52 protein-coding genes and 1 pseudogene (1 of these 53 running past the window's edge) are annotated in these 56,033 nt (G+C 65.8%); 19 read left to right on the forward strand and 34 right to left on the reverse strand.

The annotated features are described in order from the left end of the window. Positions 1-519: 519 nt before the first annotated feature. Together KVS69_RS09330 and KVS69_RS09335 are read left to right on the forward strand one after the other, a co-directional pair. On the forward strand, positions 520-921 hold the full coding sequence (locus tag KVS69_RS09330; RefSeq protein ID WP_217537858.1) for a GFA family protein: 402 nt from the start codon (positions 520-522) through the stop codon (positions 919-921). Between the two features lie 75 nt (positions 922-996). Further along, the gene (locus tag KVS69_RS09335; protein WP_217537859.1) at positions 997-4,425 is read left to right on the forward strand and encodes a response regulator; all 3,429 of its coding nucleotides are present in this window, start codon (positions 997-999) and stop codon (positions 4,423-4,425) included. A 40-nt stretch (positions 4,426-4,465) separates the two neighbouring features. Here KVS69_RS09335 and KVS69_RS09340 read toward each other — a convergent pair whose 3' ends face one another. From KVS69_RS09340 to KVS69_RS09350, 3 genes are all read right to left on the reverse strand, one after another. Continuing rightward, complete coding sequence (locus tag KVS69_RS09340; RefSeq protein ID WP_217537860.1) at positions 4,466-4,840, reverse strand: DUF6404 family protein; 375 nt, start codon at positions 4,838-4,840, stop codon at positions 4,466-4,468. A 72-nt stretch (positions 4,841-4,912) separates the two neighbouring features. Beyond that, a complete protein-coding gene (locus tag KVS69_RS09345; RefSeq protein ID WP_217537861.1) occupies positions 4,913-5,218 on the reverse strand; it encodes a hypothetical protein in 306 nt (101 codons plus the stop codon). A gap of 70 nt (positions 5,219-5,288) precedes the next feature. Further along, a complete protein-coding gene (locus KVS69_RS09350; protein ID WP_217537862.1) occupies positions 5,289-5,693 on the reverse strand; it encodes a hypothetical protein in 405 nt (134 codons plus the stop codon). A 126-nt stretch (positions 5,694-5,819) separates the two neighbouring features. Here KVS69_RS09350 and KVS69_RS09355 point away from each other — a divergent pair, with 126 nt between their 5' ends. Beyond that, positions 5,820-6,800 carry a polysaccharide deacetylase family protein gene (locus KVS69_RS09355; RefSeq protein ID WP_254622112.1) on the forward strand — a complete coding sequence of 327 codons (981 nt, stop codon included), beginning with the start codon at positions 5,820-5,822 and terminating at the stop codon, positions 6,798-6,800. A gap of 18 nt (positions 6,801-6,818) precedes the next feature. Here KVS69_RS09355 and KVS69_RS09360 read toward each other — a convergent pair whose 3' ends face one another. Continuing rightward, complete coding sequence (locus KVS69_RS09360; RefSeq protein ID WP_217537864.1) at positions 6,819-7,310, reverse strand: hypothetical protein; 492 nt, start codon at positions 7,308-7,310, stop codon at positions 6,819-6,821. Between the two features lie 204 nt (positions 7,311-7,514). Beyond that, positions 7,515-8,570, reverse strand: a complete 1,056-nt coding sequence (locus tag KVS69_RS09365; RefSeq protein WP_217537865.1) for a hypothetical protein — start codon at positions 8,568-8,570, stop codon at positions 7,515-7,517. A 197-nt stretch (positions 8,571-8,767) separates the two neighbouring features. Here KVS69_RS09365 and KVS69_RS09370 point away from each other — a divergent pair, with 197 nt between their 5' ends. Continuing rightward, positions 8,768-9,325, forward strand: a complete 558-nt coding sequence (locus tag KVS69_RS09370) for a transglycosylase domain-containing protein (protein WP_217537866.1) — start codon at positions 8,768-8,770, stop codon at positions 9,323-9,325. On the opposite strand, the gene KVS69_RS09375 is transcribed toward KVS69_RS09370, so the two are convergent. From KVS69_RS09375 to cls, 5 genes are all read right to left on the reverse strand, one after another. Further along, positions 9,312-9,638, reverse strand: a complete 327-nt coding sequence (locus KVS69_RS09375; RefSeq protein ID WP_068854471.1) for a hypothetical protein — start codon at positions 9,636-9,638, stop codon at positions 9,312-9,314. The genes KVS69_RS09370 and KVS69_RS09375 overlap by 14 nt on opposite strands. A 697-nt stretch (positions 9,639-10,335) precedes the next feature. Next, positions 10,336-11,427, reverse strand: coding sequence for a PA0069 family radical SAM protein (locus KVS69_RS09380; RefSeq protein ID WP_217537867.1), 1,092 nt, complete (start codon positions 11,425-11,427; stop codon positions 10,336-10,338). A 257-nt stretch (positions 11,428-11,684) separates the two neighbouring features. After that, entirely contained in the window at positions 11,685-12,428 is a 744-nt protein-coding gene (locus KVS69_RS09385) for a pyridoxine 5'-phosphate synthase (RefSeq protein ID WP_217537868.1), read from the reverse strand. Beyond that, a complete protein-coding gene (locus KVS69_RS09390) occupies positions 12,425-12,709 on the reverse strand; it encodes a hypothetical protein (protein ID WP_184126359.1) in 285 nt (94 codons plus the stop codon). The genes KVS69_RS09385 and KVS69_RS09390 overlap by 4 nt, the downstream gene beginning before the upstream one ends. Before the next feature lie 63 nt (positions 12,710-12,772). Further along, a complete protein-coding gene (cls, locus tag KVS69_RS09395) occupies positions 12,773-14,242 on the reverse strand; it encodes a cardiolipin synthase (protein ID WP_095362392.1) in 1,470 nt (489 codons plus the stop codon). 116 nt (positions 14,243-14,358) lie between these two features. Between cls and KVS69_RS09400 the strand changes: the two genes are divergently transcribed. Continuing rightward, positions 14,359-15,078 carry a hypothetical protein gene (locus KVS69_RS09400; protein WP_217537869.1) on the forward strand — a complete coding sequence of 240 codons (720 nt, stop codon included), beginning with the start codon at positions 14,359-14,361 and terminating at the stop codon, positions 15,076-15,078. A 109-nt stretch (positions 15,079-15,187) separates the two neighbouring features. Here KVS69_RS09400 and KVS69_RS09405 read toward each other — a convergent pair whose 3' ends face one another. The 11 genes from KVS69_RS09405 to dnaA form a co-directional block, all read right to left on the reverse strand. Further along, positions 15,188-15,604, reverse strand: a complete 417-nt coding sequence (locus KVS69_RS09405) for a biopolymer transporter ExbD (protein WP_068848037.1) — start codon at positions 15,602-15,604, stop codon at positions 15,188-15,190. A gap of 3 nt (positions 15,605-15,607) precedes the next feature. Further along, complete coding sequence (locus KVS69_RS09410) at positions 15,608-16,033, reverse strand: biopolymer transporter ExbD (protein ID WP_068848035.1); 426 nt, start codon at positions 16,031-16,033, stop codon at positions 15,608-15,610. A 57-nt stretch (positions 16,034-16,090) separates the two neighbouring features. Then, positions 16,091-16,852, reverse strand: coding sequence for a TonB-system energizer ExbB (exbB, locus tag KVS69_RS09415; protein WP_068848033.1), 762 nt, complete (start codon positions 16,850-16,852; stop codon positions 16,091-16,093). Between the two features lie 84 nt (positions 16,853-16,936). After that, positions 16,937-17,494, reverse strand: coding sequence for an energy transducer TonB (locus KVS69_RS09420; RefSeq protein ID WP_184126410.1), 558 nt, complete (start codon positions 17,492-17,494; stop codon positions 16,937-16,939). A gap of 256 nt (positions 17,495-17,750) precedes the next feature. Next, a complete protein-coding gene (locus KVS69_RS09425) occupies positions 17,751-18,956 on the reverse strand; it encodes a tetratricopeptide repeat protein (RefSeq protein ID WP_095362389.1) in 1,206 nt (401 codons plus the stop codon). 132 nt (positions 18,957-19,088) lie between these two features. Continuing rightward, positions 19,089-19,895, reverse strand: coding sequence for a M48 family metallopeptidase (locus KVS69_RS09430; protein ID WP_093535447.1), 807 nt, complete (start codon positions 19,893-19,895; stop codon positions 19,089-19,091). A 68-nt stretch (positions 19,896-19,963) separates the two neighbouring features. Beyond that, the gene (locus tag KVS69_RS09435) at positions 19,964-20,803 is read right to left on the reverse strand and encodes a CPBP family intramembrane glutamic endopeptidase (protein ID WP_093535449.1); all 840 of its coding nucleotides are present in this window, start codon (positions 20,801-20,803) and stop codon (positions 19,964-19,966) included. Positions 20,804-20,876: 73 nt separating this feature from the next. Continuing rightward, positions 20,877-23,336 carry a DNA topoisomerase (ATP-hydrolyzing) subunit B gene (gene gyrB, locus KVS69_RS09440; RefSeq protein ID WP_093535451.1) on the reverse strand — a complete coding sequence of 820 codons (2,460 nt, stop codon included), beginning with the start codon at positions 23,334-23,336 and terminating at the stop codon, positions 20,877-20,879. A 110-nt stretch (positions 23,337-23,446) separates the two neighbouring features. Continuing rightward, entirely contained in the window at positions 23,447-24,544 is a 1,098-nt protein-coding gene (recF, locus tag KVS69_RS09445; protein WP_217537870.1) for a DNA replication/repair protein RecF, read from the reverse strand. Between the two features lie 797 nt (positions 24,545-25,341). Continuing rightward, positions 25,342-26,442 carry a DNA polymerase III subunit beta gene (dnaN, locus tag KVS69_RS09450; protein ID WP_068848019.1) on the reverse strand — a complete coding sequence of 367 codons (1,101 nt, stop codon included), beginning with the start codon at positions 26,440-26,442 and terminating at the stop codon, positions 25,342-25,344. A 276-nt stretch (positions 26,443-26,718) separates the two neighbouring features. Next, complete coding sequence (gene dnaA / locus KVS69_RS09455) at positions 26,719-28,053, reverse strand: chromosomal replication initiator protein DnaA (protein ID WP_068848017.1); 1,335 nt, start codon at positions 28,051-28,053, stop codon at positions 26,719-26,721. A 253-nt stretch (positions 28,054-28,306) separates the two neighbouring features. Between dnaA and rpmH the strand changes: the two genes are divergently transcribed. From rpmH to KVS69_RS09485, 6 genes are all read left to right on the forward strand, one after another. After that, positions 28,307-28,447, forward strand: coding sequence for a 50S ribosomal protein L34 (rpmH, locus tag KVS69_RS09460; protein WP_006404565.1), 141 nt, complete (start codon positions 28,307-28,309; stop codon positions 28,445-28,447). 5 nt (positions 28,448-28,452) lie between these two features. Then, a complete protein-coding gene (gene rnpA, locus KVS69_RS09465) occupies positions 28,453-28,941 on the forward strand; it encodes a ribonuclease P protein component (RefSeq protein WP_083214014.1) in 489 nt (162 codons plus the stop codon). Beyond that, positions 28,941-30,632: a membrane protein insertase YidC gene (yidC, locus tag KVS69_RS09470; RefSeq protein WP_217537871.1), complete on the forward strand. Its 1,692-nt coding sequence runs from the start codon at positions 28,941-28,943 to the stop codon at positions 30,630-30,632. The genes rnpA and yidC overlap by 1 nt, the downstream gene beginning before the upstream one ends. Before the next feature lie 125 nt (positions 30,633-30,757). Beyond that, on the forward strand, positions 30,758-33,436 hold the full coding sequence (locus tag KVS69_RS09475; RefSeq protein ID WP_217537872.1) for a polysaccharide deacetylase family protein: 2,679 nt from the start codon (positions 30,758-30,760) through the stop codon (positions 33,434-33,436). A gap of 3 nt (positions 33,437-33,439) precedes the next feature. Then, positions 33,440-34,783 carry a tRNA uridine-5-carboxymethylaminomethyl(34) synthesis GTPase MnmE gene (gene mnmE / locus KVS69_RS09480; RefSeq protein WP_217537873.1) on the forward strand — a complete coding sequence of 448 codons (1,344 nt, stop codon included), beginning with the start codon at positions 33,440-33,442 and terminating at the stop codon, positions 34,781-34,783. 298 nt (positions 34,784-35,081) lie between these two features. Further along, positions 35,082-36,119: a glycerophosphodiester phosphodiesterase gene (locus tag KVS69_RS09485; protein ID WP_254622111.1), complete on the forward strand. Its 1,038-nt coding sequence runs from the start codon at positions 35,082-35,084 to the stop codon at positions 36,117-36,119. A 152-nt stretch (positions 36,120-36,271) separates the two neighbouring features. On the opposite strand, the gene KVS69_RS09490 is transcribed toward KVS69_RS09485, so the two are convergent. Continuing rightward, complete coding sequence (locus KVS69_RS09490; RefSeq protein WP_217537875.1) at positions 36,272-37,051, reverse strand: rhomboid family intramembrane serine protease; 780 nt, start codon at positions 37,049-37,051, stop codon at positions 36,272-36,274. Between the two features lie 99 nt (positions 37,052-37,150). Beyond that, on the reverse strand, positions 37,151-38,107 hold the full coding sequence (locus tag KVS69_RS09495) for a TerC family protein (protein WP_184126365.1): 957 nt from the start codon (positions 38,105-38,107) through the stop codon (positions 37,151-37,153). Positions 38,108-38,384: 277 nt separating this feature from the next. On the opposite strand from KVS69_RS09495, the gene KVS69_RS09500 reads away from it, so the two are divergent. Both KVS69_RS09500 and KVS69_RS09505 read left to right on the forward strand, forming a co-directional pair. Continuing rightward, positions 38,385-39,557 carry a class I SAM-dependent rRNA methyltransferase gene (locus KVS69_RS09500; protein WP_210132876.1) on the forward strand — a complete coding sequence of 391 codons (1,173 nt, stop codon included), beginning with the start codon at positions 38,385-38,387 and terminating at the stop codon, positions 39,555-39,557. Between the two features lie 114 nt (positions 39,558-39,671). Continuing rightward, the gene (locus KVS69_RS09505) at positions 39,672-40,907 is read left to right on the forward strand and encodes a membrane dipeptidase (protein ID WP_217537876.1); all 1,236 of its coding nucleotides are present in this window, start codon (positions 39,672-39,674) and stop codon (positions 40,905-40,907) included. Positions 40,908-40,952: 45 nt separating this feature from the next. On the opposite strand, the gene KVS69_RS09510 is transcribed toward KVS69_RS09505, so the two are convergent. The 4 genes and pseudogenes from KVS69_RS09510 to KVS69_RS09525 form a co-directional block, all read right to left on the reverse strand. Next, entirely contained in the window at positions 40,953-42,383 is a 1,431-nt protein-coding gene (locus KVS69_RS09510) for an amino acid permease (protein WP_217537877.1), read from the reverse strand. Between the two features lie 100 nt (positions 42,384-42,483). Next, positions 42,484-42,855, reverse strand: a complete 372-nt coding sequence (locus KVS69_RS09515) for a hypothetical protein (RefSeq protein ID WP_217537878.1) — start codon at positions 42,853-42,855, stop codon at positions 42,484-42,486. Between the two features lie 177 nt (positions 42,856-43,032). Continuing rightward, on the reverse strand, positions 43,033-43,659 hold the full coding sequence (gene leuE, locus KVS69_RS09520; RefSeq protein WP_217537879.1) for a leucine efflux protein LeuE: 627 nt from the start codon (positions 43,657-43,659) through the stop codon (positions 43,033-43,035). A 16-nt stretch (positions 43,660-43,675) separates the two neighbouring features. Then, positions 43,676-44,643, reverse strand: a pseudogene (locus tag KVS69_RS09525) (LysR family transcriptional regulator); the annotation flags it as partial. An 87-nt stretch (positions 44,644-44,730) separates the two neighbouring features. On the opposite strand from KVS69_RS09525, the gene KVS69_RS09530 reads away from it, so the two are divergent. Then, positions 44,731-45,738 (forward strand): zinc-binding alcohol dehydrogenase family protein, encoded by a 1,008-nt coding sequence (locus KVS69_RS09530; RefSeq protein WP_217537881.1) that lies wholly within the window; start codon positions 44,731-44,733, stop codon positions 45,736-45,738. Positions 45,739-45,741: 3 nt separating this feature from the next. Here the strand turns inward: KVS69_RS09530 and KVS69_RS09535 are convergent, their stop codons facing one another. Continuing rightward, a complete protein-coding gene (locus KVS69_RS09535; protein ID WP_068847989.1) occupies positions 45,742-46,362 on the reverse strand; it encodes a glutathione S-transferase N-terminal domain-containing protein in 621 nt (206 codons plus the stop codon). A 49-nt stretch (positions 46,363-46,411) separates the two neighbouring features. On the opposite strand from KVS69_RS09535, the gene rmuC reads away from it, so the two are divergent. From rmuC to KVS69_RS09560, 4 genes are all read left to right on the forward strand, one after another. Then, entirely contained in the window at positions 46,412-47,875 is a 1,464-nt protein-coding gene (gene rmuC, locus KVS69_RS09540) for a DNA recombination protein RmuC (RefSeq protein WP_095362376.1), read from the forward strand. A gap of 58 nt (positions 47,876-47,933) precedes the next feature. Then, positions 47,934-48,311, forward strand: coding sequence for a hypothetical protein (locus tag KVS69_RS09545; RefSeq protein ID WP_217537882.1), 378 nt, complete (start codon positions 47,934-47,936; stop codon positions 48,309-48,311). A gap of 57 nt (positions 48,312-48,368) precedes the next feature. Further along, on the forward strand, positions 48,369-48,929 hold the full coding sequence (locus KVS69_RS09550; RefSeq protein ID WP_217537883.1) for a glutathione peroxidase: 561 nt from the start codon (positions 48,369-48,371) through the stop codon (positions 48,927-48,929). 180 nt (positions 48,930-49,109) lie between these two features. Then, a complete protein-coding gene (locus KVS69_RS09560; protein WP_095362372.1) occupies positions 49,110-49,442 on the forward strand; it encodes a helix-turn-helix domain-containing protein in 333 nt (110 codons plus the stop codon). Positions 49,443-49,484: 42 nt separating this feature from the next. Here KVS69_RS09560 and KVS69_RS09565 read toward each other — a convergent pair whose 3' ends face one another. The 6 genes from KVS69_RS09565 to KVS69_RS09590 are packed head-to-tail and all read right to left on the reverse strand — an operon-like array spanning position 49,485 to position 53,562. Further along, positions 49,485-50,501 carry a VacJ family lipoprotein gene (locus KVS69_RS09565; protein WP_217537885.1) on the reverse strand — a complete coding sequence of 339 codons (1,017 nt, stop codon included), beginning with the start codon at positions 50,499-50,501 and terminating at the stop codon, positions 49,485-49,487. Position 50,502: 1 nt separating this feature from the next. Further along, positions 50,503-50,814, reverse strand: coding sequence for an STAS domain-containing protein (locus KVS69_RS09570; RefSeq protein WP_217537886.1), 312 nt, complete (start codon positions 50,812-50,814; stop codon positions 50,503-50,505). Beyond that, on the reverse strand, positions 50,804-51,466 hold the full coding sequence (locus KVS69_RS09575; protein ID WP_217537887.1) for an ABC transporter substrate-binding protein: 663 nt from the start codon (positions 51,464-51,466) through the stop codon (positions 50,804-50,806). The genes KVS69_RS09570 and KVS69_RS09575 overlap by 11 nt, the downstream gene beginning before the upstream one ends. Further along, complete coding sequence (gene mlaD / locus KVS69_RS09580; RefSeq protein ID WP_068854468.1) at positions 51,463-51,987, reverse strand: outer membrane lipid asymmetry maintenance protein MlaD; 525 nt, start codon at positions 51,985-51,987, stop codon at positions 51,463-51,465. The genes KVS69_RS09575 and mlaD overlap by 4 nt, the downstream gene beginning before the upstream one ends. Positions 51,988-52,024: 37 nt before the next feature. Then, positions 52,025-52,774, reverse strand: a complete 750-nt coding sequence (locus tag KVS69_RS09585) for an MlaE family lipid ABC transporter permease subunit (protein ID WP_068847974.1) — start codon at positions 52,772-52,774, stop codon at positions 52,025-52,027. Then, positions 52,774-53,562 carry an ATP-binding cassette domain-containing protein gene (locus tag KVS69_RS09590; RefSeq protein WP_217537888.1) on the reverse strand — a complete coding sequence of 263 codons (789 nt, stop codon included), beginning with the start codon at positions 53,560-53,562 and terminating at the stop codon, positions 52,774-52,776. Before KVS69_RS09590 ends, KVS69_RS09585 begins: the two co-directional genes overlap by 1 nt. 234 nt (positions 53,563-53,796) lie before the next feature. Between KVS69_RS09590 and recC the strand changes: the two genes are divergently transcribed. Further along, a protein-coding gene (gene recC, locus KVS69_RS09595) for an exodeoxyribonuclease V subunit gamma (protein ID WP_217537889.1) crosses the window boundary here: on the forward strand, positions 53,797-56,033 show its 5' portion. It continues 1,108 nt past the right edge of the window; the window shows 2,237 of its 3,345 coding nt (coding positions 1-2,237); it begins with the start codon at positions 53,797-53,799; its stop codon lies beyond the right edge, outside the window.

Below are 56,033 nucleotides of genomic sequence, written 5' to 3' on the forward strand. Positions count from 1 at the left end.
GGCCGCACCTGATGCACTACGCGATGGGCTCTTGCGCATTGGGCTGCAGTTGCCAACGCGGTACTTCGCCCCGCATGCGCGCGATTTTCCGTGGAGCCGGTACAGGCTCCAACCGACGCTATGACCTCTTACCGAGTCGCTGCGGCACTTGGTTCGGTTGAAAACCACATCGTCTGATCATCGGGTGCTGCCGATGGCGTGGCCCTTTGACGGTGCTAACCTTCGCCGGGTAGGCAATCCGGTCTGAACCTGAGGAGTAGGGCAGTGGGAAGAACCTGCGATTCAACCTTGCACCGCGAGAAGTTGCTCGCAAGCGATGTGGCGGCCTGCTACTACTGCTTCTCGGAATTTCCGCCCAGCGCCATCGAAGAATGGTGCGATGGCGATGATCAGGATCAGACCGCGCTATGCCCGCGTTGCGGAGTGGATGCCGTGGTGGGGTTCAATGGCCCAGTGGATACTACGTGGATTCGGTCCGCGCACCAGATTGGATTTGGTTAGAGCCAAGGTGAACTGAACATGCTGAAGGAAGTTGGCGGCGTCCCCATCCAACCCAAGCACCGCGCCATGTGCCACTGCGGCGCCGTGGAGCTGGAGCTTGATCTTCCCAACGGTATCGAGAGCCCACGCCGGTGTGACTGCTCGATCTGCCGGCGCAAAGGCGCGGTAGTGGCTTCGGTGCCTCTCTCCGGACTTCGTGTCGTGAAGGGGGCAGAGCACCTCAAGCGCTACGAGTTCAACACCCACACGGCCAAGCACTACTTCTGCGGCATCTGCGGGATCTATACCCACCACCAGCGCCGCTCGAACCCTCATCAGTACGGGTTCAACGTCGGGTGCCTGGAAGGCATCAACCCCTTCGCCATACCCAACGTTCCCGTGGAGGATGGAGTTCACCATCCAGCAGACGGCACAGGCTGACAAGCGATCCGGCAAGGGTTCCGCAGCCTGCGCGCGTGATAATCTGATGGGTTGCACCCACCCACCTGCCAACCCATGCCCACCACGCCCAAACCCCGCGTTGCCACCCAGGCCGGAACCGGCTTCCGCACGCTTTGGCCCCTGCTGGCGGTCATGCTGTTCTTCCTCGGCAGCGGGTTCCTGGCCGGCAAGAACATCCACACCATCCGCGAGGGCAACGCTCTGGTCATTCGCTCCCAGGAGACGATGACCGCGCTGGGCGATGTGCTGTCGGCGGTGCAGGACGCCGAGACCGGCCAGCGCGGCTATCTGCTCACTGGCGATGACAGCTACCTGGAGCCCTATCGCACCGCCCTGGGGGTAGCCAGCACCCGGCTGGAGACAGTGGAAAAGTCCTTGGCCGATGACCCGGCCCAGGTCGACCGGCTCAAGCTGCTGGCACGGCGGGTCCAGGACAAGCTGGACGAACTGCATGAAACCATCGAGGTGCGGCGCACCCAAGGCTTGGAGCCCACCCTGGAGGTGGTCGGTTCCAACCGCGGCAAGGCAGCCATGGACGACATCCGTGCGCGCCTGGCCTCGATGGGGGCCATCGAACTGGACAAGCGCGCCAAGCGCCTTGAAGAGATGGAATCGGCCTACAACGCGGCGCTGAGCTCCGGCGCGGCCAGCGCGGTGCTGGGCATCCTGCTGACGATCTTCATCGCCATCCTGCTGCGCCGCCATACCCGCGCCCGCGAGCGCGATGCGTGGCTGCAGCGGGGTCGGCTGGAGCTCACCACCGCCACCGGTGGCGACCTGGACAGCGGTTCGCTGGCGCGGGCCAGCCTGGGCTTCCTGGCCGGCTTCACCGGCGCACAGGCCGGCATGTTGTTCGTGCCGGAGGACAACGGCTTCCGGCAGATCGGTGCGGTGGGCACCGCCTCCGCTCCGGACGGCACCGACCAGCTGCGCGACAGCGGCAGCCTGCTCGGCCGCGCGGTGGACGAGAAGCGCGTGCTGGTGGTGTCGGACGTGCCGCAGGGCTACTTCACGGTCGGCTCCGGGTTGGGGCAGGCACAGCCGCGCCACCTGGTCATCGCTCCCAGCATCCACGAGGGCGAAGTGAGCGGGGTGATCGAGCTGGGCTTCTTCAGCGCGGTACCAAGCGAAGTGGTGGAGCTTCTCCAGTTGGCATCCGGCGACATGGCGGTAGCGCTGCGGTCGGCGGCCTACCGCGCCAAGCTTTCCGAGCTGTTGGCACAGACCCAGCGGCAGACCGAAGCGCTGCAGGTGCAGAGTGAGGAACTGCGGGTTTCCAACGAGGAACTGGAGGAGCAGAGCCGGGCGCTGCGCGGCTCCCAGCACGAGCTGGAAGAGCAGCAGGCCGAACTGGAGCAGACCAACAACCAGCTGTTCGACCAGTCGCAGCAGTTGGAGAACGAGCGCGACAAGCTGGCGCGGGCCAACGCGGCCATCGTGGCCGAGGCGGACAAGGTACAGCGCGCGAGCCAGTACAAGTCCGAGTTCCTGGCCAACATGTCGCACGAGTTGCGCACGCCGCTGAACTCCGCGCTCATTCTGTCCAAGCTGCTGGGCGACAACCGCGACGGCAACCTGAGCGAGGAGCAGGTGAAGTTCGCGCGCACCATTCATTCGTCCGGCACCGACCTGCTCAACCTCATCAACGAGATCCTGGACCTGTCCAAGATCGAGGCCGGGCACATTGAAGTGCACGCCGAACGCTTCGGCGTGGAAAAGCTGCTGACCGACATCTCGGCGCTGCTGGGTCCGGTGGCCAGCGAGAAGGGCCTGACGCTGGACGTGTCGATGACGGCCGATTGCCCGGTGGTGATCGAATCCGATCGCCAGCGCATCGAGCAGATCCTGAAGAACCTGCTGTCGAACGCACTGAAGTTCACCGAAACCGGCGGGGTGACGGTGTCGGTTTCGTCGGCCGGGAACGGCAAGGTGGCGTTCGCAGTGACCGACAGCGGCATCGGCATTGCGCCGGAGCAGCAGGCGCGCATTTTCGATGCCTTCCAGCAGGCCGATGGTTCGATCAGCCGGCGCTATGGCGGCACGGGCCTGGGGCTGTCCATTTCCCAGGAGCTTGCACGCCTGCTGGGCGGCGACATCACGGTGGAAAGCGAGCCCGGCAAAGGCAGCTGCTTCCGGCTGGTGGTGGCCACACGGCTGGCAACCACCGAGCGCCCTGCTGCGCCTGAAGCGCTGCCGGCGCCGATGCCTGCACGCGCGCCGTTCGCATCGGGTGGTGTGGCCATGGCGCTGGATGCGCGCCCCGTGGCCGCCCCAGGCAGCAAGGCCAGCAGCAACGGCCGCGGCCTGATCCTGATCATCGAGGATGACCCTGCCTTCGGCCAGATCGTCAGCGACCTGGCGGTGGAGATGGGCTTCCGTGCACAGGTGGCGCAGACGGCGGCAGAGGCCCTGGCCGCCGCGCGCACGGAGCTTCCGCACGCCATCGTGCTGGACATCGGCCTGCCCGACCAATCCGGCCTGTCGGTGCTGGACGTGCTCAAGCACGACATCCGCACGCGGCACATTCCCATCCATGTGGTGTCGGCAACGGACCATTCGCGTAAGGCGCTGGCGCTGGGTGCGGTGGGCTATCTCGGCAAGCCCGCCACCCGCGAGGAGCTGGGCAACGTGCTGCTCTCGCTGGAGCGCAGGCTGTCTCAGCGGCCGCGCCTGGTGCTGGTGGTGGAAGATGACGATGTGCAGCTGGACGCAGTGCGCCAGCTGCTGGCGCTGGCCGATGTGGAAACCATCGGCGCGCGCTCGGCCTCGGAGTGCCTGCAGGCGCTGGCCCAGCATACATTCGACTGCATGGTGCTGGACCTGAGCCTGCCCGATGCCTCCGGCTTCGAGCTGCTCGAGCTGCTCAGCGAGCAGAGCCCGCATGCGCTGCCGCCGATCATCGTCTACACCGGCCGGGTGCTGTCGCCCGCCGAAGAGGTACGGCTGGGACGGTACTCGAGTTCGATCATCATCAAGGGCGCGCGCTCGCCCGAACGCCTGCTCGATGAGGTCACGCTGTTCCTGCACAAGGTAGTGAGCGACCTGCCCGAATCACAGCAGGGCATGATCCGTTCTGCGCAGCACCGCGACACCGCGCTGGAAGGCCGCCGCGTGCTGGTGGTCGAGGATGATGTGCGCAACATCTATGCGCTGATGAACGTGCTGGAGCCCCACGGATGCAAGGTCACCATCGCGCGCAACGGCCAGGAAGCCATTGACGTGCTGACGGCGGCCATCGGCGGCCCGTCGCCCATCGAACTGGTACTGATGGACATCATGATGCCGGTCAAGGATGGCCTTACCGCCACCCGTGAGATCCGCCAGGACGGGCGCTTCGGCAAGCTGCCGATCATCGCCCTCACCGCCAAGGCGATGCCCGATGACCAGCAGCAATGCATCCAGGCCGGTGCGAACGACTACGTGGCCAAGCCGCTGGACGTCGACAAGCTGGTGTCGCTGATCCGGGTATGGCTGATGGCGTGAGCGGCAGAAGTGCTCACCGCCAAGTGCAGCCCATTTCGGATCAGTATCTGCGCCAGGGTGGAAGTTGCAGTCGTTTGCGGTGAACATCCGCCACGCCGGCCGTCACCACCGAGAAGATCAATCCGCCGAAGAATGCCGATCCAACGGCCGCTACGCCATCGGGCATTGGAAGGAACCGAAGGTACATCCAGGCGATCAGCCACACCACGGCCCATACGCTGCCGAACGCCAGGGCGTTCACCCAGAAGCTCCGGAACAACGGCGGTGTCCATTTCAAGCCCAACCGCCATGCGATTCTCCAAAGCGGTGGAGCGGCCAAGCTCAGGCTCAGGCTACCGCCTCTGGCAGCCAGGTCCTTCCGCATGCGGGCGATCTTGCTGTTGAAGTCCTCAACGGAAGCTTCTTCGTTCGTCATCGTTGGTTCCTTCAACGTGTAAGACCCGGCGCGTCGCGACCTGGGCAAGAATGCAGAAGGCTACCTGCTTCCTCAGGTTCGTTGTATCAGAAACCTCTGAGTTCCCACCCTATTCTGTATCTCCAACCGAAGCCGCGCCTGCTCCCGCTGCACCCATAGCTCGGCGCCGGTTTTGCCATTGGCAAAGGCGGTGCAGCGCCGATGCCGCCGGCCTTCCGGCTCGCGATGCGCATCAAGCATGGCCACCCATTCCCTGCCTCGCTCGGGTTGATAGATGTGGACCACCCACGTGTCGCCATGGGCGATCACCGTTTCGTCGTAGGCGGTGGCGGCGGGTTTGATCCATCGGAAGTCGGGCGGGAGCATGGGCGAGAGCATTACCGTTCCGGCTCTCAGAAACTGCGACGGGGAGGGCGGCCTGCGAAGTCCTGCTGGTCTGACCGTTGCTTCAGAGTTTGCCAGCTGCCTTGTATCGCGAGACGCCCTGTTCGATCAGCTGCTGGAGCTCCTGCAGCAGGGTGGGATCGATGACGTCGAAGTTGAAGCATGATTTCCCCTGCATGCGCTTCTTCAAGCCAGGGCTGAGGCTCTGCAGCAGCTCGGGAAAGTCGTAGACCGGCATGAAGTGGAAGGCGTGCTTTCTGGCAGAGACTTTCACCGCCCCGAAGAACTGCGCCTTGCCCTTGCTGTCAGCGTGTTTGCAGTTGGCGTAGAAGTGGGTGTCGGTATCGTGCACGACCGCCAGCGCCTCCTTGTGGGCCAGCAGCAGATCGCGCAATGCGACAAACAACGCCGAGGGCGTTCCCAATTCCGAATTGTGCGTCTGGGAGGCTGGTTTGCCGGGAGTCTTCATGGGTACCTCCGGAAGTTCTCGCAACCATACCTCCGGCGAGGGCACGACAGGTAGCGGCATGCCTGGGCCAACCGTTTGAGGGTGATCGGCGACGGCGCTATGCTGGACCGGCTATCAGGATGGGAGCTGCGGGTGCGAAAGGGATGGGCTTGCTGTGTCGTTCTGGCGCTCGCGTGCATTTCGGGTATCGCCCAGGCAGCCGAGCCGGATCGGCGCATCACGCTGACCATCGACGATCTGCCCTGGCAGCGGCTGGGCGAACGTACCGAGCCGGAGCTCGCCGCCCAACACGCCAGGTTGCTTGCCGCGCTGAAGCACGCCAACGTCCCGGTGGTGGGCTTCGTCAACGAGGCCAAGCTAGAGGTCGGCGGCCAGGTGCAACCTGCGCGCGTGCAGATGCTTCGCGACTGGCGTGATGCCGGGTTCGAGCTGGGCAACCACACCTTCGGGCACGTCGACCTGCATGCGATGCCGCTGCAGGCTTACGAGCAGGACATCCTCCGCGGTGAAGCCACCCTGCGCCCACTGCTGGCCGAAACCGGGCAGGTGCCGCGCTGGTTCCGGCATCCCTACCTGCATGCCGGGCAGTCGCCTCAGGTGCGCGCTGAACTTGGCGCGTTCCTGCAGCAGCACGGCTATGAGATCGCCCCGGTCACGATCGACAACAGCGAATGGATCTGGGCCTTTGCGTACGACCACGTGCGCGACACCGAAAGCGATCCGGCCAAGCGGGATGCGCTGATGCAGCAGCTGCGCCGTGGCTACGTTCCGTACATGCTCAACAAGCTCGACTACTACGAACAACGCTCGCAGGAACTACTCGGCCGGCTGCCGGCACAGGTCTGGCTGATGCATGCCAATGCGCTCAATGCCGATTCCGTGGGCGAGCTGGTAGCCGCCACCCGTCGGCGCGGCTACCGCTTCATCTCGCTGGACGCTGCGCTGCAGGATCCTGCCTACCGGCACGCCGACGGCTACAACGGGGGCAGCGGCATGAGCTGGATCCAGCGCTGGGCGATGGCCGAGAAGGTGCCGAACTCCTTCTACGCGGGCGAGCCCACGGTGCCTGCCTGGGTCATGAAGCTTGCCGGGCGGGATGGCGAGTAGCTGAGCCCGGCAGTTCGATCAGTTTTCCTGATACTCGCTTTCATCGTAGGTGCCCGCAACCGTGCAGGTCAGCTGCGGCGCTACCCCCTCGCCCAGCATGAGGTCCCCCATCGTAGTCGTGCGCCCACCCGCCGTGCCGAGTTTTGCAGCTTTGCGCACCGCCGCTGCGTTGGCACCCAGGGTTGCGGTATAACTCTCGCCCAGTTCGCCGTCCGCGTCGATGAAGATGGACACTTCCTGCACCGGTAGACCGAACACCGTGAGTGGCACAGGTGGCTTGATTGCCTCGATGGCGCCGGCTTCGTCGCGGGGCAGCGCCTTCCAAGCCGTAGCAGTGGTATCGGGCTTTGCACGGCATTCAACGGCCGCCTGGATCGCGGGTGCTACGGCCTGCCATTGCGATGCGTCGAACGCCTGCGCTACCGGAGCGAACAAGGCGCCAACAAGCAGGGTGGTGAGGATCTTGATGGTTGCGCCGCGCTGATGCGGCTTCCCTTGGATATTGGTCATGAGGCATTCCATTTGCGCTGTAGGGTTCTACTTCCAGAGCAAGTTTACTGTGCAATGCATCAGGCCGCCCAATGGGCGGCCTGATGGTCTACAGGGTTGCGATGCTCAGAAGAAAATCGCGTAGAGGATCAACAGCGGGATCGGTACGCCGAGTGCCCAGAGCAGCAGGGTCTTCATGGGAAGTCTCCTTGTTCGATTGGGAAGTTACAGGTCGCGGCGACGGCCGCCCCAGGTGGCACTGAGGCTGGCGAAGAAGGCGCCGATCAACAGGGTGATGAACAACCACAGTGCCGCGTAGGCGGTAGCCTTGCGCGCATCGTCGGCCACCTGCTTGGCGGTGTTCTTGGCCTCTTCCAGCGCGGCACGCATGCGGGTCTGGGTCTCGGTGACACGCGCTTCTGCCTCGGCCTGGCTCATGCCGGTCTCGCGGGCAATCACCTGCGCCAGGTACTGCTTGTCTGCCGGATTGAGGCCTTCAGACTGCAGGCTGGTGACGATGATGCGGTTCACCTCGGCACGCACTTCACGGCGATCGCCGCCCGGTCGCGGGCCCTGCGGCGGCAACGGGCGCGGCGGTGCAGCGTTTGCAGGACCCACCGCGGGAACCATCGCCGACGGATCGACCGGTGCGGCCGGATCAGCGGGCGTCTGGCCGGGCATGGGTGCGGGCATGCTGCCACTGCGGAACAGCGAGTCGACCCAGTAGTTCAGGTCGCCCTGGTCCGACCCCGCGACGGCGGTGCCGGCGCCGGCGGCGGCAACACCGGCGGTGGAAGCAGCAGCACCTGCAGTTGCGCCGACAGCTTTGACGCCGGTGCCGAGCACGCCGCCAATGGCCGAGGTCAGCAGGCCGGCGGTGAGGAGGGTGGCGACGGCCCAGGAGACGAAGCCATGGGCGGTGTCGCGGAAGTAGGTTTCATCGCCGTGCAGACGGGTCCACTTGGTGCGCAGGCGGCCGGCCAGATAGCCGCCCAAGCCGGAGGCAGCGAGCGCGGTGAAGGTCAGCCAGACGATGCTGCCCCAGCCGAAGGTTTCCTTCGAGACGCCATCAAATGCCCACGGCGATACCGAGGACAGGCCCAGCCCCACGCCGAGGATCAGCAGGACCAACGACAGCGCGGCGGCGGCGACGGCACCGGCCAGGATCGCGCCCCATGACACCGCGCTTTCGGGCGCGGGTTCGATGACGGATGTTTCAGTCACAACGGCGATGTCGGGCCCGAGGGCGCCTCGATCAGGGTAATCAACTCGGGTGTTCATTGGTACTTCGCTCCGTCTGGATGCTGCATGTGCAGCTGGCACCCAGAGGCTGCGCGAAGGCAGGTGAAATCGGTGAGACCTGCGTCTTCACTTCCTGCATGCGCGGGCGGGCGCCAGGGCGATATGCTGTCTGGCGGTCGCGGTGGCGAGGTTGTACAGCCAGGCCATGGATCTGTCATTCAGGGATAGGAGGGCACATGAAGCGCCGCGCAAAAGTACTGATCGCCTTGGTGTGCACCTTGATGCTGGCGCCCGCCGTGGCATTCCTGATCTATGACGCATTGGTGTTCTGGCCGCATCGTGATCACATGCGAACCGTCCTGGAGAATGCAGATCCGCTGGATCGTTCGCCGCCTGCAAAGGTTCGCGCCTACATCCGCGCACAGCATGATGGCGCGTTGCCGTCCGCCGTGGTGGCGCGTCAGTTGCACTCCCGTTGGCTGCCCCGCAGAGGCATGCTTGACTGGCACGTGCGGAGCTTCCTGTGGGAGCGGCTTGTCTCCCTGCACCTGTCACAGGATGAGGTGTTGGGACTCTATGCGAGCCTTGCCTACAACGGAAAGGGGCAGGGGTTGAACTCCCTTTCGCAGCGCTTGTTCACCAAGCCATTGGATGCGCTGTCGGACGAAGAGGCTGCGATGGTGGTTGCCTTCACATGGGCACCTGATCTCTATGCCCAGCATCCGGAGCGGCTGCGGGCGCGTACGGACATCCTGCTTTTCCGGGCGCGCAGCACCCAGCTCAACGCTCTCTGATGGCGCCGTGGGCGATGGCTTGCGCGACTTCTCTGTCAAAGCGCTCACTCTTGGTGATGTGTCGTCTGACGTCGTCGGCCATCAGCTGGTCAGCGTCCAGGTAGGAAAGCTCGACCAGCTTCAGCAGCACGTCCTTCGACGGAGATTGCTTCAGCCACCAATGGAAGACGCCATTGCGGTCGTGTTCGGAAGCATCCTCCATGCCAGGTTCGTAGCTCTCCATCAGCAGTTGCAGCTGGTCCGCCGGTACCAGCCCGTACTCTTTCCACTTGGGGTGAAAGTGCATGAGTGCGAGGTAGCTCTCGATGTCCATCACGCGCTCCGTTGATGTTGTTTTCTCCTGCCAAGGCCAAGCATAAGGGCAGCGCCGCCAAGTATGAGGTAGACGCAAGCCATCAGCCCCAACCCCCGTCCCCGCGGTGCTTCTGGTAACGTCGCCAGTGACGTTAGGCGTGGTGCCCCTAGCGCCCGACAAGTGATGTCCGACAAATAGATACCCGAACGCATGGACGTTGATGGTGCTCATGTTCGTACGCTGTACCAGCACGGCCAGCAGGTCTTTATTCCAAGCCTGGAGGGCTGGAAGGCCATTCTGGGCGATGGACACTGGGGCGGTATTCGAATGACCAGCCCTGACAATGCAAGGGCTTTCGTCGAGAAGTATTTCCGCTATGAGGCGATCAGACTTGGACTTGTCCTGCTACGCGGAAGATGGTGGTCCTTTCCATTGCTGTGTGTTGAGGGTCACTTGTACAGGGTGCATTTTGAGGATGTGATCTGCGAACACTGTCATCAACGCTGTGGATTATCGGCCACTCCAGACACAGTCTGTTATGCGGGGACCGGCCTCAGCGTTGCTGAGGTTTACGCCGAGTTTGAAAGGCTCGGCGTCAAGCAGTGCCCACACTGTTCGGGTGTGCTCAGGCGAAGACAAACGGCTTGGTTTGCGCCGCCAGTTGTGGACGGTACGTCCAGTTGATCTGCTTCGTGGCTTTCCCAAGTTCAAGTGTTCAGAACAACGAACCCTGCGGCGAATCCTCACGCGGCGGCAGCGGCCGAACAAACTTCGTGCAGTCCAGCTTCGGCCAATGGCTGTTCTGCGCATCGAATCCCAGGCGCTTGCGGGCGAGCTTGAAGCGGCTGGAGAGCAGGTCGGCGTAGACGCCTTCGCCGCGCATGCGGGTGCCGAACTCGCTGTTGTAGTCCTTGCCACCGCGCAGCTGGTTGATGGTGCTCATCACGTGCGCGGCGCGGTCCGGGTGATGCGTATCGAGCCAGTCGCGGAACAGCGGGGCCACTTCGAGTGGCAGGCGCAGCAGCACGTAGCCGGCGGTGCTGGCGCCGGCGTCGCGTGATGCTTCGAGCACCGCTTCCAGCTCGGAATCGTTGATCCAGGGAATCACCGGGGCCACCATCACGCCAACGGGGATGCCGGCGTCGTGCAGGCGACGCATGGCACGCAGGCGCGCGTGCGGGGCCGATGCGCGCGGCTCAAGGCGGGCCGACAGGTGCGGGTCCAGCGAGGTCACCGAGAAATGCACGCTGACCAGGTTCTTTTCCGCCAGTGGGGCGAGCAGGTCGATATCGCGCTCGACGAGGGCGTTCTTGGTGATGAGCGAAAACGGGTGCTGGGTTTCCAGCATCACCTCGATCAGCTGGCGGGTGAGTTTGAGCTTGCGTTCTATCGGCTGGTAGGCGTCGGTGTTGATGCCCAGGGCGATCGGCTGCGGGGTGTAGGCGGGCCGCGAGAGTTCCTTGCGCAGCAGCTGCGGCGCGTTGGTCTTGGCAAACAGCTTGGTTTCGAAGTCCAGGCCGGGAGACAGATTGAGGAAGGCGTGCGAGGGGCGCGCGAAGCAGTACGAGCAGCCGTGCTCGCAGCCGCGGTAGGGATTCACCGATTGGCTGAAACCTACATCGGGGGATTTGTTGCGGCTGATGATGCTCCGCGCCGTTTCGGCGCGCACTTCGGTGCGCAGGCGCGGGGTGGCAAATTCTTCGCTGGTTTCCGGTTCCCAACCGTCGTCCATGGCTTCGCTGACCGTGACTTCGAAACGTCCGGCGAGGTGCGTGGTGGAACCACGGCCTTTGATTGCGATGCCCATCTTCAGAGGCTACCGGCGAGACGTCTCAGGGGCTGAGACGTGAGGTGGAGCGTGGCGGAGTGCGGAGGGGTACGCATGGATTAGCAGTATTACTAACCACAGGGTCGTAGGGAAGCACCATCCGCGCCCCTGCTGGGTTTGGGCTGAATGGTTGGGGTTTGTTCCCCAGGGTTATCCACAGGGGATTCTTCAGCGCACTTGGGTCCCAGCGAAGAGCATCCGGGCAGGGCCCGGAGCCGCAGTTTGCGCGGGATCCATCAAAGGAGGGCGAGGTAGCCCTTTACCGTCGCCTCCAGCCCGGCGTACAGGGCTTCGCCGATCAGCGCGTGGCCGATCGAGACTTCGAGGACGTTCGGGACCGTTTGCAGGAAATCCCGGAGGTTATCCTGGGACAGATCGTGGCCGGCGTTGACCCCGAGGCCGGCGGCCTGGGCGCGGCGGGCGGCGTCGGCGAACAGGGCGAGCATGACGGTGGCGTCGCCTGCGGCGTGCGCCTCGGCATAGGGGCCGGTGTAGAGCTCGATGCGGTCAGCGCCAATGTCGGCGGCCTGGGCCAGGTCCGGGTTGCCGGCGTCCACGAACAGGCTGACCCGGCAGCCGTAGTTTTTCAGTTCCGCGATCAGCGGGCGCAGCCGGTCGGCATCGCGGCTGAAATCGAAGCCGTGGTCGGAGGTGAGCTGGCCGTCACTGTCGGGCACCAGGGTGGCCTGGGCCGGGCGGGTCTGCGCGCACAGCGGCAGCAGGCCCGGGTAACCCGGTCGGGGCGGTGCGAACGGGTTGCCTTCGATGTTGAATTCGACGCCGCGCGCGGTGGTCAGCGCCGAGAGGGTGAGCACGTCCTCTGCGTGGATATGCCGACGATCCGGGCGCGGGTGCACGGTGATGCCGTGGGCACCGGCGTCCAGGCAGGCGGTGGCCGCCTGCAGTACATCAGGGTCCTGGCCGCCGCGCGAATTGCGCAGGACGGCGATCTTGTTCACGTTGACGCTGAGGTGGGTCATAGGCTCGGGGGAAGGTCATTCGGGTCGCGGTCGGCGTCACGGCGGGCCTGGGCCTGCTCGCGCAGCCGGCGCAGCTCGGCAGGGTCGATCGCGTTGTAGATGTCGTGCGACCCGGCCGCGTCCCGCTGGCTGCCGCCAAAGCTGGCCAGGTAGCGGCCGCGGATCCAGGCCAGCAGGAACACCAGTGCGCCGGCCAGCCACAACATCATCATGCCGGTGGACGGTGTCTTGATGGCAAAGGTGAAACAGCCCAGCGACAGCAGCAGGAACAGCCAATACATTGTCATTCTCCCCGTTGACCTGCGCAGTGTAGCGCCGGGGCGGGGGGCGGTTCCACGTGGCGGCTACAGCAGCGGGGAGGCCAGGCGGGCGAATGCCTCGGGGACCCGGTGCAGCCACAGCGAGCGCTGGCGGTCGTTGCGCACGGGCGTGGAAGCGGCGAACTCCGCGATGAGGATTTTCTCCAGTTCCGCTACGCACTCGGGGCTGCTGATCATCATCGACAGTTCGAAGTTGAGGCGGAAACTGCGGTGGTCGAAGTTGGCGCTGCCGGCGATGCAGACGTCGTGGTCGGCGATGAACGCCTTGGTGTGCAGCATGCGCGGCCCGTACTCGTAGATCTTCACCCCGGCCTGCAGCAGCTCGTCGAAGTAGGAGCGCGCGGCCTGGGTGACGAACCAGGAATCGCTCATCTTCGGTACCAGCAGGCGCACGTCCAGCCCGCCCAGTGCGGCCGAGGTGAGCGCCATGCGCGCGGCTTCGCCCGGCACGAAGTAGGGCGTGACCAGCCACACGCGTTCGCGCGCTTCGTGGATGGCGGCCACCTGCAGGCGGTGGATGGTTTCCCAGCCCGAGTCCGGGCCCGAAACCAGCACCTGGGCGTTGATGGCGCCGTCCTGGCGGCCCGGCATGTCGGTGGGCCACAGCTGGGCGATGTTGAAGCGCTCCTTCGGTTCGCCGGTGGCGTAGATCCAGTCTTCGACGAACACCAGCTGCAGGCTGCGCACCACGTGGCCGGTCAGGCGCATGTGCAGGTCGCGGTAGGCATCGGGCCGGCGGCTTTCGTCTTCTTCGTCGGTGATGTTGATACCACCGGTGAAGGCGACGCGGCCATCGATCACCACCAGCTTGCGGTGGGTGCGCATGTTCATCCACGGCCGCTTGAACGGTTTGAGCAGCTGGCGTGGGTGGAACCAGGCCACTTCGGCGCCGGCATCACGCAGCGGCTTGAGGAACCGCGTGCGGATGCCGGACGAGCCCACCGCATCCAGCAGCAGGCGCACGCGCACCCCGGCCTTGGCGCGTTCCACCAGGGCGTCGCGCAGCGCGGTACCGGCGTGGTCGGGGTTGAAGATGTAGTACTCCACGTGCAGGTGGTCGCGCGCCTGGGCCACGGCCTTCAACAGCGCGGCATAGGTCTGCGCGCCGTCCACCAGCCACTCCACTTCGGTGGCCGAGCTGGGCGCCAGGCCGGTGGTGGCCTGGGCGATCTTGGCCAGTTCGGTGCAGTCCGCATCGGGCGGGCACACGCTGCTGTAGTGCTCCATGCCGGAACGCGCGCGGCCACGGCGCAGGCGCTGCCGTTTCACCTTCTGCGGCCCGAGCAGGTAGTACACGAACAGGCCCAGATAGGGCAGGGCGGCCAGCGAAAGGATCCAGCTGAGCGTGGCCACCGGCTCGCGCTTCTGCAGCATGATCCAGCCGATCAACCACAGCAGGTACAGCACGTAGGCGGCGATGAGCAGCGGGCGCAGGTGCGGGAACGCATCCAGCCAGTGGAGCCAGTCGGCAAGCGCGGGGTAGGTGGCAAGCATCCGCGGATCATAGCCGGACGCGGGTGTCCGACGCATGCGTGACTGTTTTGGCCTTGAAGTCGGGGCGCCTGTAGCCCGAGTCTCTTGACGCACAACAGGGTGTCATGGAGCAAGGGATGGCGGTCAACTGGTCAGGCGGTCTAATCCGCTGGATGCCCCACAGGGACAGGCAGGGCAAGGCCTTCCCCTTGAATCACCTGCATCCCTTTCGTCTCAACTACGCCCTGCTTGCCGCTAAGGGGCACCCCGGCCGGGAGGTCGTCCTGTATGTCGGCTTTGGGCTTCATTGCTTCTCTGTGCAGCGTCGTGGAGCTGATGACGACATGATTTCCGACAATCGCGAGTGCCGCGCATTTGATGGTGTTCGATACACGTTGTCGAAGCGGCTTCCGGAGATCATTCGCCACGTGATCGAAGGGCGACAATCCTGCGAGCGCACCGCAGCGGACAACTATGTTGCCGTGCGGCTGGACAGCGGCGAACGCTATGGCGTCTTCTTCAATCTTAAACGGTGGAAGCGGCACGGCTCGAACAGTGTGCTGCTGCTGGTGCAATCCGCGTATCCGCTTGATCCGCGCAAGCCGCATCCCGGCAAGGGACGCTATTCCTTCAATCTTTTATTGGGAGAGATCCTGCGGGGACGCGCAAGGCAGGACGATGAACCCGATCCAAGACGATTCGCGGATGTACTGGAGGCGCCTCAAGAACGAAAGCCCCGGCCAGCGATGCTGGGCGAGGCTCCGTCAGTCCGATTCCCTTGGATATACCCGGGCCGGCCGGGACCTGGTGACCAGGTGGGATGCGCAATGGCTCGGCTATGTGTTGCTTGCGCGTAACCATGGTGGAACGGCCCCGGATTGATGTCAATGGCCGAACGCGCCAACAAAAAAAGCGCCCCTGTTTCCAGGGGCGCTTTCCAGTCGCGTCATGACTTGGTGTTGCGTCTTACTGCTGCTGCTGGAACCCGATCTTCTTCATCTGCGCGTTCTTCGCGGCGGCCAGAACCTTGGCCATCACGTCGTACTCGGAGTCCGGGCTGGCGTCGATGCGCAGCTCGGGCTGGTTGGTCGGGTCACGCTGCACTTCCTGTTCCATACGCTGCTGGAGCTCAGCCGTTGCAACCGGGCTGTTGTTCCAGAACACCTGGTTGCTGGCGTCGATCCGCAGCTCGATCGGCGGCGGCGGTTCCACCAGCTGCGGCGGTGGGTTGAGCACGCGCTGCGGCAGGTCCACGGCGATCGGGTACGTCATGATCGGCGCGGTAACGATGAAGATGATCAACAGCACCAGCATCACGTCCACGAGGGGCGTAACGTTGATGTCGGCCATTGGGCCCTTGCCACCACCAGAACTGAATGCCATGGCTTACTGCCCCTTCTCTTTGGTGGCCACGAAGCCAACGTCGAGCATGCCCTGCTCCTGCGCGACCTTCGTCATCTCGTTGATGACGCGCATCTTGGTGGTGCGGTCACCACGCAGATTGAGCGGGGGCTGGGGGGTCTGCTGGGCGGCGGTCGCCAGGCGCGACTCGAGAGTCTGCTTGTCGATCTCTTCGTCGTTCCAGTAAATCGAGCCGTCTTCCTTCACCGCCAGGGTGATGGGGCCCTTGCGATCAGCCGCATCTTCCGGCTTCTGCACCAGGTTGGCCTCAGGCAGGTCGACCTTGACCTTATGCGACATCAGGGGCGCCGTGATGATGAAGATGATCAGCAGCACCAGCATCACGTCCACGAGGGGCGTAACGTTGATGTCGGCCATGGGGCCGCCGCTGTTACCACTACTGAAAGCCATAACGGGCTCCGTCTAGATCGTGTTGACTACGTTCTCGCTGGGTACAGCGCGTCGCAATTAGCGGACGCGCGAACCGGTGGCGAAGAAGTCGTGCAGGTCGTGAGCGAACGTATCGAACTTGCTGATCGTGGCGCTGTTGATCTTGCTGAAGAAGTTGAAGGCGAACACGGCCGGGATTGCCACGAACAGACCGATGGCGGTCATGATCAGGGCTTCACCCACCGGGCCGGCAACGGCGTCGATGGAGGCCGAACCGGTTGCACCGATCTTGATCAGCGCGCCGTAGATGCCCCACACGGTGCCGAGCAGACCGACGAACGGAGCGGTTGCACCGACGGTGGCCAGCAGGGTCATGCCCGACTGCAGGTTGTTGCTTTCGCGGGTCACGGCCTGACGCAGGGCGCGGTCGACGAACTCCGAACGGCTCAGGTTTTCACCCAGGCCACCGGTGGCGCCACCTTCGGCACGCTGGTGGTGGGCAGCAGCCTGGGCTGCGTCCAGGGCGATCTTGGAGAACGGCTCCGAAGCCGGCTGTTCTTCCATGGCGCGGATGGCGTCCTGTGCGTTCGGGGTATCCCAGAACAGGCTCACGACCTTGTCAGCAGCGCTCTTCAGGCGGGTAGCACGGAAGATGTTGATGACGGTCCAGTACCAGGACATGGCCGACATGATAACCAGGGTCAGAAGCACGACCCAGGAGACGGCGAAGTCGCCCGGCTTGGAGGTCATTTCGTGGATCAGATGCTCGAAGCCCATCTGCGAGAGGGCATTCGACGGGTTGCCCCCGGCAGCAGCGGCGATGAAGAGTTCCTGCAGCATGACGCTTACCTTTGTTGTGTGTGGTGATGAATGTTGTAGCTAGGTTCAAGTGACAGGAGGGTGGCCGGCAGGCCACCCGGCCCATCAATTCAGCGCAAAGTTGACCGGGACGCGGACGCGACCTGCAGCTTTCTTCCCGCCCGATTCGGCTGCGTTGAAGCGCCATTTACGGGCGGCTTCCATCGCTGCACGGTCCAGATCGCGGTTACGGCTGGACTTTTCGACCGACACATTGGTGACGTTGCCGTTGGCATCGACATCAATGATCAGGATCACTTCACCCTGGATACCTGCGCGGAACGCGGCCGGCGGGTAACGCGGGGGATTCATGGCCTTGGACGAGATATCGACGCTGGCCTCGATGGAACTCGGCGGCTGCGGCGGGCTCGGCGGACTCGGCGGCGTGACGATGTCGTTCGGACGCGGTTCCGGCACGTCGATCACCGGCGCCTGCGGCGGCGGCGGCACCGGCGAGGGCTTGGGCGGCGACAGGTTCTTGACCGGCGGCGGCGGCGTTTCAGTCGGCGGCGGCGGCGGCGGCGGCGGTGGGGGCGGCGGCGGAGCGTCGACCAGGGTCACCATGATGTTGCGTTCCTTCTCCGTCACGGCCTTGGGGGCCACGGCGGGGATGAGGAGCAGCATCAGGGCGGCGAGATGCAATGCGATTACAAAGGCGATACCCACGATGCGCGGCCAGCTGAGGCCGGTGTCATCGCGTTGTTCGTACCTGTGAACGACTAGTTGTTCCGTCATGCGCCAAGAGCTCATTAGTGGGGCCGGGTACCTGGGGACAGATAGCCCATGATCAGCGGTGCATGACACCGCAGGAACCTCCAAGCTTATACCAATCCTGAGCGCCTGCGCATCACTCACGCAGGCGTTCAGGCGTTATTCCTACTTACTTCAGGTTGATGATTTTCTTGGCATCCGCCTGGTTCTTCACACCCTTCGCCAGCGCCTGCTGGGCGGCCGTCTTGGCCTCCGGAATGCGACCTTCCGAATGCAAGACACGTGCCAGGTTCAAGTAGGTTTCACCGTCCTTGGAAAGCGGGGCGGCCTTCTGCCACGCTTCGATCGCCTTTTCGACCTGCGGCGGTTCCGAGTAGTAGTACGCCTGGGCCTGGGCCAGGTAGACCTGGTAATCCGGCTTCAGGATGCCCTTCTGCAGGCCGTCGTTGATCACGGCAATGACCTCGGCTTCCTTCTTGTCCGAGTTGGCGTAGATCGAGTACGCCTGCTTGTACTCGCGCTCCTCGGTCAGCTGGCCGCCCTTGAAGAGCTTGTCCATGACCGCGCCAGCCTTGTCCATCTGGTCGGCCTGCAGGTACATGCTGGCCAGGTTCATCTGGGCCTTCTTGTCGGCCGGGTTCTTGGCGGCAAGGGCTTCAGCCTGCTTCACTGCTTCACCGGTCTGGCCGGACTCGGACAGGGCGGCCATCAGCAGCTGGTTCCAGTTGTCCTTCGGCTCGGTGGCGCCGGCGATGGCCTGCTGGATCACCGGCACCGCTTCCTGATAGCGCTCGAGCTGGTACAGGGCCTGGCCCTTGATGATCAGCTCTTCCGGCTTGGTCGACTTGGTTTCAGCGAAGTACTTGTCCAGGGTGGCCAGGCCTTCGGCAAGCTGGTCGTCCTGGATCTGCAGCTGGCCCAGCATCAGCATCGACTGGAAGTGGCCGTTGTTGTCCAGGCCATTGAATTCCAGCACCTGCAGCAGGTACTTCTTGGCAGCGGCGTTGTCGTCGGTGTTGTAGGCAGCCTGCGAGGCGAGCTGCGCGGCCAGCGACTTGTCATACGCATTGGCGGCGCTGTTGCCCAGGATTTCATTGGCCGCAGCCAGCGTCTCCGGGAACTTCTGATCGTTGTAGCTGTCGATCATCTTCTGCAGCTGCTTGCCCAGCTTCGGCGATGCCTTGATGTCCGGCTCGGCGCGGGTGGCCTGCGGGTACAGCGCTTCAGCCTTGGCCTGGTCCTTCTTGCCACCACGGCGATCGGCGCTGCGATCAGTGGTGCGGGTCTGGGCGACGGCGTCAGTGACCACAACGCCACCAATGGCGGTCGCGATGAGGACGGAAAGCACGGCTTGCTTGTGGTTGCGGAAAATCATCTTTCACCTCGATCGAACCGCCGCGGCGGCATCAAAACGGACTGTCAGAAAAATCTGAGCCGCCAAACGTATCAGAAACCGATGGCGTGAGAAATCGTTTCCGATGCTGCAATACAGCATCCTTTAGTCGAATCACCCGCACTTCGGGCGCCGTCCAGCAGCCTGGGCCTGCTGGAAAACACCGGTCAGGGCGGGGGCATCGCGTTGCAGCTCCCGGATCCGGTTGGCCGGGTCCGGGTGGGTGGACAGCCATTGCGGGGAACGCCCGCCGCTGGCGGCCATCATGTTCTGCCACAGGTTGACCGCCTGGGCCGGGTCGAACCCTGCCTCGGCCATCAGCCGCTGGCCGACCACGTCGGCTTCGCTTTCCTGGGTGCGCGACCCGGGCAGCAGGAAGGCGGCCTGTGCGCCGGCACCGCCGAGCTGGTTGACCGTGCTGGCCGCGCCGTCGCCGTATGCCGCGCCGGCCAGCGCACCAAGCACGGCCAGGCCGGTCTGCGCGCCCATCTGGCGGGTCAGGCGCTCTTCGTGGTGGCGCGAGATGACATGACCGATCTCATGCCCGATCACGGCGGCAAGCTGATCCTGGTTCTTGGCCACGGTGAAGATGCCGGTGTTTACGCCGACCTTGCCGCCGGGCAAGGCGAAGGCGTTCGGCTCTGCATCGACGAACACCGCGGTCTCCCACCGTACGCCACGGTACTGAGGCGGCAGCTGCGCGACCAGTGCATTGACCACGCACTGCACGTAGCCGTTCTGGCGGCCGTCGCTGCTGATCTTCTGCTTCTGTTTGGTTTCGGCGAAGGCCTGCGCGCCAAGCTGGTCCAGCTCGGCCTGCGATACGCCGCCCACCATCTGCTTGCGCCCGGTGGGCGAGGTGGTGGTAGCGCAGGCGCTGAGCGCCAGGGTGATGACAAGTCCGAGCAGCAAGGGTTTCAAGGCGGGGACTCCCGTGTTCATGTCTGCAGTGTGGCGGGCCGAATGTAAGGTTTTGTCAAACCGTCGGGTCAGTGCAAGCCCAGAAACACCAGCGCGGCCAGGGCGATGGCGTTGTTCAACGCATGCGCCACGATCGGGGCCCACAAGGTGCCGGTGCGCTGGTACAGCCACGCGAACGCGGCGCCCATGCCGCCGTACACCAGCCACAGTTGGGCGATTTCCCACGGGCCGTTGGCGCTGGTGCCGGGCACTTCGTGGACCAGCGCGAACGCCAGGCTGCTGAGCAGCATGCCCAACCATGGGCGACCGGCTTGCCACAGGCGGCCGAACAGCACGCGGCGGAACAGCAGTTCTTCGTAGGCCGGGGCCAGCACGATCGCGAACAGGGCCAGGAACCACGGGAAACGGGCCAGCGCCTGTTCCATCAGGGCCAGGTTGGTGGGTACCGGTTCAATGCCCGCCTGCCGGGCCAGCCAGGCGATGCCGTTGCTGCCGATGATCACGCCCACCGCAACCAACGCGGTCCAGCCCCAGGTGGACGGCCGGCGGGCCGCCTCGAACGAGGCGCGGCGCTCGGTGGCGTCGGCACGGCGCCTGAGGAAGTACAGGAAAATCGCAGCGCCGCCGGTGGCGAACACGGCCATCAGGATCTGCGCGAGCGCGCCAGGTTGGCCCACCTGCTGGGCCAGCGCATCGGCCGCTTGCGCGCCGGTGTCGCGGACCACGATCACGGCGCGGTAGAGGCCCCATAGCAGGCCGCTGGCCATGCTCAAGGCGAGCAGCGAGAGCGTGGCGATACCGAGATCGATCAGGAATCCCGCGATCGGGGAGCCTGGTTTCCGTTGGGGCGCCTTGGGCAGGGCGGGCGGCAGCGGAGGCGTGGTGGACGCCGGGGCGGTAGCGGACATCGGGTTCCTGGCAGCAATAGGCGGTGGCCAGGCCGGTTGCAGGTCGCAACCGGCCGGCCCTGAGCCGATTGTGTCAGATATCCAGGTTGGCGACCCGCAGCGCGTTGTCTTCGATGAAATCGCGGCGCGGTTCCACCACGTCACCCATCAGGGTGCTGAAGATCTGGTCGGCCGCCACGGCGTCCTCGATGCGCACCTGCAGCAGCCGGCGCGTATCGGGGTTCACGGTGGTGTCCCACAGCTGTTCGGGATTCATTTCGCCCAGGCCCTTGAAGCGCTGGATCTGGCGACCCTTCTTGGCTTCGTCCAGCAGCCAGTTGCGGGCATCGGCGAAACCACCGATCTCCGACGACTTGGCACCGCGGACGATCTTGGCACCTTCACGTACCAGCCCGTGCAGCAGCAGCGAGGACTGGTGCAGGGCACGCAGTTCACCGGTTTCGAAGGCCGACAGCGGCAGCACCTGGATCAGCTGTTCGCCCATGTGGCGACGGGTGACCAGCAGCGCAGCCGGACGCTCTTCGGTGGGTTCCTGCAATTCCAGGCTGAAGCGCGGCGAGCCCAGGCTGCCCTGGTTGAGGCGCTTGGCCAGTGCGGCCAGGCCTTCGTCGGCGCCTGCCTTGCGCAGGTGCTCCAGGTCCATCGGAGTGAAATCGACCAGGGCTTCAAGCACCTGGCGGTCGTAGCGATGGGCATTGCGGCCGATCGCTTCCTGCGCCGAGGCGTAGGCCAGCAGCAGCTTTTCCAGGGCGACGCCTTCGATGGCCGGCTCGTTCTCGGCCGGAATCAGCGAGGCGTTTTCGACCGCGTTGCTGGCCAGGTAGGCGTCCAGCGCGGGGTCGTCCTTCAGGTACAGCTCCTGCTTGCCCTGCTTGATCTTGTACAGCGGCGGCAGGCCGATGTAGACGTGGCCACGCTCGATCAGCTCCGGCATCTGCCGGTAGAAGAAGGTGAGCAGCAGGGTGCGGATGTGCGCGCCGTCGACGTCGGCGTCGGTCATGATGATGATGCGGTGGTAGCGCAGCTTGTCCGGGTTGTACTCGTCGCGGCCGATGCCGGTGCCCAGCGCGGTGATCAGCGTACCGACCTGGTCGGAGGCCAGCATGCGGTCGAAACGGGCACGTTCCACGTTGAGGATCTTGCCGCGCAACGGCAGCACGGCCTGGTTCTTGCGATTGCGGCCCTGCTTGGCCGAACCACCTGCGGAGTCACCCTCGACGATGAACAGTTCGGACAGCGCCGGGTCTTTCTCCTGACAGTCGGCCAGCTTCCCGGGCAGGCCGGCGATGTCCAACGCGCCCTTGCGGCGGGTCAGGTCACGCGCCTTGCGCGCGGCTTCGCGGGCGCGGGCGGCATCGACGATCTTGCCGGCGATGGCCTTGGCTTCGTTCGGGTTTTCCTGCAGGAACTCTTCCAGGCGCTGGCCGAACGCGCTTTCCACGGCCGGGCGCACGTCCGAGCTGACCAGCTTTTCCTTGGTCTGGCTGGAGAAGCTGGGGTCGGGCACCTTCACCGAGAGCACGGCGATCATGCCTTCGCGCATGTCGTCGCCGGTCAGGTTGATCTTGGCCTGCTTGGCAATGCCGTTCTGCTCGATGTAGTTGTTGAGCACACGGGTCAGCGCGCCGCGGAAGCCGGCAAGGTGGGTACCGCCGTCCTTCTGCGGGATGTTGTTGGTGAAGCAGTACATCGTTTCCTGGTAGGAATCGGTCCACTGCAGCGCCACGTCGACGGTGATGCCGTTGGATTCGCCGGTGACCGAGATCACGTTCGGGTGCAGCGGGGTCTTCAACTGCGCCAGATGCTCCACGAAGCTGCGGATGCCGCCTTCGTAGTGGAAGTCGTCACGGCGGCCATCGCCACGCTCATCGACCAGGACGATCTTGACCCCGGAGTTCAGGAACGAGAGTTCGCGCAGGCGGCGCGCCAGGATCTCGTAGTGGAACTCGACGTTGTCGTGGAACGCGACCACCGACGGCCAGAAGCGCAGGGTGGTACCGCGCTTGGTGCTGGCTTCGACCTGGTCCAGCGGACTTACCGCCGCGCCATCGGCGTACTCCTGGTGGAAGTGGAAGCCGCTCTGGAAGATATCCAGGGTGAGCTTCTGCGACAGCGCGTTGACCACGCTGACGCCGACGCCGTGCAGGCCGCCGGAAACCTTGTAGCTGTTGTCGTCGAACTTGCCGCCCGCGTGCAGCACGGTCATGACCACTTCGGCAGCGGAGACGTCGCGGCCGAGCTTCTGGCTCATCTGTCCGTGCTTGCCGGTGGGAATGCCACGGCCGTTGTCGGACACGGAGACCGAGCCGTCGGCGTGGATCGTCACCGCCACGTGGTCGGCGTGGCCTGCCAGCGCTTCGTCGATGGAGTTGTCGACGACTTCGAACACCATGTGGTGCAGACCGGTGCCGTCATGGACGTCGCCGATGTACATGCCGGGCCGCTTGCGGACCGCCTCCAGGCCTTCCAGGGCGGTAATGCTGTTGGCGTCGTAATTGCCGGTAGGTGCCGGAGTGTTCTGTTCTTCAGTCATTGCGCTTGCCATAGGCTCCGCAGTTCGGGCCGCCGCGGGAAGCGGGGCGCCGATGGATAAGGGGTTGCAACAGCAATTATACCAGCCGGGCGCTTCGGCCCCTGCCGGCACTATGGCACAAGCTGGACGTGGCCATGTTCCACGTGGAACCGGGTGATATCGGTGTGGTCCTGCAGCGCGGCGGGCGTCTCGGTGGCGGTGATGAATATCTGCGCCGGGCCTGCGCGCAGACGATCCAGTACCCGGGCTTGATGGGTCCGATCCAGCTCGGACGCGAGGTCATCCAGCGCGATTACCGGCCATTCGCCGCGCTGTTCGGCGTAATCCTCCGCCTGGGCCAACAGGCAAGTGAGGGCGGTGAGCTTGGCTTGGCCACGCGAGAGCGCGTCGCGGCCGGGAATGCTGGCAAACCCCACGCTCCAGTCGGCCCGGTGCGGGCCCACGGAGGTGTAGCCCGCCAACCGGTCACGTTCCCGGGCCAACAGGAGGGCGTCGGACAGGGAAAGCTCGTGTTTGCGCCAGCCAGGGCTCAGGGAGAGTGACTGGATGCCCAAGTTCGGGGCCAGATCCTGCGCCAGGCCAATGGTTCGGTACTGCAGGCGGTCCAGGTAGTGCTGGCGCCGGGTGGTGAGCGGTTCGCCGGCTTCCGCCAACTCGCGGTCCCATGCATCCAGTGCATTCGGGTGCCCGCCTTGCTTGAGAAGGGCATTGCGCTGCTTCAGTGCCCGCGAGTACCGCCTCCAGAGGGCGAGGAAGTCTGGTTCCACGTGGAACAAACCCCAATCCAGGAACCGGCGACGCGGCTCGCCGCCACCGCTGACCAGCGCGTGACTGCCCGGCTCAAACGTGACCACGGCCAAGGCCGCGCAAAGGTTTCCCAGCTGCGCAACGTCTTCGCCATCCAGCCGGCCCTTCCATTCCTGCCCGCTGTGGCGCAGCCCGGCCTTGCGGCGCGTTGCCGATTCCGCCCCGGAACGCTGTTCGTCCCATTCAACGAAGACATCCAGCGCGTCCTGGCCCTGGCGCACCAGCCCATCCCGCACCCGACCGCGGAAACTGCGCCCGTAGGCCATCACGTGCAGCGCTTCCAGCACGCTGGTCTTGCCTGCGCCATTGTCGCCAGTGATCAGGTTGATGCCCGGTTGCGGGGCCAGTTCCACGCTGTCGAAGCGGCGGATCTGGTGCAGGGACAGACGACGGATGTGCATGCGATCGGATCTGCGCCGCAGATGCGGCAAGAGAGGCTGGGGGAATCGATCAGCTTACTGCATCGGGGTGGATTCGCCGCACGTTCGAGACGCCGTGAATTCTTTGAAATCTGAGAGAGCGTCAAGGGTGAAGCCGTGCAGATTTCAAGAAATTGGCGCGCTGTCGGGATGGGGCGCCCGAGGGCCCAATGCGATTACCCGCTCGATTCTTTGAAATCTGAAACGCGGGGCAGGGTAGGCGTTCTCAGATCTCGCGAGATTGATGTCTTCCATTTCTGGCTATCCACAGGGGGTCTGTATGACTTATGCACAATCTCTGCGCAATCTGTGGATAAAAAAGGCACCTTGGGTACCTCTGAAAGATATCCACAGGTTGAACCCCAGGCTCAGACCCTCTTTTACCGGGGGTTTCAGTACCGCATTTCCCTTTAAATTCAAGCAGATAAGGTACTTTTCAACCAAATCTGGCTCTACCACCACCACCTAGCTTTAGATTTATATACAGTTTTTAAAAGCTTAGAGCTGGGAATCAGGGGGCAAACCCACACGTTGTGGGAATCTGTTGAACCATGACCTGCTTGGCCGATCTTGTCGTGAGATTCGAGCGTCCCCTGCCGCGAGAAGGCTCGGTTGTACAAGCACAGCGGCAAGAAGCAAGAGCACAAGCAGCAACGCGCGGCGTGGCTCTTCTCATGCTGCTTGCCTGATGATCCACGTGGAACGTCTGGGAAAAAAGAAACCCGGCGCTTGGCCGGGCTTCCTGGTTACCGCGGTTCCACGTGGAACCAAGCATCCGGTCAGAGACGCAGCGGCATCACCACGTGGCGCGACTTCTCGCTGCTGGCTTCGCGAACCAAGGCCGAGGAGTTGGAGTCGCGCAGCTGGATGACCACGTGCTCGTCGCGCAGTGCGGACAGGGCATCCAGCAGGTAGTTCACGTTGAAGCCAATGGCCAGATCGCTCACGGTGGTATCCGCTTCGATCTCTTCCTGGGCTTCTTCCTGCTCCGGGTTGTGCGCGCTGATCTTCAGGTTGCCCGGCGAGACTTCCACGCGGATGCCGCGGTACTTCTCGTTGGACAGAATCGCGGCACGCTGCAAGGAGGCACGCAGGGCTTCGCGATCCACCTTCACTTCACGGTCGGCGCCGATCGGAATCACGGCCTCGTAATCCGGGAAGCGGCCATCGATCAACTTGGAGGTGAAGGTCACATCGTCGCGCTTGACGCGCACGTGGCTGCGGCCGACTTCCAGCTCGATCTCACGATCCCCGCTTTCCAGCAGGCGCTGCAGTTCGGTCACGCCCTTGCGCGGCACGATGATCTGACGCTTGGCGCCACTGGCCTTTTCCAGGTCGGTTTCGCACAGCGCCAGGCGGTGGCCGTCGGTGGCAACGGTGCGCAGCGCATCGCCGCGCAGGTCAAACAGGAGGCCGTTGAGGTAGTAGCGCACGTCCTGCTGGGCCATCGCGAACGCGGTGCGTTCGATCAGCTCCTTCAGGGTGGCTTCGCCGATCGCCACGCGCTCGGTGGCTTCCACTTCGTCCACCGACGGGAAGTCGTTGGCCGGCAGCGTTGCCAGGGTGAAGCGGCTGCGGCCGGCCTGCACGGTGATCTTGTCACCGGTCTGCGAGACGGTGATCCGGCTGCCGTCGGGCAGGGCGCGGATGATCTCGAACAGTTTGCGTGCCGGGATGGTGGTCTCGCCGTCCTGGGCATCATCCACCGCGATCCGCGACACCATCTCCACTTCCAGGTCGGTACCGGTCAGCGACAGCTGCCCGTTCTGGACCTGGACCAGGAAATTAGCCAGAACCGGCAAGGTCTGGCGGCGTTCGACCACGTTGACGACTTGTGCCAACGGCTTGAGAAAGGCTTCGCGCTGCAGTGTGAAACGCATGTGGTTCCGTGCCCCTATGCTTTAAAAAGATGTGGAATAAATCAAAAGCTTGGTGGTGATGGTAGAGCCAGAATTGCGGGAAAACACATCTAAGTATTTGTAAATAAAGGCTTTTATGGCCTCGAAACCCTCTGCACTACTACCCCCCAAGGGGTGGGGAAGCCTGTGGATAAAAATCCCGCCAACTCAAACCGGTTTTTTATCCACAGCCTGTCCCTCGCTTACACCCGGATTTTGCACCGTTTTATGCGATGACGCCTATGCGGCGTACATGCATCATTCGCTCAACTTCCGGATCAGCTTGTCCCAGTCTTCCCGCAACTTGCCGTCGGTCTCCATCAACGTCCGGATCTGCCGGCACGCATGCAGCACCGTGGTGTGGTCGCGACCGGCAAAGGCATCGCCGATTTCCGGCAGGCTGTGCTCGGTCAGCTCCTTGGTCAGGGCCATGGCGACCTGTCGCGGACGGGCCAGTGAGCGGGTCCGGCGCTTGGACAACAGATCCTTGATCTGCAGCCCGTAGTAGTCGGCCACGGTTTTCTGGATGTTGGGAATGCTGATGGCCTGCTGCTGGGCACGCAGCAGGTCGCGCAGGGTTTCCTGGGCGAAGTCGGTGGTGATCGCGCGGCCGGTGAAGTTGGCACGGGCGGTCAGGGTATTGAGCGCACCTTCGAGGTCGCGGACATTGGAGCGCATCTTCTTGGCAATCAGAAACGCCACATCGTCGGGAATCTCAGCACCGCGTTCGCGGGCCTTGGCCAGCACGATCGCGGCGCGCGTTTCGAAGTCCGGCGGCTCGATGGCCACCGACAGGCCCCAGGCAAGTCGCGACTTCAGGCGCGCTTCCAACCCTTCGACTTCGCGCGGGTACCGGTCGCAGGTGAGGATGATCTGCTGCTTGCCGTCGAACAGGGCGTTGAACGTGTGGAAGAACTCTTCCTGGGTTCGGTCCTTGCCGGCGAAGAACTGGATGTCATCGATCAGCAGCGCGTCCACCTGCTGGAACTGGCGCTTGAACTGATCCATGGTTTTTTCCTGCAACGCACGGATCATGGCGCTGAAGAACTGTTCCGAGCGCAGGTACAGCACCTTGGCGGCCGGATTGGCCTGGCGCATGGCGTTGCCGGCGGCGAACATCAGGTGGGTCTTGCCCAGGCCGGTGCCGCCGTACAGCAGCAGCGGGTTGTGCGCCCGGTCGCCCGGTTTCTGGGCGGCCTGGAACGCTGCGGCCAGGCCCAGCTGGTTGCTGCGGCCTTCCACGAAGTTGGTGAAGGTGTAGTGCGAATCCAGGTTGCCGGCGAACGGCACCAGCGGCTCAACCGGCGCAGCGGGCGCGGAATGGCCCGGAATCGGCGCGATCTGCGCCTCCACGGCCCGCGGACGCGAGCCGATTTCAAGAAAAACGTCGCCAAAACCGGCGAAGTGCGCCAGCAGTTCCTTGATCCGCGCCAGGTACAGCTCGCGCACCTGGTCGACGATGAAGGCGTTTGGCGCATAAAGCACCAGGCTGTCCGCGCGCAGATCGGCCTGCAGCGGCTTCAACCAGGTGTGAACATCTTCGGGCGGGAACTCCGCCTCAAGGCGTTCGAGACAACGGGACCAGGCATCCATCGGCAATAATCGTCTGGGGCCGGCGGTTGGGGCGCAGAAAGCCGCCGTGCCGCAGGCCGGAAGGGGAAAGAATGGATGGCGCAGCCTACCACCGACGCGGGGTGCCGGGAATGGTTGTCCCGAAGTTATTCACAAAATGATCCACAGCTATTGCACAGGCCGGTGAAATCCCGTAGTGACATGGGCTTGACGCGCCCCGGGGTAGGTCTATAGAATTTCCGGTTCTTTCCGTCCCCTTCATATAGAGGCCCGCATGGCCACCAAGCGCACTTTCCAACCCAGCAACCTCAAGCGTAAGCGCGACCATGGCTTCCGTGCCCGTATGAAGACCGCTGACGGCCGCAAGATCCTGTCGCGTCGCCGCGCCAAGGGCCGTAAAGTCCTGAGCGCTTGATTGCAATGCCGCTTCCCGCGGCAGACGCAATCCTGACTGTGAGCAGTTCCGACCCGCGCAAGCGATTTCCTCGCTCTGCGCGGGTTCGTACGCGTGCCGAATATACAACGGTCTTCAACGGCGCCCGCCGTGTGTCCGAACCGCTGATGACCCTGCACTGGCTGAAGAGCGACACGCCGGCCAGGCTGGGCCTTGCCGTTTCGCGCAAAGTCGATCCCCGAGCCGTGGGTCGCAACCGTATCAAGCGAGTGCTGCGCGACGCCACCCGCCACCTACGGCCGTGGATGACGTCCGGCGATTACGTCGTGGTTGCCCGCAGTTCCGCCCGTACCGCAAGTAATTCCGAGATCCGCCAGGCCTTCGAGCGCCTGCTGCGCCGGCTGGGCGCATTGCCCATGCCGGGCGCGGACGGCACAATGCCGCCGCCCGGGGTTGCACCCCTTTCCCAGTCCGAGCCGGCACCTGCTGCCGGCCCCGTCGAGCCTGCACGCTGATGAACCAGACCCGCGTTTTCCTGATTGTTGCCTGGCTGATGGTGGCCATCCTGCTGTGGATGCAGTGGGGTAGCGACAAGGCCCAGCCGGCGCCCACCGCGCCGGTGGCCGCCCAGACCCAGGCACCAGTGCCGGGTGCAACGGGCGCCGTGCCCGCGGCCAACGTGCCGCAGGCCCCGGGCAGCGCCCCGGCCACCCAGCCGACCGCGCAGGCCCAGGCCGGCGCGCCGCGCGTGACCGTGACCACCGACGTGCTGCGACTGGTGCTCGACGGCGGCTCCGTGCTGGATGCGGAGCTGCTGCAGTTCCCGCAGACCAAGGACGACGGCAGCCCGCCGGTGCGCCTGCTGACCGAAGACCCGGCCCATCCGTACCGCGCGGTGACCGGCTGGACCAGCCAGGACAAGAGCATGCCGGTGCCGGAAGCCAACGGCTTCAAGCTGGTGGGCGATGCCAAGGACTTCGTGCTGGCCAAGGGGCAGAACGAACTGCAGATCCCGTTCGTGTGGAATGGTCCGAATGGCGTGAGCATCCGCCGCACCTTCACCGTCAACCGCAATGAATACGCGGTCAAGGTCAAGGACGAAGTGATCAACGCCGGCACCGCCCCGTGGAGCGGCTACGTGTACCGCACCCTGGACCGCACGCCGACGATCCTGTCGCGCAGCATGACCAACCCGGACTCGTTCAGCTTCAACGGTGCCACTTGGTTCGACAAGGACGGAAAGTACCAGCGCCGGGCTTTCAAGGATTACCTGGACGATGGCCCGCTGAACCAGCAGGTCACCGGTGGCTGGGTGGCGATGCTGCAGCACCACTTCTTCACCGCGTGGGTGCCGCAGAAGGACCAGGCCGCGAACTACTCGCTGTCCCAGCATGATGGCCGCGACCAGATCCAGGCCACCGGCCCGGCGTTCACCGTGGCCCCGGGCCAGCAGGTGAGCAGCGAGGCACGCCTGTGGGTGGGCCCGAAGCTGGTCAACCAGATCGCCAAGGAAGATGTGCCGGGCCTGGATCGCGTTGTCGATTACAGCCGCTTCTCGATCATGGCCGTGATCGGCCAGGGCCTGTTCTGGGTGTTGAACCAGGTCCACAAGGTCGTCAACAACTGGGGCTGGGCCATCGTGGGCCTGGTGGTGCTGCTGAAGCTGGTGCTGTACCCGCTGTCGGCGGTGCAGTACAAGAGCGGCGCCAAGATGCGTCGCTTCCAGCCGCGCATCGCGCAGCTCAAGGAACGCTATGGCGATGACCGCCAGAAGTTCCAGACCGCGATGATGGAGCTGTACAAGAAAGAGAAGATCAATCCGATGGGCGGCTGCCTGCCGATCCTCATCCAGATGCCGATCTTCTTCGCCCTGTACTGGGTGCTGGTGGAATCGGTGGAACTGCGCCAGGCGCCGTGGCTGGGCTGGATCCAGGACCTGACCGCACGCGACCCGTACTTCATCCTGCCGGTGATCAACGTGGCGGTGATGTGGGCCACCCAGAAGCTGACCCCGGCACCGGGCATGGACCCGATGCAGGCCAAGATGATGCAGATGATGCCGCTGATCTTCGGCGTCATGATGGCCTTCATGCCGTCCGGCCTGGTCCTGTACTGGGTGGTCAACGGCGGCCTGGGCCTGCTGCAGCAGTGGTGGATGACCAAGCGCCACGGCGGCGACCCGGTCCCGGCCACCGCCAAAAAATAATCGGTAGCAGACGACCGTTGGTCGTCTGGCTTTCAAAAGAGAAAACCCGCCCTCCGGCGGGTTTTTCTTTGCCGGCGATACAATCGCCTGCATTCACCCACCCGCAGCACCTCACCGAGCCCCCCATGCCCCGTGCGTCGTCGTTGTTCCGCCTGCCGTCCCTGCTGCTGCTGACCCTGGCCGTTGCCAGCTGCGGAAACAACGATCCCGCCGCCCCGGCAACGCCGACCCCGACACAGCCCAGCGCGCAGGCTGCGGCCTCCGCCGACCCCGCGGCCGCGCCGCTGCTCACCGCCCTGCAGAAGCAGCTCGACGGCCACCGCCGCATCATCGTGCTGCTGGCCGACGAAGCGCAGCAGTCCGCGCGTGACCGTGACACCTCCAGCCGCATCGGCCAGCAGTTGTTCCACGACGGGCTGGACCAGCGCCAGGCCATCGCCACCCAGTTCGATGCGTTGCTGCGCGACGGCAGCCCGCAGCGCTTTGCCACCCTGGGCACGGTGCTGGACTACATCGAATCGGCGCCGGAGCTGTACGACGCCGACCGCCTGGCGTTCCGCGAAGTGCTGCGCGACCTGCACGAGCGCATCGGCACCGATTCCTCGCTGCCGGCGGTGAAGCTGCACCAGCGCGTGGGCGAAGACCTGGACGCGCTCGATGAGATCGAGCGCAACTACAACCAGGAAATCACCAACATCTTCAGCCGCTTCGACCGCACCCGCGCGATCACCCTCAAGCGCGAGAAGTGGGACGACTACCTGGCCCACCTGCACAAGCAATACAGCCGCGAGGCGATCCTGCGCGATTACGGCGTGATCGAGCCTTATCCGATGTCGATGAAGGACAGCGACCGCGAGATCTTCGGCCGCGACCTGCCGCCCAAGACCGTGGTGCTCACCTTCGATGACGGACCGCACAAGGCCTACACCGACGAAGTGGTGGCCATCCTCAAGCGCTACGACGTGCCAGGCGTGTTCTTCGAAGTCGGCCGCAACCTGGGCGAAGTGCATGCCGATGGCAGCGTGAAGCTGGGTCCGATGGCCGGCATCAGCCGCAACCTGATGGAACAGGGCTACGCGGTGGGCAACCACAGCCTGACCCACGCGCAGCTGTCACGCACCACCGGCGAGGCGCTGCGCCAGCAGGTGCTGGTAACCGACACGCTGCTCAAGGACGTGGACAAGCGCCGCGCGCCGCTGTTCCGCTTCCCCTATGGCGCGCGCAACGCCGAAGGCCTGCAGCTGCTCAACGAGGCCGGCCTGAAGTCGATCATGTGGAATATCGATTCGATGGACTGGGCCGACCCGGTGCCCGAATCGATCGTGCAGCGCGTGCTGGGCCAGGTGCAGAAGGAACAGCGCGGGATCATCCTGTTCCACGACATCCACGACCGCGCGGTGAAGGCACTGCCGCAGATCCTGGACCGGCTGATTGCCGAGGGTTACCAGTTCGCCGGCTGGAATGGCCGCGAGTTCACCGTCAGCCGCCCGCGCAGCGCGGCTGCCAGCGAAGCCACCGTGACCACCGGCTACGAGAAGTCGTGGGCGATCGTGATCGGCATCGACGAGTACGCCAAGTGGCCGCGTCTGGAATACGCCAGCCACGATGCGCAGGCCATCGCCGATACGTTGACCGGGCAGTTCAGGTTCCCGTCCTCGCAGGTGATCGTGCTGAAGGACAAACAGGCCACCCGCAACAATATCCTGGCCGCCTTCCACGACCGCCTGGCCGATGACCGCACCGGGCGCAACGACCGCGTGTTCGTGTTCTTCGCCGGCCATGGCGCCACGCGGCGGTTGGCCTCGGGCCGCGACCTGGGCTACATCATCCCGGTGGATTCGGACCCCAACGAATTCGCCACCGATGCCATCGCGATGACCGACATCCAGAACATCGCCGAAAGCATGCAGGCCAAGCACGTGATGTTCGTGATGGATGCCTGCTACAGCGGCCTGGGCCTGACCCGTGGCGGCCCCTCGTCGTCGGCCTTCCTGCGCGAGAACGCCAAGCGCAGCGCGCGGCAGATGCTCACCGCCGGTGGCAGCGACCAGCAGGTGGCCGACAGCGGCCCGAACGGCCATTCGGTGTTCACCTGGGTGCTGCTGCAGGCGCTGGCAGGCAAGGGCGACCTCAATGGTGATGGCCTGATCACCGGCACCGAGCTGGCGGCCTACGTGGCGCCGGCGGTATCGGCGGTGTCGCGGCAGACCCCGGCGTTCGGCAGCCTGCCCGGTTCGCAGGGCGGTGAGTTCGTGTTCCAGGTGCCCGACAGCCAGGAATACCTCACTGCCGATACCCGCCAGCTCTCGGCGGACGCGATCGCGCTCAACAACCGGGTGGATGCCGCGCAGGACGCCAAGCCCGCTGGCGAGGCGCCGGTGACCGTGGCCGACCTGCAGGGCGGCAAGAGCACGCTGGTGGTGCCGGCCGCCGTGCCGACCTCCGACCGCCAGCGCGCGCAGCAGGCCAATGACCGTGGCCTGCAGCTGTACCGCGAGAAGCGCTATGACGAGGCCGTTGCCCAGTTCACCGAAGCGTTGAAGCTGCGCCCGGACTTCGCCCAGGCGGCCAACAACCTCGGCTTCGTCTACTACCGCCAGCAGCGTTACGCTGAAGCGGCACGCTGGCTGGAAAACACGCTGAAGATCGACCCGTCACGCGCGGTAGCCCACCTCAACCTGGGCGATGCCTACTTCCACGTCGGCGACAAGGCCAAGGCCAGGCAGGCCTACACCACCTACCTGGCGCTGCAGCCGCAGGGCAGCGGCGCTGCCCAGGCCCGCGCACAGCTGGAGAAGCTCTGAGCCATGAACGCCGCCACCGACACCATCGTTGCCATCGCCACCGCGCCCGGTGCCGGGGGCGTGGGCATGCTGCGCGTGTCCGGCCCGCAGGCGCTGCGCATCGCCGTGGATCTGGGCTGCCCGCAACTGCAGCCGCGGCACGCGCACTACGCGCGCTTCCGCGATGCCGCCGGCGAAGTGCTGGATGACGGCATCGCCCTGTACTTCCCGAATCCGCGCAGCTTCACCGGCGAAGACGTGGTGGAGCTGCAGGGCCACGGCAGCCCGGTGGTGCTGCAGCAGCTGGTGGGTCGCTGCATCGCGCTCGGCGCGCGACAGGCACGGCCAGGGGAATTCAGCGAGCGCGCCTTCCTTAACGGCAAGCTCGACCTGGCCCAGGCTGAGGCCATCGCCGACCTGATCGCAGCCAGCGATACCCGTGCCGCGCGCGCGGCGCGGCGCTCGCTGGACGGCGTGTTCTCGCGCCGCGTGGAAGATGCCGGCGAGCAGCTGGTGCGCCTGCGCATCCATGTGGAAGCCGCGATCGACTTCGCCGACGAACCGCTGGATACGCTGGGAGGCGATCAGGTTCGGCAGGGCCTGGGCGAAGTGCAGTTGGCGCTGGCGACGCTGCGCGACGACGCCGAACGCGGCCGCCGCCTGCGCGATGGCCTGCACGCCGTGCTGGTCGGCCCGCCCAACGCAGGCAAGAGCTCGCTGCTCAATGCACTGGCTGGCAGCGAACGCGCGATCGTCACCGACATCGCCGGCACCACCCGCGACACCCTGCGCGAGACCATCCGCATTGATGGGTTGGAGCTGACCCTGGTCGACACCGCGGGCCTGCGCGATGGCGGCGATGCCATTGAACGCGAAGGCATGCGGCGTGCGCGCGCGGAGATGCAGCGCACCGACCTGGCCATCATCGTGCTCGACGCGCGCGACCCGCAGGCCGGCCATGCCGCCGTGGCCGATGCCATCGCCGGGGTGCCGCTGCAGTTGTGGATCCACAACAAGAGCGACCTGCTGGAGGCACTGCCGGCCGACATCGATGCCAACGTCGTGCACGTCTCGGCCGCCACCGGCCAGGGCCTCGACCGCCTGCACACACGCCTGCGCGAGCTGGCCAGCGGCAGCGCCGGCGACAGCGTGGAGGGCGAGTTTTCCGCCCGCGCCCGCCACGTGGAAGCGATCGCCCTGGCGATCGGCCGCGCCGAGCGCGCCGAAGCAGAGCTGGTGCATGAACATCTGGAGCTGGCCGCCGAGGAACTGCGGCTGGCGCATGAGGCGCTGGGCGAGATCACCGGCCGGATGAGCGCCGATGACCTGCTGGGGCGGATTTTCTCGAGCTTCTGTATCGGGAAATGACGCGTGGGCGGCGTTTACAAGCATTCGAACGCAGGACGATGGCGTTGACACGCATGGCGTGTCACTACGATGTTTGGTCGCGCGAGCCGGCTGGTCGCCCGATCGCGTAGGGACACGCCATGCGTGTCCGGCAGCGGGACACGCATTCTTTCCGCTGTAACACCGCGCTGGCAGAATGCGCCACGTCTCATCCGGCCCCGCCGCGTCGGCGGGGCGGTACCAACAGGGGTTTGCAGTGTCGAAGTCGTTGTGGGGTTGTGCGTTGCTGTTCTCGCTGGCCGTGGCACCATCGGTGGCCATGAGCGCTGAATCTTCCCCACCCGCGCCGCGCAAGGCGGCGGTGTACGGCCATCGCGGCGCCAGCGCGCTGCTGCCCGAACACACCCTGGCCGCGTACGCGCAGGCCATTGCCGATGGCGCCGACTACATCGAGCCGGACCTGGTGATGACCAAGGACGGCGTGCTGGTCTCGCGGCACGAGAACGAGATCAGTGGCACCACCGATGTGGCCACCCATCCCGAGTTCGCCAGCCGCAGAACGACCAAGACCATCGATGGCGAACGCATCGAAGGCTGGTTCACCGAAGACTTCACCCTGGCCGAGCTGAAGACCCTTTACGCCCGCGAGCGCCTGCCGCAGCTGCGCAGCACTGCCTTCGACGGCCAGTTCCGCATTGCCACGCTGGACGAGATCGTCACCTTCCTGGTCCAGCAGGCCGGTCGCGCCGGGCGCGGGATCGGGCTGGTGCCGGAGATCAAGCACGGCACCTACTTCAAGGGCATCGGCCTGCCGATGGAAGACCTGCTGGTGAAAACCCTCCAGGCCAACCCATATACCCGCGTGGCCCCGGTGACGATCCAGTCGTTCGAGGTGGGCAACCTGCGCTATCTGCGCGCCAAGCTCGGCCGCGACAGCAACATCCGCCTGCTGCAACTGCTGGGCGACCCGAAGCAGCAGCCGGGCGACGTGCTCGCCGCCAAGGGCAGCCAGCGCTATGTCGACATGATCACGCCCGCCGGGCTGGACCAGATCGCCGGCTATGCCGATGGCATTGGACCCAGCCTGCGCATGGTGATTCCGCTGGATGCCGCCGGCCGTCTGGGCACGCCGACCACGCTGGTGCGTGATGCGCATGCCGCCGGCTTGCTGGTGGTGCCGTACACCTTCCGCCCGGAAAACCCGTTCCTGTCCGCCGAGTTCCGCAAGGGCGAGGCCACTGCGCGCAATCCGGAGGGTTCGGTGGCCGAGATGCGGGCCTATCTGGCGACCGGGATCGATGCGTTTTTCACCGATGATCCGGCATTGGGGCGCAAAGCGGTGGATGGCACCCCGTAAAAACGACGCCGCGCAGGTAGGTACCGACCGTTGGTCGGTACGGAGAATGATCGGCACGCAGCGCATCGACCAACGGTATGCCCGCCGTTGGCGGGCACCCTTCGGGCCGTCGCAAGCGACGTTAGGAACGGCATTAAGGTTTCTTGCGACGCCTACCGGGAGGAATCCGAATCCCGCGGGCGGAACGGCAACACGACGAAATCCTGCCCTTCGCGCGGCTGCCACAGCACCGGCACGCGGTGCGGGGAGGGCGGCTCGAGGTCGCTGTCGCGCTGTGCCTCCAGCGCGTCCTCGTCTTCCTCTTCCCAGCTGTAACGCTTGCGCGGGGCCATCGGGTCGGACAGGCGGAACAGCAGCGCGCTGATGATGCCGGCGAAGGCGCCACCCATGTGCGACTGCCAGGACACCCCCGGCTCATGCGGGAGGATGGTGATGAGCATGCTGCCGTAGAACAGGAAGGCGATCAGGCCGGCGGCAATGGCGGGGCGGTCCCGACGCAGCAGGCCCAGCACGAACACCAGGAACATCAGGCCGTGGGTGATGCCGCTGGCGCCCAGGTGGCGGCTGCCGATATCGCCGAGGAGCCAGGCGCCCAGCCCGGAGCCGATCCACAGCAGCGGGAAGGCCCGCAGGGTCGCCTTTGGATAGACGCTGCCTGCCAAAGTGCCAAGAATTAATAGAGCAAAGCTATTGGCGGCCAAGTGCTGGACCGAACCATGCAGCAGCGGCGCACCGAGGATGCCCAGCAGGCCGTCGCTTTCCAGCGGGGCCACAGCCCAGGGGCGCCAATCGAAGTGGCCCTGCGCGGTGAATACCGCCACCAGCACCAGCACGAAGGCCAGGCTCAGGTTGAACGCCCGCACCACGCGGCCGCGGTCGTTGCGGGGAGAGACCGGCGGCTCGCCGGCAGGCAGGGGCAGGTTGGCGTTCATACCCAAAGGGATTGCGTCGCGCCAGCCTGAACACAAGGGCAACGCGACGGGAGACAGAGGTGCCGCCGACGGGACAATCCCGCCGGCGGCAATCAGGGGTTACGCGTCGCCGGTCTTCGGCGGGTTCTTCAGGCTCAGCACCACGGTGGCGGCAATGATCACCGCTACCACGCCCAGCGAGATCGGGGTGGGGATCTTGAAGATGTCGATCAGCATCATCTTGGCGCCGATGAAGGCCAGCACCAGGGCCAGGCCGTACGGCAGCAGGTGGAAGCGATCGGCCATGCCGGCCAGCAGGAAGAACATGGCGCGCAGGCCCAGCACCGCGAACACGTTGGAGGTGAGCACGATGAACGGGTCGGTGGTGATGGCGAAGATCGCCGGGATGCTGTCCACCGCGAAGATCACGTCGGTGACGGCAATCAGGATCAGCACCACGAACAGCGGGGTGTACCAGCGCTTGCCGTCGCGCATGACGCTCATGGCATTGCCGGCGTAATCGGGCAGCAGGCGCAGGTGCTTGCGCATCCAGCGCAGGGCCGGGTTGGTCTCCAGGTCAGGCTCCTGCCCGGCCGAGAACCACATCTTCCAGCCGGTGAAGAGCAGGAACGCACCGAACACGTAGAGCAGCCAATGGAACTTGGTGAGCAGCACGCTGCCGGCGAAGATCATGATCGTACGCAGCACGATCGCACCCAGGATGCCGATGATCAGCACCTTCTGCCGCTGTTCCTCGGGTACCGCGAAGTAACCCATGATCATGAGGAACACGAAGATGTTGTCCACCGCCAGGGCCTTCTCGACCAGGTAACCGGTCAGGAACTCCAGGCCGACCTTGTTTGCCACTACCTGGCCGGCGGTCTCGTTCAGGTAGTACCAGAGGCCACCGTTGAAGGCCAGGGCCAGCACCACCCAGCCGATTGACCACCACAGGGCCTCCTTGAAGGTCACCTTGTGCGGGCCGCCGTGTCGCATCAGTACCAGATCGACCAGCAGCGCGATGATCACCACCGCGCCGAAGCCGCCCCATAACCACAAATTACCGATCGTCTGCATGAGTTTGTCCGTTGAATGAATGAAATGCCTCAAGCCGGACGGCGAGGATCTGCAACGGAGGATCGGAGGGGATCCGGGGACAGAGCTTCGCCATACGGCGAAGGTCTCGCTCGCAGTCCCACCGGGTGGGACTGCCGTTGCACCGGAGCCTGCGGGCTCGAATTGACGGCGACAACGTCTGGGAGCTACTCCCCTTCTGGGGCCGATTCTGCGGGCTGAATGGGTTGGCGTCAAATCGGCGGCCTGCCGGGCCATAGGGCCCGTCTACAATAGGCAGATGAATACCGTCCCCAATCCCGTTGTCCGCCTTAAAAACGCCTGGCGCTCCAGCCACCCGTGGATCTTCCAGAAACTGGTCGAAAAGCCCGCCGTCCGCCCGAAACCCGGCGCCATCGTCGACGTGGTCGGCGTGGATGGGGAGTGGATCGGGCGTGGCTTCTACAACGGTCATTCGCGCATCGCCGTGCGTATCCTCGAGACCGACCAGCGCGTCCCCGTCGATGCCGGCTGGTTCTCGCGGAAGATCGCCCAGGCGGTGTCGCTGCGCCGTGATGTCCTGAAGCTGGACACGATTTCCGATGCCTGGCGCGTGGTGCACAGCGAGGGCGACGGCCTGTCCGGCCTGGTGGTGGACCGCTACGGCGACCTGGTGGTGGTGGAGTTCTTCGCCGCCGGCATGTTCCGCCACCGCGAATGGGTCTACGAGGCGCTGCGCGAGCAGTTCCCAGGCTGCCGCTTCCACAGCTTCGCCGACGAACACGTGCAGAAGCAGGAAAGCTTCGACTTCCACGGCAACACCACCACCGAAGCAGCGGTGATCACCGAGTACGGCGTGAAGTTCCGCGCCGACCCGGCCGGTGCGCACAAGACCGGCTTCTTCGCCGACCAGCGCGAAAACCGCCAGTGGCTGAGCCAGGAAGTGGAAGGCAAGTCGGTGCTGGACCTGTGCTGCAACACCGGTGGCTTTGCGGTGTACGCGGCCGCGCGCGGTGCCTCTGATGTGCTGGGCATCGACATCGACGAAGACGTGATCGCCATCGCCAAGGGCAATGCGCGCCTGAACAACGTGCGCCCACGCTTCGTGCAGTCCGACATCTTCCCGTGGCTGCGCGACGCGGCCAACCGCGGCGAGCAGTTCGACGTGGTGATCCTGGATCCGGCGAAGATGACCCGCGACCGCGACCAGGTGATCACTGCGCTGAAGAAGTACCTGGACATGAACAAGCTGGCGCTGGGCGTGGTCAAGCCGGGTGGCCTGTTCGCCACGTTCTCGTGCACCGGCCTGGTGGCCGAGGACCAGTTCCTGGACATGCTGCGTCGCGCGGCGTTCTACTCCGGGCGCACCATCCAGATCCTGAAGGTCGCCGGCGCCGGCCCGGATCATCCGTTCATGGCCCACGTGCAGGAATCGCGTTACCTCAAGGCCGTGTTCTGCCGCGTCCTCGATTGACCTTCGCGTGCCGACCAACGGTCGGCACCTACCGCGAAGTGGCATGGTAGGTACCGACCGTTGGTCGGTACGCTTTGCTATGGTCTGACGCATTCCCATCCGAAGAGAGGCGTCATGACGTTGCGCAGCCTGTCCCTGCTGGTGTCACTGGCGCTGTGTGCGCCGCTGTCGGCCCACGCCATCGAGTTCAGCGCGCAGGAGCTTGCGCGCGCTGCCACCCTGCAGAAGAAACTGCTTACCCTCGACAGCCATCTGGACACGCCGGCGAACTTCCACCGGGAAGGCTTCGACATCCAGCAGCGACACGACCACAACGCGCTGTCGCAGGTGGATCTACCGCGTATGGTGGACGGCGCGCTGGATGGCGGGTTCTGGGCCATCTACACCGACCAGGGCGACCGCAGCCCGGCCGCACACCAGCACGACCGCGATGCGGGCCTGCTGCGGTTGATGGAAATCCGCGAGATGCTCGCTGCGCATCCGGAGACCTTCGCGCTGGCACTGACCGCCGCCGACGCCGCCCGGATCAAGGCGGCCGGCAAGCGCGTGGTGTACATCAGCATGGAAAACGCCAGCCCGCTGGTCGACGACCCCACGTTGCTCAGCTTCTACCACCAGGCCGGCCTGCGCCTGCTCAGCACGGTGCACTTCGCCAACAACGAGTTTGCCGATTCGGCCACCGACACCAAAGGCGCCGAATGGAAGGGCCTGAGCCCGGCCGGCAAGGCATTGGTGGACGAAGCGGTACGGCTCGGCATCGTGATCGACCAGTCGCATGCCTCCGATGCGGTGTTCGATGACCTGATCCAGCGCATGCCGGTGCCGTTCGTGCTGTCGCACAGTTCGGCCAAGGCAATCTACAACCACCCGCGCAACCTGGACGACGTGCGCCTGAAGCAGCTGGCCAAGGCCGGCGGGGTGATCCAGGTGAATGCCTATGGCGGCTACCTGATCGACACCGGCAAGAACGCGGCGCGAACGCAGGCCGAAGACGCCCTGATGAAGCAGATCGGCGCCGATTACGACGACCTGAGCATGGCCCAGGGCGTGCAGCTGAAGCAGGGCCTGGCCGAGATCGACCAGCGCCTGCCACTGCGCAAGGCAACCCTGGACGACTTCTTCGCCCACTTCGAACACATCCTGGGCGTGGTCGGCCCCGAGCATGTGGGTATCGGGCTGGACTGGGACGGCGGCGGCGGGCTTACCGACCTGCAGGACGTGAGCGATCTACCGAAGATCACCGCCTGGCTGCTGCGCAAGGGCTACACCGAGAAACAGATCGCGGGGATCTGGGGCGGCAACCTGCTGCGTGTGCTGCAGCAGGCGCAGGATCATGCCAACAAAAAATGACCGTTGGGGTGCCGGGCAACGCCCGGCACCCTTACCGTCAAGGCCTCAACGGCCGATCAGCGCATTGCGGCGGCTGTAGAGGAAATAGACGGCCAGGCCGATCACGTTCCAGATCAGGAAGTACAGCTGGGTGCTGCTCGGCAGGCTGATGAACAGGTAGATGCAGCCCAGCGCGGCGGCCGGGCCGATGAACCAGGCGATCGGCGTGCGGAAGGTGCGCTTGGCATCCGGTGCACGCTTGCGCATCACCACCAGGCAGATACCCACGGCAGTGAAGGCCGCCAGCGTGCCGGCATTGGCCAGCGCGGCAATTTCGTCCAGCCGCGCCACGCCGGCCAGGGCCGAGACCACGGCAGCGCTGAACAACGTGGTGGCCACCGGGGTACCGGTGCGCTTGTTCACTGCCGACAGGCCGCGCGGCAGCAGGCCGTCGCGGCCCATGACGAAGAACACGCGGCTCTGGCCGAACAGGAAGGCCAGCAGCACGGTGGGCAGCGCAACGATGGCCACCACACCGATGACCGCCGCCGCCTTGGGCTGGCCCAGTTCACGCATGATCAGGGCCAGCGGTTCGGCGCTGCTGCCAAACACCGCGTAGCTCATCGCGCCAACGGCGGCCAGCGCCACCAGCATGTAGATGATGGTGCAGCCGACCATCGAGCCGATGATGCCGATCGACAGATCACGGCCCGGGTTCTTGGTTTCTTCAGCGGCGGTGGAGATGGCATCGAAGCCGTAGAAGGCGAAGAAGATGATGGCGGCCGCGGCCATCACCCCACGCTCCACGCCATCCGGGCCCAGCGACTTGGCAAAGCCGTGCGGCATGAACGGGTGCAGGTTGGCTGAATCGAACGCGGGCAGCGCCACGGCGACGAACACGCCCAGCGCGATGATCTTCAGCACCACCAGGATCGCATTGAGCGTGGCGCTTTCCTTGGTGCCCAGCATCAGGCCGCCGGCGACCACCCAGGTGATGAGCACCGCGGGCAGGTTGAACACGCCGCCTTCCACGTGCGGGCCGGCCGAGAGCGCCAACGGCAGCCGAAGGTCGATGCCGGTGTTGCCGTGTATCCATTCCAGGAAGCCGACGAAATACCCCGACCACCCCACCGCCACGGTACTCACCACCAGTGAGTACTCCAGGATCAGGCTCCAGCCGACCACCCAGGCGAAGACTTCGCCCAGCGCGGTGTAGCTGTAGGTGTAAGCGCTGCCGGCGGCCGGCATCATGGTGGACAACTCGGCGTAGGACAGCGCCGCGCAGGCGCAGACCGCACCGGCGATGGCGAAGGAGATCAGTACCGCGGGGCCGGCGAGATTGGCACCCACGCCGATCAGCGTGTAGATGCCGGTACCGACGATGGCACCGATGCCCATGGCGATCAGGTGCGGCCAGCTGAGGGTACGAACCAGGCTCCTGCCGGCTTCATGGACGGTGACGGAATCGAGCGGCTTGCGCCGTAGCAGCGATGACATGGAACCTCACAGAGTGACTGGTATCGACAATTTTCCGAGTGTGACCGAACGCGGCGCACCATTACTACTGCTGGACGTCGTGAATCCCTTGACGATCATTTCAAATAGCCCGCCTTGACGAATCTGGCACAACACGGCTGGCCGCGATCAACGGGCCCCAGCGCGCCACATCGTCGGCGCCCTGTGGATAGATCACGCAGGTGTCGTCGGGAAGCTTCTTGCAGCGCAGAACCCCCCGTTCATCGAATACCCGCCAGCCGCAGGCGTCGGCCTCGGCTTCGCAGATGCGCCGGCGCAGCCCCAGCAACAGGCTGGCGGCGCAATCGAAGCGGCAGCCCCGGAGCTCGATGCGATCCAGCGGCTGCAGGTCCGCCACGATCCGCTGGACCGACGGATGGGCCAGGTCGACGCGGTCGGTGCTCAATGCCAGCAGGCGCTCGTCGTGGCCGGCCAGGTGCTGCACGAAGTACATGGGAGTGGTCATCTCGCGGTTGCCTCGCCACGGGTCGGATGCCCGCGATGGCAACGATTTGACACCTGCCGGCGCCTGGGAAGAATTACGCGCTATCGATCGCCGAGGGCAATTTCGATGACGTTGCCTATCGCCGCGCGCCGGCAATGCAGGCGAAACGCCCACCCCGACAAGGGTTCAGCCACTCAGCCCCAGGCGCACGCCAAACCCGATCAGGAAAACCCCCGCGACGCGTTTCAGTACTACCCCCACACGCGGGTGCTGGATGATCCGACGGCGCAACAGGTTGCCCACCCCGATCAGCACCGAGCAGTACGCCAGGCTGAGCACGAAGATCAGCGTGGCCATGGTCGCGAACGTCACCACGCCCTGGTGCCGCGCCGGGTCGATGAACAGCGGCAGGAACGCCATGTAGAAGATGATCGCCTTGGGGTTGAGCAGGCTGATCAGCACCGCCTGGCGGAAGTAGTGCCCCGGCTGCAGCCGGATGCCGCCGGTGTCACCGCTGGCCGGCGCGGGCCGCAGCAGGCCGATGCCCACCCACACCAGATAGGCCGCACCGAGGTACTGCACCGCGTGGAACACCAGCGGGTTGGCCTTGAGCAGGGCCGCCACGCCGGCCACCGCCAGCCACATCAGGATCTGGTCGCCGAGCAGCAGCCCGAACAGCGCGGTATAGCCGCCGCGCACGCCACCGCGCCCGGTGGCGGTGAGCAGGGTGAAGGTGCCCGGCCCGGGCAGCGCCAGGAACACCAGCACGGCGATGACAAAGGTCCACAGGTCCTGGATGCCCATCCACGGCATGGCGGTGACTCGACTTCGGGGGGCCGCCATTGTCGGCTACCCGGCCCGCTGCCGACAGCGCTACGGCGCACGTCCCGGCAGATCGGCCAGCATCTGCTGCAGGCGCTGGGCGCACAACGCATGCAGCTGGCGGATCGCGGGCGAAAACTGTTTGCGGTGCGGGCACACCAGGTTCAACGGCAGGCTGTCGCCTGCGCCCCCCATCAGCACCTGCAGGCGCCCGGCGCGCACATCGTCGGCCACATCCAGCCACGACTTGAACACGATCCCTTCGCCCGCCACCGCCCAGCGCCGCACGACGTCAGCGTCATCGCACACCAGCTGGCCGCGCACCGGTACCACCACGCGCCGCCCGTCCTGTTCGAAACTCCAGCGGTCGTAAGGACGCCCGGCCAGCTGGTAGACCAGGCAGTGGTGGTCCTTGAGTGCGTCCAGCGAGGCCGGCGTACCCTGCCGCTCCAGGTAGGCCGGTGCGGCGCACAGCACGCGCCGGTTGCCCGGCAGCAGCGGCAGCGCCACGTAGCTGGCGGTGTCGAAGCGGCCCAGCCGGAACGCGATATCCACCGGGTCGCGGAACACGTCGGCCACCTGGTCGGACAACAGCAGGCGCAGCTGCAGCTTCGGGTGCGCAGTACGGAACTCGGTCAGCCAGGGCAGCAGCACATTGCGGCCGAGATCAGAGGGCGCGGCCACCTGCAGCACGCCGCGCAGCTCGGCATCTTCGCCGCGCACCCGGGCCTGGCCCTCGTGCAGGGTGTCCAGCAGGTCCTGGGCATACGGTAGATAGAGCACGCCTTCAGCGGTGAGGCGCAGGCTGCGGGTGGAACGCACGAACAGGCGCAGGTCCAGCTCCCGCTCCAGCCGGGCCACGGCGGCGGCTACCTGGCCGGGCAGCAGGTCGGCCTCGCGCGCTGCACTGGAGAAGCTGCCCAGCGCGGCGGTGCGGACGAACAGCTGAAGATCCTCGAAGCGGACCATTTTCATTCCAGGAGTGAAAGTGCTGCTGCATTCTGCGCCTTTCCGGCTGGGGCCGGGCAAGCCAACCTGAGCGCCTCATCCAAGGACCTTCCCATGAAAGCCATCGCCTATACCCAGCACGGCCTGCCCATCACCGACCCGACGGCGCTGGTCGACATCACCCTGCCAGTGCCGACCCCGGGCCCGCGCGACCTGCGCGTGCAGGTGCGCGCGGTGTCGGTGAACCCGGTGGACACCAAGGTCCGCCGTGGCGTGGCCGTCGAGGCCCCGCGCGTGCTGGGCTGGGACGCGGTAGGCATCGTGGACGCGGTGGGCAGCGAGGTGACCCTGTTCCAGCCGGGTGATGCGGTCTTCTACGCCGGCGACATCAACCGGCCGGGCAGCAACGCCGAGTACCAGCTGGTGGACGAGCGCATCGTGGGCCGCAAGCCGACCAGCCTGGACGATGCGGCGGCTGCCGCGCTGCCGCTGACCGCGATCACCGCGTGGGAGCTGTTGTTCGACCGCCTCCGCATCGCCGAAGGTGGTGGCGAAGGCCAAACCCTGCTGGTGATCGGCGCCGCCGGCGGGGTGGGCTCGATCCTGGTCCAGCTGGCGCGCCAGCTGACCCGGCTGACCGTGATCGGCACTGCCTCGCGCCCGGACACCCAGGACTGGGTGTACGCGCTGGGGGCCCACCACGTCATCGACCACAGCCAGCTGCTGACCGAAGGCCTGGTGCGGATCGGGATCGAGAGCGTCACCCACGTGGCCAGCCTCACCCACACCGACCAGCACTACGCGCAGATCGTGGCCGCGCTGGCACCGCAGGGCCAGCTGGCCCTGATCGACGATCCCGGCCAGCTCGATGTGATGGCGCTCAAGCGCAAGAGCCTGTCGCTGCACTGGGAATCGATGTTCACCCGCTCCAGCTTCAGCACGCCCGACCTGCAACAGCAGCACGTGCTGCTCAACCGGGTGGCCGAGCTGGTCGACAGCGGCGTGCTGCGCACCACGCTGGGCGAGAACTACGGCCGCATCGACGCGGCCAACCTGCGCCGCGCGCATGCGCACATCGAAAGCCACCGCGCGGTGGGCAAGGTGGTGCTGGAAGGCTTCTGAGCCTCAGGCCACGCCGTTGTCGCAGTGGCGGGCAAACCCGGGGCGCGGGCCGAGGCGGTGGAACCACGCCGCCACGGCCGGCAGTTCGGGTTTGTCGCCCGGGGTCAGCCGCCAGCGCTGGGTGGAAAGCCCCAGCACGATGTCGGCGAGGGTGAAGTCCTCGCCGGCCACGTAGGCGCCGGTCCCGGCCAGCTGCTGATCCAGGTGCTGCATGAGCCGGTTCCACTGCACCAGGCTGGCCTGCGCGGCGCCATCGTCAGGGTAGGCCGGGTGCTGGCGCACGCGGGCCATGAACACGTGCCGCCAGGCGGTGTTGAGGTCGGTGGCCTGCCAGTCCATCCATTGCTCCACCCGGGCCCGGGACCGCGGGTCGCGCGGCAGCAGGTCGTGGCGGCCGGCTGCCGCGGCCAGGTAGCGGCAGATGCTGTTGGATTCCCACAGCACGAAGTCGCCATCGCGGATCACCGGCACCTGGCCGTTCGGGTTGAGCGGGTGCAGGGCCGCGAGGAAATCCGCATCGTGGCCGTCGGCCCCGAGCTGCCGGTACTGCAGGCCCAGCTCGGCGCACAGCCACTGCACCTTGCGCACGTTGATCGACGTCGACTTTCCCAGAAGATCCAGCATGGAGCGATCCGGCGCAGCGAATGAGACCGGCTCAGCCTACACTTCTTCCATGCAACCTGAATTCCTCATCCTTGGCGGCCTGCTGTGTGCCGTCCTCATCCTGCAGCTGGTGGCCCTGCTGCGGCGTTCCGGCCATGGCGACCTTGAGCAGAGCCTGCGCGAAGAAGCGCGGACCGGCCGCAGTGAACTGCGCGAGCAGCTCGAAGGGCTGGGCCGGCAGCAGGACGCGCGGCTGGAAACCTTCGCGCGCGCGCTGACCGACCTGTCCACCCGCACCGACCAGCGCCTGGACCAGCTGCGCGATGCGCTGGGCGAAGACGCGCGCAAGGCCCGCGAGGACGCCGGCCAGGCCCAGCAGCGCAGCGACGCCCACATGGCCGCGCTGCGCCAGGCCGTGGCCGACGATGCCCGGCTGGGCCGCGAGGAAGCCACGCAGTCGCAGCACCGGTTCGGCGAATCCCTGGGCCTGCGCCTGCAGGAGATGACCCAGCGCAACGAACAGCGCATGGGCGAAATGCGCGCCACGCTGGAGCAGCAGCTGCGGAGCCTGCAGGCCGACAACGCGCAGAAGCTGGACCAGATGCGGGTCACCGTCGACGAAAAACTGCAGACCACGCTGGAAGCGCGGCTGGGTGCGTCATTCCAGCTGGTGTCCGACCGCCTGGAACAGGTGCAGCGTGGGCTGGGCGAAATGCAGCAGCTGGCCACCGGCGTCGGCGACCTCAAGCGCGTGCTGACCAACGTCAAGAACCGCGGCAGCTGGGGCGAAGTGCAGCTGGACAACATCCTCGAGCAGACCCTCACCCAGGAGCAGTACGCACGCGGCGTCAAAGTGCGCCCGGACAGCGGCGAAATGGTGGACATCGCGGTGCGCCTGCCCGGGCGCGGCCACGAGGACACCCCGGTGTGGCTGCCGATCGATTCCAAGTTCCCGCGCGAAGACTACGAGCGCCTGCTCGATGCGCAGGAGCAGGGTGACGCCGATGGCGTACGCGTGCAGGGCGCGCAGCTGGAACGCGCGATCCGGATCCAGGCCAAGTCGATCTGCGACAAGTACATCGTGCCGCCGCACACCACCGATTTCGCGGTGATGTTCCTGCCTACCGAAGGCCTGTACGCCGAGGTGATCCGCCGCCCGGGGCTGGTGGACCTGCTGCAGCGCGAACACCGCGTGGTGGTGGCCGGGCCGACCACGGTGACCGCGCTGCTCAACAGCCTGCAGATGGGCTTCCGCACCCTGGCCATCGAACAGCGCTCGAGTGAAGTGTGGAGCCTGCTGGGCGCGGTGAAGAGCGAGTTCGGCAAGTTCGCCGGCATCCTGGAAAAGGCCGAAAAGCAGATCAGCACGGTCGGCCGCAGCCTGGGCGAGGCCAGCCGCAAGACCCGCACCATCGAACGCCGCCTGCGCGGGGTGGAATCACTCGGCAGCGAGCAGACCGATCTGCTGCTGGGCGATGCCAGCGGCGACGATGACGATACCGGCGTGGATGAGACCACCCTCGCGCAGGACTGACACCTCCTGCCCGCACACTGCACTCCCCGCCTTCATTGTTTCCAAAAGGATTGAACCGATGCGCTTTGGCTTGATGTTGTCCCTGATGTTCGTGCTCGCCGGTTGCAGCACCGCGTCCCACCCGACCGATACCACCGCAACTACGCCCGGCACCGAAGGAGCCGTTGCGGATGCGGCCAGCTGTGCCGCCGCCGGCGGTGAAATGAAGCCGCTCGGCCGCCTGCAGCGGGTGCAGTGCGTGAAGCCGTACGCGGATGCCGGCAAGGCCTGCAGCGCCAAGACCGACTGCACCGGCCAGTGCCTGGCCGACGGCGAAACCGAACTCGTGGCCGGTGCGAAGGCGCGTGGTGTATGCCAGACCGACGTGAGCCAGAACTTCGGCTGCCGCCAGCGCATCGACAACGGCGTGGCCCAGGGCACGATCTGCGTCGATTGATTCCCATTCCCAGGGCACATCTCCGATGTGCCCTTTTCACTTCGCACAGGATTTCCCGTGAGCCAGACCGTCTACGACGTTCCCGTTTCCACCATTGAAGGCCAGGCCAGTTCGCTGGCCGACTACCGCGGCAAGGTGCTGCTGGTGGTCAATGTCGCCTCCAAGTGTGGGCTGACCCCGCAGTACGAAGGCCTGCAGGCACTGTATGCCGACAAGCAGGCTGCCGGCCTGGAAGTGCTGGGCTTCCCGGCCAACAATTTCCTGGCCCAGGAGCCGGGCAGCGACGCTGACATCCAGCAGTTCTGCCAGCTGGAATACAACGTGAGCTTCCCGATGTTCGCCAAGATCAGCGTGGCTGGCGATGACATCCACCCGCTGTACCAGCAGCTGACCCAGGCCCAGCCGGCCGCCACCGGCGAAGGTCCGATGCGCGAGAAGCTGCAGGGTGCGGTCGCCAAGTACCCGGATCTGGTCGTCAACCCGGCCCCCGGCGTGCTGTGGAACTTCGAGAAGTTCCTGGTGGGCCGCGACGGCAAGGTCATCGCCCGCTTCGCCCCCGACGTGCCGGCCGACGACGCGCGCCTGATCGCCGCCATCGACGCCGCACTCGCCGCCTGAGGGGCCTCGCATCTGCGCGCCCATGCGCCCGCAGGTGACCAGATGCTCAGATTTACCATACCACTCAGTGGTATGGTAAACTCATGACGCGAGTATTCAAGACGCGGGTGTTCGTCCGCATGATGCGCAAGCTTGATCTGACCGATGCCGCACTCTGCGCAGCGGTGCAGGAGATCTGTCATGGCAAACAAGAGCCTTAAGGCTGGTACCCGGAGTGCGGTACTCGACGCAGTGCATGACACTGCCCGCGGCCTGCAGGATCACGGCTTCATCGACCAGCGACGGATGCATCAGTACGACGCACTGTGCCTTGAACCTGTACCCGAATACAGCAGTGCGCAGATCCGCGCGCTGCGCGACATGCTGAAGATCAGCCAAGCCGTGCTGGCCGGTGTCCTGAACACCAGCGTTTCCACGGTGCGAAGCTGGGAGCAGGGAGACAAGCGGCCCAGCGGGCCATCGCTGAAGCTGCTGAACCTGATCGACAGGAAGGGCCTTGAAGCAGTGCTGTAATCCGGCAGGTACAAAAAAACCCCGCCGAAGCGGGGTTTTTTCTTAGTTGCCCCAGTTGGGCATCGGCATCGCGTCGACCGGGATCGGCGCGTCGTCCGCGTCCTTGCCGCGGTCACGGCGGCCGCGCAGGTCGTTCTGGATCTGGTAGTTGCGGCGCTGCAGCCAGGCATCGCGGGTCAGCGCGTACTCGTCCACGGCGCCATCGCGGATGTCATCCAGTGCCAGCAGCTGCGAGCGCATGTCCACCAACTGCAGGCCCTGCAGGGGGATGCGGACCTTGTCTTCCTCGATCGTGCGGATCGGCGACAGCGGAATGTCGCCAGCCAGGCCGAACACGTCGCGCACGGTACGCGGGCCGAAGAACGGCAGCTCCACGTAACGCGAGCTGCGCCAGCCCCAGGCACCCAGGGTCTGGCCGAAGTCTTCACTGCGGCGCGGTACCAGCGCGCGGCTGGCCGGGTCGAAGAGACCACCGATGCCCAGCGTGGAGTTCATCACGAACCGGCCCAGGCTGTCCCAGGCATCCCCGGGGCGGCCCTGCAACAGCTGGTTGGTGATGGTCACCGGCGCGCGCAGGTTGCTGAAGAAGTTGGTCACGCCGGTGCGTGCGAAGCGCGGCACGACATTCACGTAAGCGGTGGCCAGCGGGCGCGCGACCGCGCGGTCGACCACGTTGTTGAACGCGTGCACGCGGCGGTTGAAGCCTTCCCACGGGTCGTACGGCGAGCGACCCGGTTCGGCACCGTCGGCGGTCGGCGCCGGACCGCCGTAAAGCGCAGCGAAGTCGTCCTCGGCACCGGTCGGCGCGACATCCGAGACGGCCGGCACGGGGGCGCCATCGCCTTGGGCGGAATCAACGGCGGCCACGGGTGCTGCAGGGCTGGCGACGGTCGGCGAGGTCGCTGCATCGGCGGCGCTGTCGGCCGCTGCGGGAGCCGCCGGTGCGGAGGCGGGCGCCACCGCCACGCTGGCGGGCGCACTGTCGCGGGCCGGCTTGGCTGCACAGGCACTCAGCGCCAAGGCCAGCAGGAGAAGGGAGGCGGTGCGTATGACGTTCATGTCAGCTCGCGGCAGAAGGGGCATTGAAATCCAGGGACGGCGCCAGCCGATAGGCGGCGCTGAGTTCGGTGAAACCAGGAGGGGTACCGTTGAGAACCAGCGTACGCCCGTTCGCGCGCGCGCGCGCCGACAGCTCGGCCAGCAGCGCCAGGCCGGCGCTGTCCACGCCCTCCACCGCCGCCAGGTCGAGCTGGGAGATCCTGTCGGGGAGGGCCTTCAGCTGCGGCCACAGCGCCACGACCGCATCGCGGTCCAGCACGCCGGTGAACCGGGCGCGCGGACCGTCGAGCTGCACGGTGGCGTTACTTGCCATTACCGGCCGGCCCGGCCTGCAGGGTACCGCCCCGCAGTTCCTTGGCCACTTCCTGGATGCCCTTCTGGCGCAGCGGGCCGTCGAACTGGGTACGGAAGGTCTGCACGTAGGAAATGCCTTCGATATTGACGTCGAAGATCTTCCACTGGCCGTTGACGTTGCGCATCAGGTACTCGACCGGGGTCGACTCGCTGCCGGCGCGCAGCAGCTCGGTCGATACCTTGACCCCGCGGTTGCCCGGCAGCGGCTGCTCGCCCTTCAGGCGGAAGCTCGGCTTGCCCTGGATGGTCAGCAGGGCCGAACCGTAGCGCTGCATCAGGTTGTCGGCCATGGCATCGGCAAACAGCTTCACGTCCGCGTCCGAAGCCGTGCGCGCGTTGGGACCCAGCACCAGGCGCGCCGCGTAATCACGGTCGAAGGTGCGGTTGAGCTCGCTGTCGATATAGCTGCGCAGCGCGGTCGGGTTCTTGCTGAACTCCGCACGGCGCTGCTGCAGGGTGTTCAGGATGCGGGTGCTGGCATCCAGCACCACCTTGCCGGCCTGGCTCTGCGGCGCGGCGGCGGTAGCCGGGGCGGCCTGGGCGAACGACATCGAGGGCAGGGTGGCGAGCAGGGCCGAAGCGAGCAGCGCCGGAATCAGGGTCTTTTTCATTTCTGCGGTTCCGTTGCCGGCGCTTCCGCGCCGGGAGCTTCCTGGGAAGCGGCGCCGGCATTGCCCGGGCCGCTGAACATGTACTTGCCAACCATCTGGATCAGGTCCACGGCCGGCTGGGTGAAGACGATCTCGTCACCGGACTTGAGCACCTCCGGGTCACCGCCCGGTTGCAGTCCGATATAGCTCTCGCCGAGCAAACCGCTGGTGAATATGCCGGCGGAGGTATCGGCCGGCAGATCCTTGAACTTCGGGTCCAGCTTCAGGGTGACGATCGAATCGAAGCGGACCGGGTCCAGGTCGATGTTGCCCACCTGGCCCACCACCACGCCGCCGATCTTCACCGGCGCCTGTTTGCGCAGCTGGCCGATCTGGGTGAAGCGCGCCTTGAGCTCATAGCCCTCGCTGCCGAAGCCCCAGCGCTGGTTGGTCGATGCCATCGCCAGCACCAGCAGCGAGGCCAGCGCCAGCAGCAGGAAGGCGCCGACGGAAAATTCGAGTCTGGGACCGCGGATGGCCATGTTCATCTCACCGTATCTGATCAAAGGGGGGTGCGGGTCAGCGGAACATCATGGCCGACAGCACGAAGTTGAACATCAGCACCAGCAGCGAGGCGTTCACCACCGCGCGGGTGGTGGCCACCGACGTGCCCTCGATGGTCGGCTCGGCGTGGAAGCCCACGTACGACGCCACCAGCGCGGCGGTGCCGCCGAAAATGGCCGACTTCAGCATTGCCACGCCGAAATCGTCCCAGAAATCCACGCTGTTGCTCAGCGCCGACCAGAACACGCCGTTGTCCAGGCCCAGCACGTGCACGGCTTCGAAGTAGCTGGCGCTGATCGCCAACGAACAGAAGATGCCGGTGAGCAGGGGCACGGTGAGCACCGCCGCCCAGAAGCGCGGTGCCACCACCTTCGCCACCGGATCGATCGCCATCAGCTCCAGCGCCTTGATCTGGTCGGTGGCGCGCATCAGCCCCAACTCCGCGGCAATCGAGCTGCCGGCGCGGCCAATGAACAGCAGCGCGGTCAGCACCGGTGCCAGTTCGCGGTACAGCGACAGGCCCAGCAGGGTGGACAGCGCATCTGCGGCGCCGAACGTGGTGAGCGTGCGGTAGCCCTGCAGGGTCAGCACCAGGCCTACGAAGGCACCGCCCACCGCGATGATCGGCAGCGAACGCGCGCCCACCTTGTAGATCTCGCGGGTGAGCTCGGCCAGGAAGTCGGCGGTCGGCAGCGAACCGCGCAGCACGGTCAGCGAGAACAGGCCGGCCCGGCCCAGAGAACGGGTGCTTTCAACGAACGGCATCAGGCCACCTTCGCGCGGGGCGCGGCATCGAACGGGATCGGGCCGTCCGGCTGTCCGTGCAGGAACTGGCGCAGCAGCGGGTCCTGGCTGGACTCCAGCGCGGCCGGGCTGCCCTGGAAGACCACGCCGCCATTAGCAATGGCGATCACCTGGTCGCAGATCGGCAGGGTCTCGTGCACATGGTGGCTGACGATGATGCTGGTCAGGCCCAGGCTGTGGTTGAGGCGCTGGATCAGGCTCATGATCACGCCGCTGGCGATCGGGTCCAGCCCGGTCAGCGGTTCGTCGTAGATCATCAGCGGCGGGTCCAGTGCCAGCGCGCGCGCCAGTGCCACCCGGCGCGCCATGCCGCCGGACAGCTCGCGCGGCCAGGCATCGGCTGCGGCCAGCAGGCCCACCGCGTGCAGCTTCATGTCCACCAGCCGGCGCAGCACCGGCGCCGGCAGCCGGGTATGCGTGCGCAACGGCAGCGCTACGTTCTCGGCCACGGTCAGGTCGGTGAGCAGCCCATTGCCCTGCAGCAGCACGCCGACACTGCGGCGCATCGCGCGCAACGCGCTGCTGCCGGAGGGAATGGGCTGGCCGAACAGGGTCACGCTGCCCGCCGCGGGGCGCAGCTCGCCGGTCAGGGCGGCCAGCAGCGTCGACTTGCCGCTGCCCGACGGGCCGAGCACGGCGGTGATGCTGCCACGCGGTACCGACAGCGAAACGTCGCGCAGGATCGCCCGACCGCCGCGATCAATTCGCACGTTCTCCAACTGCACCAGCGGTTCTGCGGAAGCCGTCATGGACGCCATTAACAAAATTCCAACGTTGTAAGATCGTGGTGGGCGGCTGAACAAAACCGAACTGGACCGTGCAGTATTGTCGCATGTCGGCATCCCAAGCCCCGCCACGGCGCGGTTCCCGGCCCGCAACAGTGCGTACCGCCCTGATCTGTGCGGGAGGTCACAGACGTCACCGGCTTGCCGCCCGTATCGGCGAGGGTCGAGATTGGCGCCGGGCTGCGGCACACTGCCGCGATGACCGACCCCGCTTCAGACTTCCGCCTGTACCACTCCAATTCGCTCGACGTGCTGGCCGCGCTGCTGGCCCGCACCCTGCGCGAGCCGGTGGCGGGGCAGTCGATCCTGGAGCCGGACGTGGTGCTGATTCCCCAGGTGGCGATGCGGCGCTGGCTGCAGTCCACCCTGGCGGCGGAGTATGGCATCGCCGCCAACCTGGCGTTCCTGACCCCGGGCGAGTTCGTGGCCCGTGCGCTCAATGCCAATGTGCCGGGCGAACATGACGACCTCACTGCCGCCGCGCTGCACTGGAAGCTGTACGCCGCGCTGACCGACCCGCTGCTGATGGCGCAGCCGCCGCTGCGCGCGCTGCAGGCGTACCTGTCCCAGCCCGACCCGCTCAAGCCGTGGGCGCTGGCCGGGGAGCTGGCCTCGGTGTTCGAGAAGTACCAGGCCTGGCGCCGCGACTGGCTGCTGCGCTGGGAGGCCGGCGCCGACCCGCTGGATCCGCAGGCGATCCTGTGGCGCCACATCGGCAGCGGCCACCAGTACCGCGCGCGTCGCATCCATGCTTATCTCGACGGCTTCGAAGGCGCGGACCGTCCGTTGCCGGCGGGGCTGCCGCCGCGTCTGTTCGCCTTCGCCACCTTGAACGTCTCACCGGATGTGCTGCGCGTGGTGGCCACCCAGGCGCGGGTCGGCACGCTGCACTTCTACCTGCCCACGCCGACGCGTTCCTATTGGGGCGACCTGCAGACGCTGGGCGGGCGGCTGCGTGCTGGCGCGGTTGATCCGTTCGGCAATGGCAGCGATGAGAACCGCCTGCTGCAGGCCTGGGGCGCGGCAGGGCGCGACTTCATGGCGGTGCTGGGCAGCTATGAAGTGGTGCATCCGTCCGGTGAGATCGCGGCCTACGACGATCCCGAAGACGACGCGCGCCCGGACATGGCGCACGGCGGCCTGTCCGACAGCCTGCTGCACCGCCTGCAGCGCGACCTGTTCCACCGCCGCGCGCAACCGGCCGGTGCGTTGCGATCGGGGCTGCTGCGCAACGACCCCAGCCTGCAGGTGCATGCCTGCCACACCCGCCTGCGCGAACTGCAAGTGCTGCACGACCAGCTGCGTGCGCTGCTGCAGGACCCGCGCTTCGATCCGCCGCTGCAGGCACGCGACATCGCGGTGCTGGCACCGGACATCGACCCCTACGTGCCGTACCTGGAAGCGGTGTTCGGCGGCCGCAGCGGTGGCGAAGACCACATTCCCTACGCCCTGGCCGATACCAGTCCGCTGACCGGCGAACCACTTGCCGATGTGTTCGTGCACCTGCTGGGATTGCCGGTGTCGCGCTTTGGCCTCAATGAAGTGCTGGACCTGCTGGCGAGCGCGCCGCTGGCCGAAGCGGCCGGGCTGGATGCGGCCGCGTTCGACCGCCTGCACGACTGGCTGCAGGCCGCCGGTGCGCGCTGGGGCTTGAGTGCGGCGCACCGCGCGCAGCACCAGGCACCTGACGATGATGCCTACACCTGGCAGTTCGCGCTGGACCGCCTGCTGCTGGGCCATGCCAGCGGCAGCGACGGCGACATCGCCGGGGTGGCGCCGTGGCCGGAGCTGGAAGGCAGCGCGCTGGATGCGCTGGACCGCCTGCTTCGGCTGATGCGAGTACTGGCCCGTTACCAGCGCGCACTGGGCGAGGCGCTGACTCCGGCGCACTGGCGCCAGCGCCTGCTGGCCATGCTGGATGCGCTGTTGCCCGAGGCACCGGAAGCGGCCAGCAGCCAGCGCGCGCTGGAACGGCTGCGCAAGCTGGTCAACGAGTTCGCCCGCGATGCCGAACGCGCCGGGTTCACCGGTACGGTACCGCCAGAGGTAGTGCGCGCACATTTCGCCGGCGCCTTGAGCGAGGCCGACACGCGCGCGCCGCTGCTCACCGGTGGCATCAGCTTCGGGCGCATGGTGCCGATGCGGCTGCTGCCGTTCCGGGTGATCTGCGTGCTCGGCCTGAACGATGGCGATTTCCCGCGCCGCGACCCGGCCGCCGGGCTCAACCAGCTCACTGCCGAACTGGGTACCGACAAGCGCCGCCACGGCGACCGCTCGCTGCGCGAGGACGACCGTTTCCTGTTCCTGCAGCTGTTCGCCTCCGCGCAGGATGTGTTCTACCTGAGCTACCTGGGCGCCGACCCGCGCGATGGCAGCGTGCGCGAGCCCTCGGTGCTGGTCAGCGAGCTGATCGATGCCGCCGCCGAATACCACGA

This window comes from Stenotrophomonas sp. GbtcB23, assembly GCF_019091045.1.
Classification (GTDB): Bacteria; Pseudomonadota; Gammaproteobacteria; order Xanthomonadales; family Xanthomonadaceae; genus Stenotrophomonas; species Stenotrophomonas rhizophila_A.

Bases quoted from the DNA above. Each gene is read 5' to 3' on its own strand.
- KVS69_RS09330 (WP_217537858.1), top strand. From the start codon at position 520: ATGCTGAAGGAAGTTGGCGGCGTCCCCATCCAACCCAAGCACCGCGCC.
- KVS69_RS09335 (WP_217537859.1), top strand. From the start codon at position 997: ATGCCCACCACGCCCAAACCCCGCGTTGCCACCCAGGCCGGAACCGGC.
- KVS69_RS09340 (WP_217537860.1), bottom strand. From the start codon at position 4,840: ATGACGAACGAAGAAGCTTCCGTTGAGGACTTCAACAGCAAGATCGCC.
- KVS69_RS09345 (WP_217537861.1), bottom strand. From the start codon at position 5,218: ATGCTCTCGCCCATGCTCCCGCCCGACTTCCGATGGATCAAACCCGCC.
- KVS69_RS09350 (WP_217537862.1), bottom strand. From the start codon at position 5,693: ATGAAGACTCCCGGCAAACCAGCCTCCCAGACGCACAATTCGGAATTG.
- KVS69_RS09360 (WP_217537864.1), bottom strand. From the start codon at position 7,310: ATGACCAATATCCAAGGGAAGCCGCATCAGCGCGGCGCAACCATCAAG.
- KVS69_RS09365 (WP_217537865.1), bottom strand. From the start codon at position 8,570: ATGAACACCCGAGTTGATTACCCTGATCGAGGCGCCCTCGGGCCCGAC.
- KVS69_RS09370 (WP_217537866.1), top strand. From the start codon at position 8,768: ATGAAGCGCCGCGCAAAAGTACTGATCGCCTTGGTGTGCACCTTGATG.
- KVS69_RS09375 (WP_068854471.1), bottom strand. From the start codon at position 9,638: ATGGACATCGAGAGCTACCTCGCACTCATGCACTTTCACCCCAAGTGG.
- KVS69_RS09380 (WP_217537867.1), bottom strand. From the start codon at position 11,427: ATGGGCATCGCAATCAAAGGCCGTGGTTCCACCACGCACCTCGCCGGA.
- KVS69_RS09385 (WP_217537868.1), bottom strand. From the start codon at position 12,428: ATGACCCACCTCAGCGTCAACGTGAACAAGATCGCCGTCCTGCGCAAT.
- KVS69_RS09390 (WP_184126359.1), bottom strand. From the start codon at position 12,709: ATGTATTGGCTGTTCCTGCTGCTGTCGCTGGGCTGTTTCACCTTTGCC.
- cls (WP_095362392.1), bottom strand. From the start codon at position 14,242: ATGCTTGCCACCTACCCCGCGCTTGCCGACTGGCTCCACTGGCTGGAT.
- KVS69_RS09400 (WP_217537869.1), top strand. From the start codon at position 14,359: ATGGCGGTCAACTGGTCAGGCGGTCTAATCCGCTGGATGCCCCACAGG.
- KVS69_RS09405 (WP_068848037.1), bottom strand. From the start codon at position 15,604: ATGGCATTCAGTTCTGGTGGTGGCAAGGGCCCAATGGCCGACATCAAC.
- KVS69_RS09410 (WP_068848035.1), bottom strand. From the start codon at position 16,033: ATGGCTTTCAGTAGTGGTAACAGCGGCGGCCCCATGGCCGACATCAAC.
- exbB (WP_068848033.1), bottom strand. From the start codon at position 16,852: ATGCTGCAGGAACTCTTCATCGCCGCTGCTGCCGGGGGCAACCCGTCG.
- KVS69_RS09420 (WP_184126410.1), bottom strand. From the start codon at position 17,494: ATGCTGCTCCTCATCCCCGCCGTGGCCCCCAAGGCCGTGACGGAGAAG.
- KVS69_RS09425 (WP_095362389.1), bottom strand. From the start codon at position 18,956: ATGATTTTCCGCAACCACAAGCAAGCCGTGCTTTCCGTCCTCATCGCG.
- KVS69_RS09435 (WP_093535449.1), bottom strand. From the start codon at position 20,803: ATGTCCGCTACCGCCCCGGCGTCCACCACGCCTCCGCTGCCGCCCGCC.
- gyrB (WP_093535451.1), bottom strand. From the start codon at position 23,336: ATGACTGAAGAACAGAACACTCCGGCACCTACCGGCAATTACGACGCC.
- recF (WP_217537870.1), bottom strand. From the start codon at position 24,544: ATGCACATCCGTCGTCTGTCCCTGCACCAGATCCGCCGCTTCGACAGC.
- dnaN (WP_068848019.1), bottom strand. From the start codon at position 26,442: ATGCGTTTCACACTGCAGCGCGAAGCCTTTCTCAAGCCGTTGGCACAA.
- dnaA (WP_068848017.1), bottom strand. From the start codon at position 28,053: ATGGATGCCTGGTCCCGTTGTCTCGAACGCCTTGAGGCGGAGTTCCCG.
- rpmH (WP_006404565.1), top strand. From the start codon at position 28,307: ATGGCCACCAAGCGCACTTTCCAACCCAGCAACCTCAAGCGTAAGCGC.
- rnpA (WP_083214014.1), top strand. From the start codon at position 28,453: ATGCCGCTTCCCGCGGCAGACGCAATCCTGACTGTGAGCAGTTCCGAC.
- yidC (WP_217537871.1), top strand. From the start codon at position 28,941: ATGAACCAGACCCGCGTTTTCCTGATTGTTGCCTGGCTGATGGTGGCC.
- KVS69_RS09475 (WP_217537872.1), top strand. From the start codon at position 30,758: ATGCCCCGTGCGTCGTCGTTGTTCCGCCTGCCGTCCCTGCTGCTGCTG.
- mnmE (WP_217537873.1), top strand. From the start codon at position 33,440: ATGAACGCCGCCACCGACACCATCGTTGCCATCGCCACCGCGCCCGGT.
- KVS69_RS09485 (WP_254622111.1), top strand. From the start codon at position 35,082: ATGAGCGCTGAATCTTCCCCACCCGCGCCGCGCAAGGCGGCGGTGTAC.
- KVS69_RS09490 (WP_217537875.1), bottom strand. From the start codon at position 37,051: ATGAACGCCAACCTGCCCCTGCCTGCCGGCGAGCCGCCGGTCTCTCCC.
- KVS69_RS09495 (WP_184126365.1), bottom strand. From the start codon at position 38,107: ATGCAGACGATCGGTAATTTGTGGTTATGGGGCGGCTTCGGCGCGGTG.
- KVS69_RS09500 (WP_210132876.1), top strand. From the start codon at position 38,385: ATGAATACCGTCCCCAATCCCGTTGTCCGCCTTAAAAACGCCTGGCGC.
- KVS69_RS09505 (WP_217537876.1), top strand. From the start codon at position 39,672: ATGACGTTGCGCAGCCTGTCCCTGCTGGTGTCACTGGCGCTGTGTGCG.
- KVS69_RS09510 (WP_217537877.1), bottom strand. From the start codon at position 42,383: ATGTCATCGCTGCTACGGCGCAAGCCGCTCGATTCCGTCACCGTCCAT.
- KVS69_RS09515 (WP_217537878.1), bottom strand. From the start codon at position 42,855: ATGTACTTCGTGCAGCACCTGGCCGGCCACGACGAGCGCCTGCTGGCA.
- leuE (WP_217537879.1), bottom strand. From the start codon at position 43,659: ATGCCGTGGATGGGCATCCAGGACCTGTGGACCTTTGTCATCGCCGTG.
- KVS69_RS09530 (WP_217537881.1), top strand. From the start codon at position 44,731: ATGAAAGCCATCGCCTATACCCAGCACGGCCTGCCCATCACCGACCCG.
- KVS69_RS09535 (WP_068847989.1), bottom strand. From the start codon at position 46,362: ATGCTGGATCTTCTGGGAAAGTCGACGTCGATCAACGTGCGCAAGGTG.
- rmuC (WP_095362376.1), top strand. From the start codon at position 46,412: ATGCAACCTGAATTCCTCATCCTTGGCGGCCTGCTGTGTGCCGTCCTC.
- KVS69_RS09545 (WP_217537882.1), top strand. From the start codon at position 47,934: ATGCGCTTTGGCTTGATGTTGTCCCTGATGTTCGTGCTCGCCGGTTGC.
- KVS69_RS09560 (WP_095362372.1), top strand. From the start codon at position 49,110: ATGGCAAACAAGAGCCTTAAGGCTGGTACCCGGAGTGCGGTACTCGAC.
- KVS69_RS09565 (WP_217537885.1), bottom strand. From the start codon at position 50,501: ATGAACGTCATACGCACCGCCTCCCTTCTCCTGCTGGCCTTGGCGCTG.
- KVS69_RS09570 (WP_217537886.1), bottom strand. From the start codon at position 50,814: ATGGCAAGTAACGCCACCGTGCAGCTCGACGGTCCGCGCGCCCGGTTC.
- KVS69_RS09575 (WP_217537887.1), bottom strand. From the start codon at position 51,466: ATGAAAAAGACCCTGATTCCGGCGCTGCTCGCTTCGGCCCTGCTCGCC.
- mlaD (WP_068854468.1), bottom strand. From the start codon at position 51,987: ATGGCCATCCGCGGTCCCAGACTCGAATTTTCCGTCGGCGCCTTCCTG.
- KVS69_RS09585 (WP_068847974.1), bottom strand. From the start codon at position 52,774: ATGCCGTTCGTTGAAAGCACCCGTTCTCTGGGCCGGGCCGGCCTGTTC.
- KVS69_RS09590 (WP_217537888.1), bottom strand. From the start codon at position 53,562: ATGACGGCTTCCGCAGAACCGCTGGTGCAGTTGGAGAACGTGCGAATT.